The 57,671-nt window shown below is 45.7% G+C and carries 53 protein-coding genes and 1 pseudogene (1 of these 54 running past the window's edge); 20 read left to right on the top strand and 34 right to left on the bottom strand.

Annotation, left to right across the window (positions count from 1 at the left end; all coding sequences use genetic code 11):
* Positions 1–2,109, top strand: partial view of a Fe(2+) transporter permease subunit FeoB gene (feoB, locus tag NIES208_RS02855; RefSeq protein WP_139324969.1) — the 3' portion only. It extends 231 nt beyond the left edge of the window; only the last 2,109 of its 2,340 coding nucleotides appear in the window; its start codon lies off the left edge, out of view; the stop codon is at positions 2,107–2,109.
* 156 nt (positions 2,110–2,265) lie between these two features.
* Positions 2,266–2,598 carry a FeoC-like transcriptional regulator gene (locus tag NIES208_RS02850; RefSeq protein ID WP_075889517.1) on the top strand — a complete coding sequence of 111 codons (333 nt, stop codon included), beginning with the start codon at positions 2,266–2,268 and terminating at the stop codon, positions 2,596–2,598.
* 254 nt (positions 2,599–2,852) lie between these two features.
* On the opposite strand, the pseudogene NIES208_RS19860 reads toward NIES208_RS02850, so the two are convergent.
* Positions 2,853–2,972, bottom strand: a pseudogene (locus tag NIES208_RS19860) (transposase); the annotation flags it as partial.
* Between the two features lie 58 nt (positions 2,973–3,030).
* Here NIES208_RS19860 and NIES208_RS18820 point away from each other — a divergent pair.
* On the top strand, positions 3,031–3,174 hold the full coding sequence (locus tag NIES208_RS18820) for a hypothetical protein (protein WP_171971702.1): 144 nt from the start codon (positions 3,031–3,033) through the stop codon (positions 3,172–3,174).
* 143 nt (positions 3,175–3,317) lie between these two features.
* Here NIES208_RS18820 and NIES208_RS02840 read toward each other — a convergent pair whose 3' ends face one another.
* The 4 genes from NIES208_RS02840 to NIES208_RS02825 form a co-directional block, all read right to left on the bottom strand.
* Positions 3,318–3,506, bottom strand: coding sequence for a hypothetical protein (locus NIES208_RS02840; RefSeq protein WP_075889513.1), 189 nt, complete (start codon positions 3,504–3,506; stop codon positions 3,318–3,320).
* A gap of 150 nt (positions 3,507–3,656) precedes the next feature.
* Entirely contained in the window at positions 3,657–4,493 is an 837-nt protein-coding gene (locus NIES208_RS02835; protein ID WP_075889511.1) for a CPBP family intramembrane glutamic endopeptidase, read from the bottom strand.
* A 97-nt stretch (positions 4,494–4,590) separates the two neighbouring features.
* Positions 4,591–5,394 carry a DUF6816 family protein gene (locus tag NIES208_RS02830; protein WP_171971701.1) on the bottom strand — a complete coding sequence of 268 codons (804 nt, stop codon included), beginning with the start codon at positions 5,392–5,394 and terminating at the stop codon, positions 4,591–4,593.
* Positions 5,395–5,668: 274 nt separating this feature from the next.
* The gene (locus NIES208_RS02825) at positions 5,669–6,964 is read right to left on the bottom strand and encodes a M16 family metallopeptidase (RefSeq protein ID WP_075889509.1); all 1,296 of its coding nucleotides are present in this window, start codon (positions 6,962–6,964) and stop codon (positions 5,669–5,671) included.
* Between the two features lie 494 nt (positions 6,965–7,458).
* On the opposite strand from NIES208_RS02825, the gene era reads away from it, so the two are divergent.
* Complete coding sequence (gene era / locus NIES208_RS02820; protein ID WP_075889507.1) at positions 7,459–8,400, top strand: GTPase Era; 942 nt, start codon at positions 7,459–7,461, stop codon at positions 8,398–8,400.
* 144 nt (positions 8,401–8,544) lie between these two features.
* Here era and NIES208_RS02815 read toward each other — a convergent pair whose 3' ends face one another.
* From NIES208_RS02815 to NIES208_RS19495, 3 genes are all read right to left on the bottom strand, one after another.
* Positions 8,545–8,964, bottom strand: a complete 420-nt coding sequence (locus NIES208_RS02815; RefSeq protein ID WP_075889505.1) for a KH domain-containing protein — start codon at positions 8,962–8,964, stop codon at positions 8,545–8,547.
* Positions 8,957–9,205 (bottom strand): 30S ribosomal protein S16, encoded by a 249-nt coding sequence (rpsP, locus tag NIES208_RS02810; RefSeq protein WP_075889503.1) that lies wholly within the window; start codon positions 9,203–9,205, stop codon positions 8,957–8,959. The genes NIES208_RS02815 and rpsP overlap by 8 nt, the downstream gene beginning before the upstream one ends.
* A 148-nt stretch (positions 9,206–9,353) precedes the next feature.
* Entirely contained in the window at positions 9,354–9,545 is a 192-nt protein-coding gene (locus tag NIES208_RS19495) for a hypothetical protein (protein ID WP_216349345.1), read from the bottom strand.
* Between the two features lie 229 nt (positions 9,546–9,774).
* Between NIES208_RS19495 and NIES208_RS02800 the strand changes: the two genes are divergently transcribed.
* Positions 9,775–10,371 carry a chorismate lyase gene (locus NIES208_RS02800; RefSeq protein WP_075889501.1) on the top strand — a complete coding sequence of 199 codons (597 nt, stop codon included), beginning with the start codon at positions 9,775–9,777 and terminating at the stop codon, positions 10,369–10,371.
* Here the strand turns inward: NIES208_RS02800 and NIES208_RS02795 are convergent.
* The 5 genes from NIES208_RS02795 to NIES208_RS02775 form a co-directional block, all read right to left on the bottom strand.
* A complete protein-coding gene (locus NIES208_RS02795; RefSeq protein WP_075889498.1) occupies positions 10,363–10,626 on the bottom strand; it encodes a hypothetical protein in 264 nt (87 codons plus the stop codon). The genes NIES208_RS02800 and NIES208_RS02795 overlap by 9 nt on opposite strands.
* Positions 10,627–10,632: 6 nt before the next feature.
* A complete protein-coding gene (locus NIES208_RS02790; RefSeq protein ID WP_084176513.1) occupies positions 10,633–11,526 on the bottom strand; it encodes a carbonic anhydrase in 894 nt (297 codons plus the stop codon).
* A 91-nt stretch (positions 11,527–11,617) separates the two neighbouring features.
* Positions 11,618–12,154: a hypothetical protein gene (locus tag NIES208_RS02785; protein ID WP_139324968.1), complete on the bottom strand. Its 537-nt coding sequence runs from the start codon at positions 12,152–12,154 to the stop codon at positions 11,618–11,620.
* A gap of 92 nt (positions 12,155–12,246) precedes the next feature.
* Entirely contained in the window at positions 12,247–13,065 is an 819-nt protein-coding gene (locus NIES208_RS02780; RefSeq protein WP_171971700.1) for an archaeosortase/exosortase family protein, read from the bottom strand.
* 204 nt (positions 13,066–13,269) lie between these two features.
* Positions 13,270–13,638: an AbrB family transcriptional regulator gene (locus NIES208_RS02775; protein WP_075889492.1), complete on the bottom strand. Its 369-nt coding sequence runs from the start codon at positions 13,636–13,638 to the stop codon at positions 13,270–13,272.
* Positions 13,639–13,900: 262 nt separating this feature from the next.
* On the opposite strand from NIES208_RS02775, the gene NIES208_RS02770 reads away from it, so the two are divergent.
* The 4 genes from NIES208_RS02770 (at position 13,901) to NIES208_RS02755 (ending at position 17,648) form a co-directional block, all read left to right on the top strand.
* Complete coding sequence (locus NIES208_RS02770; RefSeq protein ID WP_075889490.1) at positions 13,901–14,902, top strand: succinate dehydrogenase/fumarate reductase iron-sulfur subunit; 1,002 nt, start codon at positions 13,901–13,903, stop codon at positions 14,900–14,902.
* A gap of 47 nt (positions 14,903–14,949) precedes the next feature.
* Positions 14,950–15,522, top strand: coding sequence for a photosystem I assembly protein Ycf4 (locus tag NIES208_RS02765; RefSeq protein WP_075889488.1), 573 nt, complete (start codon positions 14,950–14,952; stop codon positions 15,520–15,522).
* Positions 15,523–15,648: 126 nt separating this feature from the next.
* The gene (locus NIES208_RS02760; protein WP_075889486.1) at positions 15,649–16,371 is read left to right on the top strand and encodes a peptidylprolyl isomerase; all 723 of its coding nucleotides are present in this window, start codon (positions 15,649–15,651) and stop codon (positions 16,369–16,371) included.
* A gap of 128 nt (positions 16,372–16,499) precedes the next feature.
* Complete coding sequence (locus NIES208_RS02755) at positions 16,500–17,648, top strand: beta-ketoacyl-ACP synthase (protein ID WP_315861612.1); 1,149 nt, start codon at positions 16,500–16,502, stop codon at positions 17,646–17,648.
* Between the two features lie 130 nt (positions 17,649–17,778).
* Here the strand turns inward: NIES208_RS02755 and nadB are convergent, their stop codons facing one another.
* The 9 genes from nadB to NIES208_RS02710 form a co-directional block, all read right to left on the bottom strand.
* A complete protein-coding gene (nadB, locus tag NIES208_RS02750) occupies positions 17,779–19,437 on the bottom strand; it encodes an L-aspartate oxidase (RefSeq protein ID WP_075889482.1) in 1,659 nt (552 codons plus the stop codon).
* Positions 19,438–19,561: 124 nt separating this feature from the next.
* Positions 19,562–19,783 carry a hypothetical protein gene (locus tag NIES208_RS02745; protein ID WP_075889480.1) on the bottom strand — a complete coding sequence of 74 codons (222 nt, stop codon included), beginning with the start codon at positions 19,781–19,783 and terminating at the stop codon, positions 19,562–19,564.
* A gap of 122 nt (positions 19,784–19,905) precedes the next feature.
* The gene (gene fbp / locus NIES208_RS02740) at positions 19,906–20,958 is read right to left on the bottom strand and encodes a class 1 fructose-bisphosphatase (protein WP_075889478.1); all 1,053 of its coding nucleotides are present in this window, start codon (positions 20,956–20,958) and stop codon (positions 19,906–19,908) included.
* A gap of 260 nt (positions 20,959–21,218) precedes the next feature.
* Complete coding sequence (locus tag NIES208_RS02735; protein WP_171971699.1) at positions 21,219–22,199, bottom strand: NAD(P)/FAD-dependent oxidoreductase; 981 nt, start codon at positions 22,197–22,199, stop codon at positions 21,219–21,221.
* A 430-nt stretch (positions 22,200–22,629) separates the two neighbouring features.
* Positions 22,630–22,911, bottom strand: coding sequence for an HU family DNA-binding protein (locus NIES208_RS02730; RefSeq protein WP_075889474.1), 282 nt, complete (start codon positions 22,909–22,911; stop codon positions 22,630–22,632).
* Between the two features lie 283 nt (positions 22,912–23,194).
* A complete protein-coding gene (locus NIES208_RS02725; protein WP_075889472.1) occupies positions 23,195–24,298 on the bottom strand; it encodes an AI-2E family transporter in 1,104 nt (367 codons plus the stop codon).
* A 218-nt stretch (positions 24,299–24,516) separates the two neighbouring features.
* Positions 24,517–26,718, bottom strand: coding sequence for an APC family permease (locus tag NIES208_RS02720; RefSeq protein ID WP_075889470.1), 2,202 nt, complete (start codon positions 26,716–26,718; stop codon positions 24,517–24,519).
* A gap of 99 nt (positions 26,719–26,817) precedes the next feature.
* On the bottom strand, positions 26,818–28,722 hold the full coding sequence (locus NIES208_RS02715; protein ID WP_084176511.1) for a sensor histidine kinase: 1,905 nt from the start codon (positions 28,720–28,722) through the stop codon (positions 26,818–26,820).
* Positions 28,723–28,733: 11 nt separating this feature from the next.
* On the bottom strand, positions 28,734–30,656 hold the full coding sequence (locus NIES208_RS02710) for a glycoside hydrolase family 10-like protein (RefSeq protein WP_139324967.1): 1,923 nt from the start codon (positions 30,654–30,656) through the stop codon (positions 28,734–28,736).
* Between the two features lie 56 nt (positions 30,657–30,712).
* On the opposite strand from NIES208_RS02710, the gene NIES208_RS02705 reads away from it, so the two are divergent.
* Together NIES208_RS02705 and cysE are read left to right on the top strand one after the other, a co-directional pair.
* Positions 30,713–32,341, top strand: a complete 1,629-nt coding sequence (locus NIES208_RS02705) for an ABC1 kinase family protein (protein WP_075889466.1) — start codon at positions 30,713–30,715, stop codon at positions 32,339–32,341.
* Between the two features lie 166 nt (positions 32,342–32,507).
* A complete protein-coding gene (gene cysE, locus NIES208_RS02700) occupies positions 32,508–33,257 on the top strand; it encodes a serine O-acetyltransferase (RefSeq protein WP_075889464.1) in 750 nt (249 codons plus the stop codon).
* A 209-nt stretch (positions 33,258–33,466) separates the two neighbouring features.
* Here the strand turns inward: cysE and NIES208_RS02695 are convergent, their stop codons facing one another.
* The 3 genes from NIES208_RS02695 to grxC form a co-directional block, all read right to left on the bottom strand.
* The gene (locus tag NIES208_RS02695) at positions 33,467–34,015 is read right to left on the bottom strand and encodes a DUF1622 domain-containing protein (protein WP_075889462.1); all 549 of its coding nucleotides are present in this window, start codon (positions 34,013–34,015) and stop codon (positions 33,467–33,469) included.
* A 67-nt stretch (positions 34,016–34,082) separates the two neighbouring features.
* Positions 34,083–35,075, bottom strand: a complete 993-nt coding sequence (locus tag NIES208_RS02690; RefSeq protein ID WP_235641328.1) for a phosphotransferase enzyme family protein — start codon at positions 35,073–35,075, stop codon at positions 34,083–34,085.
* Positions 35,076–35,284: 209 nt separating this feature from the next.
* Positions 35,285–35,551: a glutaredoxin 3 gene (gene grxC / locus NIES208_RS02685; protein WP_075889460.1), complete on the bottom strand. Its 267-nt coding sequence runs from the start codon at positions 35,549–35,551 to the stop codon at positions 35,285–35,287.
* A 202-nt stretch (positions 35,552–35,753) separates the two neighbouring features.
* On the opposite strand from grxC, the gene NIES208_RS02680 reads away from it, so the two are divergent.
* A complete protein-coding gene (locus NIES208_RS02680; protein WP_075889458.1) occupies positions 35,754–37,793 on the top strand; it encodes a cation:proton antiporter in 2,040 nt (679 codons plus the stop codon).
* A 115-nt stretch (positions 37,794–37,908) separates the two neighbouring features.
* Here NIES208_RS02680 and yidD read toward each other — a convergent pair whose 3' ends face one another.
* The 3 genes from yidD to NIES208_RS02665 form a co-directional block, all read right to left on the bottom strand.
* Entirely contained in the window at positions 37,909–38,379 is a 471-nt protein-coding gene (gene yidD / locus NIES208_RS02675; RefSeq protein ID WP_075889456.1) for a membrane protein insertion efficiency factor YidD, read from the bottom strand.
* Positions 38,380–38,528: 149 nt separating this feature from the next.
* Entirely contained in the window at positions 38,529–39,857 is a 1,329-nt protein-coding gene (locus tag NIES208_RS02670; protein WP_075889454.1) for a DUF2330 domain-containing protein, read from the bottom strand.
* 10 nt (positions 39,858–39,867) lie between these two features.
* The gene (locus NIES208_RS02665; protein ID WP_075889452.1) at positions 39,868–40,755 is read right to left on the bottom strand and encodes an RnfABCDGE type electron transport complex subunit D; all 888 of its coding nucleotides are present in this window, start codon (positions 40,753–40,755) and stop codon (positions 39,868–39,870) included.
* A gap of 188 nt (positions 40,756–40,943) precedes the next feature.
* On the opposite strand from NIES208_RS02665, the gene NIES208_RS02660 reads away from it, so the two are divergent.
* Entirely contained in the window at positions 40,944–41,660 is a 717-nt protein-coding gene (locus NIES208_RS02660; protein WP_075889450.1) for an SIMPL domain-containing protein, read from the top strand.
* Between the two features lie 218 nt (positions 41,661–41,878).
* Here NIES208_RS02660 and NIES208_RS02655 read toward each other — a convergent pair whose 3' ends face one another.
* From NIES208_RS02655 to NIES208_RS02640, 4 genes are all read right to left on the bottom strand, one after another.
* Positions 41,879–42,163 carry a TatA/E family twin arginine-targeting protein translocase gene (locus NIES208_RS02655; protein WP_075889448.1) on the bottom strand — a complete coding sequence of 95 codons (285 nt, stop codon included), beginning with the start codon at positions 42,161–42,163 and terminating at the stop codon, positions 41,879–41,881.
* Between the two features lie 79 nt (positions 42,164–42,242).
* Positions 42,243–42,977 (bottom strand): undecaprenyl-phosphate galactose phosphotransferase family protein, encoded by a 735-nt coding sequence (locus tag NIES208_RS02650; RefSeq protein WP_075889446.1) that lies wholly within the window; start codon positions 42,975–42,977, stop codon positions 42,243–42,245.
* Positions 42,978–43,072: 95 nt separating this feature from the next.
* A complete protein-coding gene (locus NIES208_RS02645) occupies positions 43,073–44,200 on the bottom strand; it encodes a glycosyltransferase (protein ID WP_075889444.1) in 1,128 nt (375 codons plus the stop codon).
* Positions 44,201–44,463: 263 nt separating this feature from the next.
* Positions 44,464–45,423, bottom strand: coding sequence for an Npun_F2552 family protein (locus NIES208_RS02640; RefSeq protein ID WP_075889442.1), 960 nt, complete (start codon positions 45,421–45,423; stop codon positions 44,464–44,466).
* Positions 45,424–45,895: 472 nt separating this feature from the next.
* On the opposite strand from NIES208_RS02640, the gene NIES208_RS02630 reads away from it, so the two are divergent.
* From NIES208_RS02630 to NIES208_RS02620, 3 genes are all read left to right on the top strand, one after another.
* Entirely contained in the window at positions 45,896–47,623 is a 1,728-nt protein-coding gene (locus tag NIES208_RS02630; RefSeq protein ID WP_075889438.1) for a diflavin flavoprotein, read from the top strand.
* A 57-nt stretch (positions 47,624–47,680) separates the two neighbouring features.
* Entirely contained in the window at positions 47,681–48,217 is a 537-nt protein-coding gene (locus NIES208_RS02625) for a phosphate-starvation-inducible PsiE family protein (RefSeq protein WP_075889436.1), read from the top strand.
* A 104-nt stretch (positions 48,218–48,321) separates the two neighbouring features.
* Positions 48,322–50,046: a diflavin flavoprotein gene (locus NIES208_RS02620; RefSeq protein WP_075889434.1), complete on the top strand. Its 1,725-nt coding sequence runs from the start codon at positions 48,322–48,324 to the stop codon at positions 50,044–50,046.
* Positions 50,047–50,227: 181 nt separating this feature from the next.
* On the opposite strand, the gene NIES208_RS02615 is transcribed toward NIES208_RS02620, so the two are convergent.
* Complete coding sequence (locus tag NIES208_RS02615) at positions 50,228–51,328, bottom strand: branched-chain amino acid ABC transporter permease (RefSeq protein WP_075889432.1); 1,101 nt, start codon at positions 51,326–51,328, stop codon at positions 50,228–50,230.
* A gap of 458 nt (positions 51,329–51,786) precedes the next feature.
* Here NIES208_RS02615 and NIES208_RS19580 point away from each other — a divergent pair, with 458 nt between their 5' ends.
* On the top strand, positions 51,787–51,915 hold the full coding sequence (locus tag NIES208_RS19580; RefSeq protein WP_282956258.1) for a hypothetical protein: 129 nt from the start codon (positions 51,787–51,789) through the stop codon (positions 51,913–51,915).
* A 32-nt stretch (positions 51,916–51,947) separates the two neighbouring features.
* Entirely contained in the window at positions 51,948–53,696 is a 1,749-nt protein-coding gene (locus tag NIES208_RS02605) for an iron uptake porin (protein ID WP_084176510.1), read from the top strand.
* 464 nt (positions 53,697–54,160) lie between these two features.
* Here the strand turns inward: NIES208_RS02605 and NIES208_RS02600 are convergent, their stop codons facing one another.
* Entirely contained in the window at positions 54,161–54,952 is a 792-nt protein-coding gene (locus tag NIES208_RS02600) for a tryptophan-rich sensory protein (RefSeq protein WP_075889428.1), read from the bottom strand.
* Between the two features lie 404 nt (positions 54,953–55,356).
* Between NIES208_RS02600 and NIES208_RS02595 the strand changes: the two genes are divergently transcribed.
* Positions 55,357–55,632, top strand: coding sequence for an amphi-Trp domain-containing protein (locus NIES208_RS02595; RefSeq protein WP_075889426.1), 276 nt, complete (start codon positions 55,357–55,359; stop codon positions 55,630–55,632).
* A gap of 279 nt (positions 55,633–55,911) precedes the next feature.
* On the top strand, positions 55,912–57,671 hold a 1,760-nt coding region (locus NIES208_RS02590; RefSeq protein ID WP_225875232.1), incomplete at its 3' end, for a SulP family inorganic anion transporter.

Below are 57,671 nucleotides of genomic sequence, written 5' to 3'. Positions count from 1 at the left end.
CGGGATTATCTGCTCACAGGAGAAGCCGATTTAGTCATCAATATCGTTGATGCCTCCAACCTAGAGCGGAACTTCTACCTCACGACCCAGATCATAGAAATGCACCTCCCCATGGTGACCGTATTAAACATGATGGACGTAGCAAAGGAACAGGGATTAGAAATTAACACGAAAGAACTGTCCCAAAGACTCGGTTGTTTTGTCATTCCCATCAGTGCCTTTTTAGGGGAAGGCATTACCCTACTCCGGAGCAAGATTAATGAGCTCATTAAAAATCCGGGGAATTTACCAACAGTTGTTGCCTACCCAGCCGTCATCGAAGACAGCATCCATTTAATTGAACCCCTAATCGAAGAGAAAGGGCGCAATAAGAAAATTTCTACCCGTTGGTTTGCCCTGAAACTACTGGAATATGAGGACAGTGTCGCTCCAGAGGTCAGGGGAAAAAAGGTGGATGAAATTGTGATTAAAAATCGTCGCAAAATCCATCAACTGTTAAACGAAGATATCGATATTATCGTGGCGGACAGTCGCTATGGGTTTATCCGTAGCCTGATGAAAAGTGCGGTTAAACAGACTCGCACCATCAGCAGCACCACCTCGGACAAGATCGATCAAATTGTGCTCAATCGTTGGATTGGGATGCCTTTATTTTTGGTGGTGATGTACTTAATGTTCTTCGTTGCTATTAATATTGGGGGCGCGTTTATTGATTTCTTTGATATTTCTGTGGGCACGGTGTTTGTGGATGCTCCCCAAGCTTGGTTGGAGTCGATTAGTGCTCCCGGCTGGTTGATTGGATTTGTTACGGCGATTGGTGGTGGTGTGCAAACGGTGGCGACGTTTATTCCCCAAATCGGCTTGTTGTTTGTGATTCTCTCCATTCTTGAAGACTCTGGCTATATGGCAAGGGCGGCTTTTGTGATGGATAAGTTGATGCGTGTTGTGGGGCTACCGGGTAAGTCTTTTGTGCCGATGTTGGTGGGTTTTGGTTGTAATGTGCCGGCAATTATGGCGACGAGAACTTTGGAAAATAAGCGCGATCGCCTGATGACGATCATGATGAATCCCTTTATGTCTTGTGGGGCGAGATTACCGGTTTACGCGCTATTTGCCGCCGCCTTTTTCCCACAAAATGGACAAAATCTTGTTTTTGGACTGTATCTCATTGGCATTGGCGCGGCGATCTTCACGGGGATCGTGATGAAAAATACGATCATGGAAGGGGAGGCCTCTCCCTTTGTGATGGAATTACCGCCCTATCACATCCCTCGGTTCAAAGGCATCATGATTCGGGCTGGGGACAGACTGAAAAGTTTTATGGTGCGAGCTGGGAAAGTGATCGTCTTGATGGTGATGATTTTGAGCTTGTTAAATTCTGTGGGTACGGATGGTTCTTTTGGTGCTCAGGACAGTAAGGGATCGATCTTGTCTGCCACTAGCCGAGCGGTAACGCCTTTGTTCGCACCGATGGGCATTGAACGGGACAATTGGCCAGCGACTGTCGGCATTTTTACTGGTGTCTTTGCGAAGGAAGCGATGGTGGGTTCCCTTGATTCTCTCTATGGTCAATTGGCGATCGAGGAGGAATCTGAGGCAGTTGAGGAGGAGTCAAGCTTCGATTTTGGGGGCGGCATTGGTGAGGCTTTTGCGACGATTCCGGCGAATTTTGCTGATTTGGGGAATCAAATGCTCGATCCCCTCGGTTTAAGTGTTGGTGAGGTGACGGATCAGGCTATGGCGGCGGATGAACAGGAGGTTGCTACGGGTACTTTTGGTCAAATGTCCCAAAGATTTAAGAACCCGACGGCTGCTTTTGCTTACTTATTGTTTGTGTTGATGTATTTCCCTTGTGTTGCGGCGACTGGTGCGGTTTACCGTGAGACAAATTTGGGGTGGACGCTCTTGGTGGCTGGCTGGACGACGGGTTTGGGTTATTGGGTTGCGGTGATGTTTTATCAGATTGCGACTTTCTCGCTGCATCCGGTGTCGTCGATGGCCTGGGTGATTGGTGGGGTGGGAGTGATGGCGGCGGCGATCGCCTCTTTCAAATTCCTTAAAGTCTCCAATAATCTTGGTAGCAACTTCGATTACAGTCAGTCCTCCTAAAAATGCCAGTACTTATCTCCCTAAATCTAGGTTCATCAAACTCATTTAGGGAGATGGCAAACCCCTCAAGTTAATCTAAATCGACCGTTTCAAGCATGAAAAAACTACGGACAAAATATAAAACCGACATCCTAAGCGAAGGCTGGCATTATTATTATGATCTTCCAAGAACTACAAAAATTCATCACTGATTATCATCGCGTTTCCCTAGCAGAATTAGAGCTCCATTTTCATATGAGTGAGGATGTGATCAGACAAATGCTCCACAAGTTGATGCGTAAGGGTCGAGTTTTAAAAGTACCAACTCCCGGTAAATGCCATGGTTGCACTGCTTGCAATCCTAAGGCGATCGAGTTCTATGAATGGATCGATCAACAGCCCAGAAGTTTTGCTTTTTCACAACAAAATAAGGCTCCCAAAAAGCGGGTTAAAACTCTCCGTAATCCAGAAAATAGTGACTGTCAATGCAATGTTGAGCTCAGGGGGTGACAAGGAGAGGTAAGAACGGTCTGGAGCTGGTATAGAGCCGTTGATTTTCTCTAAAAATAGAGACACTGGTGAGGCTTAGTGGCCATTGATCGAACGGCAAAGCCTGATAAAAGTGAATAGAGATGTGGGTCTTTATAACGGGCTAATCCAAGAGTAAAAAACTATAGCGAGCATAGGGTCTGCGCTGTTTCTGGAGCTAAGCGTACAAGGTATAGCCAAGGATTTTGTACTAATTTTGCTAGTCTTTGTTCTGGATGCAGCTTAAAGTCCCAAAGCCAATCGACAGAAGTTTTCCCATGGGCAGCGGAACCGTCAACGACTTTGTGTTGGGAGATATGGCGATTATGACAAACTTTAATGCTGATGGTATCCATGCTCATACCAGAATATTTGCAGATATTGGCTTTGATTTAAGTGAGCTTGCGGTGCTTTTTGGTAGGGCCACGCTTAAAAAAAAAGGGACTAACACACGACATTGTTAATCCCCCTACTCTGTACCGACCCCAACTTGTGTTTGTGACGATCGCCGACCTGAAAAGCCCGAAGCGCAAGGCGATCGCCAGCAACAAAACCTAGTGAAATCCCAATACTTTTATTGCAAATAATTATTAGTCTTGATCCGGTAATCCTAAGACTTTTTCAAACATAAAATAAACAAAATCGATTAGAAACATGTAGCGACTCCTTTAAATAAGACCCATGGGCACAAAGCAGTAGTCCTAGCCTTTCTCTCCTTGTAAAATATCTATCTCCTCGGGAAAACCATCGTCAGACTGGAACTCTAGGGTTTCTGAGCTCGTAATAGCATTGGGGCGATCGCCCAATAATCCTCCCGATATCCCCTCTTTTCTTGTCACATTCAAACAAGCAGCAATTGTGCTGACACCACAGGATCGAACAATTCTCATTTATCTATAATCTTTCTCAATTAAGGACAGTCAAATTGTATTCAAAGACTACCTCTCAAGTCAAGTTTATTGCGAATAAAAATCAATAACTAGCTTGTTAGAGTCCGTCATGGCGGTCTATGCAGTTCTATGAAGTTTTATATAGTCTGTTTAGGGGGTTGCAGTATGTCTCTGGGATCGCCACATTAACCACGCGAGACAGGAAAGCCCGATAATGCCACATAAACCACCGAGGGGATTGCCATCAACGCCTGTAATCCAAGGGGAAATATCATCATGATATTGAATCAAACCACCCACATTAAAAATGTAATAGCCCCACACTAGCCCTCCATGTAAGCCAATCGGTTTGCCTAATCGTCCTCGACAGCCCCGCTTTGCCCAGACAAGGGTCATGCCTAGTAAGGTTAATCCGGGCAGCACGGGTAATGTGCGAATCATTTCCATTAATGGTTTCAAAAAATGGGCGATCCCAAACAGTCCGCCACAGCTCCACAGAACAGTTGTGGGGTGGTAATCCCGTTCGAGCTCATCATAAATCCAGCCACGGAAGACTAATTCTTCGGCAAGGGCGACCCCCAAACCCGTGAGGGCTCCTTCTAGGGCAAAGCGAATAATTGTTGTAGAAGGCGGCAGGATGGTGAGTAAACCTAGTAAATGCTGAATAATCAATAGACCCCACGTGAAGCAAAATCCCCAAGCCAATCCTTGGAGCAGTTCGACACCATTAATTTTTTGCCAGACTAATCCATATTGCCCAAAAGGTTTGTCGAGACTATGCACTTGTTTCACCCATCGGGGTAAATAAAACAAAAAAATCACGAAGAGCAAACCCATGGTCACAATGGTCGTGAGGTTTTCGTCCTGCCGTAGCAAAAGGTAAAGGGGGGTAGCTAAAGGCAACCAAAGTACGGCTAATGATGCAAAAAATAAAAACAGCCGTAGCGGTGCTGGGGACTGCCGACAAAGTTGCCAAAATGGTTTCAAGGGGGTTTACGGGAATTCTTCAGTTTCTAATGTATCGGATTCTCAGGGGTTGAGAAGCGAGGCGGCGATCGCCTTTTCCCATGAAGACCAAGTTTACCTAAACCGGATTTATGTGTTCCAGTTTGAGATCGTAAAGATAGAGGGCGACAGGCCGATTGTTCGCCTTAAAAAATTGGGGATCATTGGGTGACAGATAGATGGCAGTAATTTGCGTCGCAGTAATTAGGCCAGAGTTTTGCAACCGATAGTCTGTGGTGGTTTCTACGGTATTGAGATAGGCATCGGGGATGCCTCGAAACTGCTGCTGGGTAATTTCGGTGCTTAAAAATTCAGTTTCCCTAGGTGTTTCGGTCGCCCTTGCCGTCACGGTTGAAATGAGGGCTTGTTCGCTGTTGAGGCGAGTGAGTTGGCGGTTGGGATTGGTGGGGTCAACTTTCACTGTGAGAAACCCCTGTTTACCGAGATAGGCTTTGGCAATTTCTGTGCCGTTAAATTCTCGGTTAGCGACAATGGGGCGATCGCCCCCCAACAGTTTCGGTAGTGAAAAGGCCGGTTGCTCAAAAAATTGCTGCGGCTCAAATTTAACCGTAAAAACAATTGGCTGATCCGTCAATTGACGATTTTGCTCAAAGCCCGGCGTGACAATATCTGGGGCTAGCGGCGCAATCTGTTCGCGGAGGATACTAGTAACCTGCCATGTTCCTCCCATCCAGCTGGGATAAACCAAATCCGTCGCGCCCTGAACCGTCTCAACCGAGGGAAAGCGTGACCAATTTGGATAGCTACTGATGCGCGCTTGCAAACCTTCCGCCCCGGCGATCGCCCCAAAACTGCACCAGAGGCAAAAGACAAGACTAACAAATCGGCAAAATTTAGATATTTTAGTCGCACTCAGCAGCATAAAAAACTAGGGTATCTTGTCAAACAGAAAAAAGTCTGGGGGGACTATGGCAAAGAATTTCAAGGACGCTTATTCCCGCTTATTCCCTATTAAATAAAATATCTATATATGCTCAAAGCTTGATCACGGGAGAATTTAAGCCGTTAACACTTTACCGAATTCCATCGGAGTAGATCTACACTCTCCAGTAGCAAAAAAACAACAAACATTCAAAATCCCAGACAAAATAATCGCCTCCTGATGAAAACAAGACCCTTGATATTTAATTTTCAGCTTAATTTTCAGCAGTTGGTTTAATGGCAACTACGGCATAAGCGCCAAGATTCAGATATTTGATTGTCGAAGCTTGAATCTCTGCTGCCGTAATTTGATGGATACGATCAACATAGTTCAGTGCAGGCTCTAAAGAACCGAATAAAGACTGGTAATAACCATAGAGATTTGTGCGATCGCCGGGACGTTCATTACCAAAGATAAAGCGATTAGCCACCTGAGTTTTGACCCGCTCAATTTCCTGCCCTAGAACCGATTCACGCTGAATCATTTGGATATGAGCCAAGATAGCCGCTTCGACGGCGGGGATATTTTCAGCCGGTAATTTAGCAGAAATATAAATAATGCCCTGATGTTTTTGGGTAAAGTTACTCACACTAATCTGCGAGACCAGACCCCGTTGTTCTCGCAAATCTCGGTAGAGACGCGACACTTTCCCCTGACCTAAAATCATGGCCAGCAGATCGAGGGCATAGGTTTCCTCTAGATCCTTTAATCCCGGCACACGCCACATCATCACTAAACGCGCTTGCTGGATACTACTATCTTCATAGTCACGGCGGACAATTTCATCAAAGGAGTCCTCCGACTCTAAAGCGGCAAAAGTCGGCACTTCAGCGGTCAGCGCTTGAGGTTGATATAGTTCTTCAAAGGCCTCTGCCACCAACTCAATCAGGCGATCGCTTTCCAAATTTCCAGCAACAGCGGCAGTCATGCGATGGGGCTGATACCAAAACCCATGGAAATCACGCATCTGCTGGGGCTTTAATCCCTCAATCACCGATGCGGGGCCAAGGACAGGTCTACGGTAAGGCAATTGTTCAAACCCTGTTTCAATGGCTCGGAAATAAGTGCGGCGGCGGGGATTATCTTCTGAGCGGCGAATTTCTTCTAGGACAACATGACGTTCTCGCTCAAAGGCATCGTCGGGAATGCTGGGATTTAGTAATACATCTAGCTGTAAGGGAGCAAGCTCGGCAAAATCCTTGGGGGCACAGGTAATGTAGTAGTGGGTATATTCTTGGCTGGTTGCTGCATTGGTAACTGCGCCCTTGGCTTCAATGCGCTGCTCAAATTCACCGCTGGCAATGCGGGGAGTCCCTTTAAAAATCATGTGCTCAAGAAAATGAGCCATGCCGTTAATACTGTCGGCTTCGACGGCAGAGCCAATATTCATCCAGACATTAAGGCTGACAGCATCGACTGGAACCTGTTCCGCAACCACGGTTAAGCCATTGGGTAATGTTTTGATAGTTGGGGTATTGAGGCGTGGCGGGGAGACTAGGATAGAGGTCATGTGAAGAGCAGGTCTGTCTTTGCGGCTGATGGTTTTAGGTCTATTTACTTTAGCGCAATGTTGATAATCGAGTTTTTGCGGGTTTTCTTTGGGTGATCATTGGCTTTGGGGGTAACTGCAGCGAAACCTAAACAAGTTATTTTTTCTACCAAAAAGTTTTAATTTAGATACTCGGTGGCATCATGGCGATCGCCTTTACTCAATACCAAGTTCGGGGCATTGCTGGGCGTTTTTTGTGGCTTTTTTACAGCAGATAGCTTTAATCAGAAAATCCCCAAGCATTGTTTTTTGCTTAATTTTGCGGGGCATGTTGGGCTTCAGTCTGGTGATTGGACTTGAGGTTTTACTCAAAAAACTCAGTTTCTTTGTACCGATTTTTTGCCCTGCTGACTAGGGACGTTATGGGGCGATCGCCCCCTGCATTACAGAAGGTATACCGTGGCTATGGCGACGCATTCAGCCAGTAAAATAGAGAAATATCTATACCCAACTTTATGACCAGCGATATTCCCCTCACTCCAACAATTCCCATCGCACCTGCCGATTTCAAATCAGGCTTTGTGGCCTTACTGGGTCGCCCAAATGTTGGGAAATCAACATTAATGAATCAATTAGTTGGCCAAAAAATTGCCATTACATCACCCGTTGCGCAAACCACTCGCAATCGCCTAAGGGGGATTTTTACCAATGAGCGATCGCAAATTATTTTTGTTGACACACCGGGTATCCACAAACCCCACCACGAACTGGGCAAAATCCTCGTAAAAAATGCCCGTAGCACCGTTGGAGCAGTAGATTTAGTCGTTTTTATCGTTGATGGATCTGTTCCCCTTGGCAAAGGAGACCGCTTTATCGCAGATTTTCTCACCAAGACCCAAGCTTCTGTGATCCTCGGCGTGAATAAAATTGACCAGCGCCCCGAGAATAAGCCCCATATCCTCCAGTCCTATCAAGATTTAGCCTCAGAGAATCATTGGCAACTACAGGAATTTTCCGCGCTTCAAGGCGATCGCCTCCATAGTCTAGAAAATGCCCTGATTTCGTCCCTAGAGCCAGGCCCCTACTACTATCCCCCAGATCTAGTGACCGACCAGCCGGAACGATTCATTATGGCAGAACTCATCCGCGAACAAATTTTGCTCCACACCCGCCAAGAAGTGCCCCACTCTGTGGCGATCGCCATTGAGCAAGTCAAAGAATCACCAGAAATCACAGAAGTTCGTGCCGCCATTAACGTAGAACGCTCCTCCCAAAAAGGCATCCTGATTGGCAAAAAAGGCTCAATGCTCAAAACCATTGGCACCGCCGCCCGCCAACAAATTCAAAAGCTAATTGCCGGAAAAGTTTACCTAGAATTATTCGTCAAAGTGCAACCAAAATGGCGTCAATCCCGTGCCAGTCTAGCTGAACTAGGCTATAGCCTAGACGAAAGCTAACTCGTTTTAATTTTCAATATATGGCCAATAAAAAAACCTCGCTCAGCAAGGTTCTTGGTCATTTATAAACTTTTTTTGTCGGAGGCAATACTCATCAACTCCAGCAGAGGCGATCGCCCCGCATGCATGCCTTAAAGCAAAACACTAGCCATCACCATTTGACCGCAACTGAGGCGAAGGCTTCGGAGCACGAGGGCGACGCGATGAAGATGAACGACGACGGCCTTCACCACCCCTACCACGGGATCCACCAGAACGAGAGCCCCTCGAACTGTCATCACGACTACTACCATAAACATCCAGATAAACCTGATGATTTGTCTCAATAGCAGAAGTATCAAGAACGGTTTGAATGGCCTTTAAATTACGGCCGCCCCTACCGAAAACTTTACCTTTATCCTCTTGCTCAAAAGCCACACGCACCCAGACTTTTTCAGTGCTACTAAGCCTTTCACAATCAACCTTTAGAGAAGCTGGATCATCAACTAGAGGCTCTAGGAGAAACTTAACAATCTGCCCATAATCAGGGGCGAGCTGTGTAGAGGAATCGGAGGAATTAGGCATTAACTTGGTCAAATACTTTAGCTTTCTCTAGGATACTGCGAACCTTCTCGGTCGGCTGAGCACCAGTTTGAAGGCGCTTAACAATTGCAGGAACATTAAGGCGAGTCTCTTTTGTGCGGGGGTTGTAGAAACCAAGCTCTTCAAGAGGACGGCCATCACGACGGCTAGTGCTCTTCGCAGCAACAATACGATAACTAACTTCTCTCTTTTTGCCGAAACGCTTTAAACGTAGCTTTACCATTGGGATTTCTAAGGAATTTCTATAGTTACTAAAAATAGTGAATCTGACTAATTGACATCCTCTCCCAGCCGCCCTAGCGGGTATGCCGGGAGATTTCCCTGGGTCGCCCCAAAGATTTCCTGTTTCACTGCCAGTTGGCTAGACACCGTTACCGATGCCCCACTACCTCGACTCCACAGGCATTTTCTATTTCCCGTTGCCCACGGGTATTTATGACTTGAGCAGCCGCCACATCACAAGGCTTAACTGACCCGCAGTTGGCTCTGGCTGGAGTTCCCATGTCATGTTTAAGGATGTCTACATAATAACAAATATTGTGTAAACTGCTTACTTTGTTCATGCTTCGCCACACCACCAACCGAGCTTTCACCGATGGTCAGAGTACTACGAAGTTCTTCTGATAGCCAATATACAATCTAAGCATAAGCATCTAGGACTGTCAATTGAATGAAGCCTCAAAAAAAACGCCATCATTCCTTAGTAAAGGGCTTAAATTTCAAGGTTTGCAGCAAGCTTTTCCAGAATTGTTTATGATCAACGTTAATTATTGTTGAAGTTTTTTAAGAACCTTGACTACAGCACTTACTTCGCCGACTTCTATCCAGCAACAGTGGCATCGCCTTGAGCCGATTTGGCAGGGTGGTGTAGACCAAGTCCAAGCTGGCTTACCCCATAGTCAGTTAGCGCCTGCTTGGCAGATTTTATTATTGGGAGACGGCTCTCCGACAAGACACCTAGGGCTGCTGACGCGGGAAAAAATTGAAGTTGATGTTATTGACATGTCACCGATCGGTCAAGGTGATGATGGTGCACCGAGTTTGATTTCGGCTATTCCAACGCCCCATTTACGTCGCCAAGTGTGGTTGAGGACTGCTTCTGGTCAACGTCTTGCCTATGCTACATCTTGGTGGGATGCCAACCATGTGGATGATTATTTACAAAATCGTAGTCTGCCGATCTGGGAAAGTCTAACTCGTCTCCATACGGAATTGTATCGGGATATTCAAGGTCTTTATTATGGGCGATCGCCAGCACTCGAAACTGCATTTCAAGAGAAAGGGCCATTCTGGGGACGACATTATTTATTTTGGCATGACGGTAAACCTTTAACCCTCATTTATGAGGTCTTTTCACCCTATTTATCGAAATATCTTGGCTCAGTATAGTTTTTTTGAGTCAAGCCCTAAAGTTCGAACCAACAAAATTATTGTGGTGTAATTTTCCGGCACATAGTGCTCTTTCATATAAATATGATGCAAAAGAGTCGCCATATTTACTAGTCCACAGAAAATTTCAATTTCTTGTGGGTGGGGCGATCGCCAAGAATCACCAGCAATCCACAACTTTAACTTTTCAAAGATTAGGACAATCGCAATAATTTGGTAAAACCAACCAGAAGAAGCCCTACCAGTTAGCGACATTTTTCATCAATAGGACCAAGACTTTTTTCTTTGAATTGGACGAGCATCCATTGGATAAAAACGTTGAAAAGTTTCAATTTGTTCCTGAGAAAAAGTGACAGGCTCCGCCATCACAACCCAGTTCACATTTTCACTACAAGGAGGAGTTGTCAGAGAGCCGAGGTAAGTTGCATGGGCTAGGGATTTTGGTATGAAACCCTTTGGATTCAAGGCCAAATCACTACGACGACTTTCCCCTAAAGCGGGAATATTTTGCCAAATTTTATTCACCTCATAGCTTGCTTCTCCTATTTCAACCATCGAACCAATAATGGCCATCTCTCCTGCCCCATTGGTATGGACTAGATGGATTTCCATGGCAGCATGCTCACCATTAATGGTGTGTTCACTAGGTGTATGGAAGTGAAGTTGTAATAGCTCATAGGTTTCCTCGCCGATGGTTGCAGTACTTCCTTTTGGATAATTAACCTGAATCGAATGCCCGTTATTGACGACTTCAAATGTAGTGACAGCATAGTCAAGATCAAGGGGAGTTTGAGTCTTAAACTGTACTGCATCTAGATCAATCGGCGATTGCATTTCTCCGACTTCGCAGAGTTTGTATTCTTCCCTCAGTTTGCCCCAATTTTCTGGTGCACCCTCGCCACTATAATCCCAATCGGATGAGTAAGTTGCACCCTCTATTTCTGCTGGGACATCGGATGTTGGTATCAGGACTTCTTCTGGTGCTTCATTCTTGATGTCATTGAGGTCTGATGGGGTTGTGTTTTCTTCTAGTTCTGTCGATAGCCTAGTTTCGAGCTCTATAATTGCAGCTTTTTCGAGGGCATAGGCAACGGGCGTAAGGAAAGAGAGGCAGATCAACGCAAGGATGGCGATCGCCAGTATTTTTTTCATCATGGGAAGAAGCTTAAGGCTGGGTCGAGACCCTTTTCAAATTATGGAAAAGAGTTGGGTTAGGGGATAGGCAGAAATAAAAAACATACAAAATTTAGAGAGTCGGCATTGTTTTATTGAGGGTTAGCCAAATATGCAAGAGTCTCTTATTTGCCTCAGGAGTAATAGGAGATAGGCTAAGGGATCGCCAGTGACAAGTGTGGGGAATAAGTTGATCTTGATTTCTCAGCCAGCGCCACAATTGTATTGTGTTAAATGCTGCACGAATTTGAGTCACTTTAAATTGATCTGCCGTTACCGTCCCTTGTTGCAATTCAGTTAGGCAAGCCGTCATTGTTAAACGGTCATTTTCGGCAAACACAGCATAATGTCCAACGTTTAAATCATATTGCGTAATCGTTAAAAGGTTATCGCTATAATTTTTAAGATATTTTTTTAAATCACCATTCGAATGGGAGAATGTTGCGACCTTCAACGTTAAAATTTGATCCTGTTGGGTCAATAGCTGCTCTGTCCCACCTCGAAATTCACCTGAAATCAAACTAGTTATTTCGTTCTGCGTCAGTGATTTTTGAGCTATATTTTGCCAGTTTTCGATCTGTATTTTGCCATAATCCGCGATAGGAGACATTTGATTTGGGGTACTGGGAGCTAGCCACAACTTAAGGCTAAGAGCACATAAGGCCACTGTTTGTATGCCAAGCAGGTATGGATGCCATTTTTTTAGATATTTTGCCATCTCTGCACCTGCCATCCCCATAATGCTAAACAACCTAAACCCACCACACTAAAAATTAAAGAGCCAGTACCAAGGTGCCAGTAGTCAAAGGCTTTTTCATCTCCCAAAGAAACGAGCACGGCCATCATTGCCACCCTGAAGCCATTTAAAGTAAAACCAAGGGCGATCGCCCCGGTAATAAAACCAATAATTTTCAGCCTAGGTTGTGGATTTAACACTAGATAAATCAAACTAAAACCCACTAGCTGAAGCATTATTTTTAGGCCTGAGCAACCATGGTAAACCTCAATTGTTCCAGATCCTAAGCGAATTAAAGTACTAATCCTTTCCGCTTGCAAACCAGCAACTGTTAAAAATAAGTGGGCTAATTTTGTAGTCAGTAACGATAAGTCAATAACGACATAAACTATTTCCCAGGGAAATGCTAAAAATCCCAGTAAAAAAAAGCCTATGCTTAATTTCTGAAAACTCTGCCAACCGTAACAAAGTAAGCTCCAGCTAGTGAAGCCTAGTAGGGGCAATATGCGCAAAAAAGCTTCATCGTTGCTGTAATATAATGCTTTAAAAATTAGCCACAAACTAATGACAATACCTGTGGCGATCGCCCTAATATTAAACTTCACTTGCCTAAGAGGTTTTTCTGACTCCCACCAGCGATAGAGGAGCGTCAGGGTAAATAATCCTGCTGTCCCACCAATTTCTGGGCGATCGCTTTGCGACAATAAAGCAAACACAAAGCCAATGTAAGCCATCCCAAGTATCAGCGGCATATTTTGTTTAAGTTGTCGCGAAAATATATCCATCAGCTCCATCAATATCTATGGCGGGCAAAAAAAAACAAAAAAAAGAGCTATGAAAAATCCATAACTCCCAGACTAAATATATTTTTTCAAATATAGATCAGGTTAACCAAAATTAGACAAATGTTGATGGATTATAGATAATACATCTTCTATCCCACAAATCACCCGCCAACTCATCACTATATTTGGTGTGGACGAGCAAAATTACTCTTCACTAATCTGCTTCAGGTGAATGTGCTTATAGCCAATTTTAATTTCAAATTCATCACCGGGCTTTAGATTCATCTGATTAGTATAGGTCGAACCAATTACAATTTGACCATTCTTGTGCACACTAACGCGGTAAGTCGGTTCACGACCACGACCATCTTGACTACCACCCGGGTCTAAAGGAAGACCTTTTGCTTCAAGAACAGCATCGTAAAAACCAGTTAAATTAACTCGGGTTTGGCCATTTTTTGTAGTGCTGTAGCCGCAGAGTTTTGCTGTTTCACGACGGGGTAAATGGGATAGTTCTTTAACCTTACTCAGAAGCGCTTTCCCCTTTAAGGGAGTAGTTGCTGTTTCGCTCATAATTTCTAAGATTTTTTATGTTTTGCGTCGAATTTTTCTCAGTGACAAATTTATCACATATGTAAATATAACCGCAAAAAAAAGTTTTTGATCAAAAAAATCAAAAACTTTTTGAAAAAAGCCTTCATTATTTTTTTATAACTACTCAGTAAGACTGAAATTAATGTCAAGTTTATTGAAGTTTATTTCTTTAGGTTTAATCTTTTAGACGGGTATTTTAAACTAGAAACGAAAAGCATCATTGCAAAGTTAGGCAGTCTCGATGGATATCACGTTACAAATTCTCCGTCAGTCCCATAGAAATATTCCACCGGAATTAAAAGTCTATCGTCTCTCTGTACCTGAAAGCACCACGATTTTAGATTGTTTAAATCAGATTAAGTGGCAACAAGATGGGAGTCTTGCTTTTCGAAAAAATTGTCGTAATACCATTTGTGGTAGTTGCGCCATCACCATCAATGGTCGCTCTGCTCTAGCTTGTAAAGAAAATGTTGGCTCTGAGATAAAACGTCTGCAAGACATCGACCCTGATTCTCATAATGAGCCTGTTTTGGCGATCGCCCCCCTCAAAAATATGCCGATCATTAAAGATTTGGTCGTGGATATGCAGGGGTTTTGGGACAACCTTGAAAAAGTGGAACCCTACGTCAGTACCGCCTCACGGGCGATTCCGGAACGGGAATTTCTCCAGACACCAGCAGAAAGGGCACAACTTAACCAGACTGGCAATTGTATCCTATGTGGTGCCTGCTATTCCGAATGCAATGCAGTGGCCGTAAACCCCAAATTTGCTGGGCCCCATGCCCTAGCCAAAGCCCAACGCATGGTGGTAGATTCGCGAGATAATAACACGGATCAGCGGCTAGAAAACTACCATGATCCTGAGTTTGGGGTGTGGGCTTGTACCCGCTGCTACCAATGCAACTCCGTCTGCCCCCAAGAAGTCGCGCCCATGGATCAAATCACCCAAATCAAAGGCGCATTATTGCAGCAAAAAGATCCCAAAGAGCATCGGACGGTTCGTCATCGGAAAACATTAATTAATCTCGTGAAAGATGGCGGTTGGATCGATGAACGACGTTTTGCTTTTCTTGTGATGGGGTTGCAGGGAGTGAGTGAAATTTTTCCCCTCGGTTGGCGGATGCTTACCCATGGCAAGCTACCCATATCTTTTGAAGCCTCCCCAGGAGCAACGGAAGTGAAAGGTTTAATTGAGCAGGTGGAAAGCCTCATCGAATCTGGTTCTGATAATCCAGTAAAATAATGGTTCTAAAATAAATCTCTTCTAAAAAAATCTTAGATATAAATCCTATGGCAGCACAGGCAACGGCTTCGACTGGCACAGATGCAATTTTGCGTCAATCTATTGTTGGTTCCCGCCGCTTTAGTAACTTTCTCTGGGCAACGGTGTCGGCGATCGGCGGTATTGGTTTTCTCCTAGCAGGCCTATCGAGCTATTTTCATACTAATTTTCTGATTGTGAGCGATCCAAGCGCACTACAGTTTATTCCCCAGGGGGCAGCACTCACTTTCTACGGTGTGGCAGGTACATTACTTTCTGCCTATCTGTGGTTTATTGCTTTTCTGAATGTCGGCGGTGGCTACAACGAATTTAACAAAGAAACGGGTAAAGTCACCATTTTTCGTTATGGTTTTGTTGGTAAAAATCGCATTATCGATTTTAAATATGACCTTAGTGATATTTTGGCAATTCGCGCGGAGATCAAAGAAGGCTTAAATCCTCGCCGTGTACTTTATTTACGGGTCAAAAATAAGGGCGATATTCCTCTCACTCGTGTGGGGGAGCCTATTCCTCTGTCTGAACTGGAAAATCAAGGGGCTGAATTAGCCAGATTTTTAACGATTCCCCTCGAAGGACTCTAGATTTTTTCTATTTGCCTATGTTTTAAGTATGGTCATGGGAACTTTATGGTGTGATTGACACGTCGAGTTCCCTACTTTTTTGTTGAATTTTGTTGTGTTGAAATTTTCGGAGAAAAAAAGATCCCAATGAGACATCCGTGGCAAGTTTTTTGTATCGCTGTTTTGATCGGAAGTTTGACTTTAGTCGGCTGCGCGCCAACGAGTACACCGGACAGTGAATCTAGTACGACTGAGTCGACAACAACAACGGTTAATCCTTTTGATGACTATACGCCTCGTTTAGAGGGTATGGCTAAGGTTGAAATGGTCGTCAATGGACAATCTATTGTGATTGAGCTCAATGGCGAAGATGCTCCTATTACAGCGGGTAATTTTGCTGATTTGGTGGAGCGGGGGGTTTATGATGGTTTGGCTTTTCACCGGGTCATTCGCGATCCTGAGCCTTTTGTGGCGCAGGGTGGTGATCCTGTGGGGAAAGATCCTAGTGTGCCGATCGCCCAGCTTGGCCGTGGTGGCTATGTCGAGCCGGAAACGGGTGCTCGCCGGGATTTACCGTTAGAAATCAAGTTAGAGGGCAGTGAAGATCCTGTGTATGGTCGGGCTAGTCTTGATGGGAGTAAGGTAACGCTTAAGCATGAAAAGGGGACGATCGCCATGGCTCGCTCGCAGGCTCCAAATTCGGCATCGGCGCAGTTTTATTTCACCTTGGCTGAGTTGAGTTTCCTTGATGGTAATTATGCTGTTTTCGGCAAGGTTGTTGAAGGGATTGATGTGGTGGACAGTATTCAAATGGGCGATCGCATTGAATCTGCCAGATTAATTGAAGGTGCGGACAATCTCATTAAGTAATGATTTGCAATTAAGTCTTACTGCATTTTATGGATGTTCGTGAATTGCGCAATTTAAGGGAAATAGTCAGGGTAGTCTAAAGGGGATTACCCTTTTTTGTTGGGATAATTTAGGACATTGGGAAGATGGTGCGTGTTGTCGTCACTGGCATGGGTTTATGTTCGGGATTGGGTAATCTCAGCCAATCATGGCAGGCGCTACTGGCGGGAAAAACGGCAATTCGGCTACGGCAACCTTTTTCTGATTTACTGGTGATTCCGGTGGCGATGTTAGGGAAATATCCTCTGAATTTAGAGTCGTGGCGATCGCCGCTAGTTAACGATGTTCTAGTGGATGCTAAGTTAACAAAGCCCCTGAAAAATTGTGCGGTGGTGGTGGGGTCTAGTCGTGGTTTTCAAGGGAAAATTGAAGCAATCAATCAAAAATATCGCGGCGGCAATCAGCAACTATTAGAAGATTGGTTAGAACTTTTACCGCAACAGTTGGCGATCGCCACGGCTAGACAAATTGGCTCAGCGGGTTCTTTACTGGCACCGATGGGGGCTTGTACGACGGGACTTTGGGCACTGTGTCAGGGCTTTGAATTGTTACGGCGCGGTGACTGTGAGCGGGTCTTGGTGGGGGCGATCGAATCACCAATTACGCGATTGAGTATTGCGGGTTTCCAGAAAATGGGTGCAATGGCAACGCAGGGCTGTTTTCCCTTTGATAAAAATCGCGAGGGTTTAGTTCTGGGGGAAGGGGGCGCGATGTTAATGTTGGAAACTTTTACTTCAGCTCGGCGACGAAAGGCCAAAATTTATGGTGAAATTCTCGGCTGGAGTTTTACCTGTGATGCCTACCATGTCAGTGCGCCACAAAAAAGCCATTTACCAGCCCAACGGGCGATCGCCCAATGTTTAACGAGAGCGAATTTAACCCCAAACCAAGTTGATCACATTCATCCCCACGGCACAAGCACTAAACTTAATGACCAAGCTGAAGCCCAGATGATTGCAGAATTATTTCCTCACCGCCCGTGGGTGAGTGGCAGTAAAGGCGCAACGGGTCATAGTCTTGGGGCATCGGGGATTATGAGTGCGGCTTTTTCTTTAATGATGCTGCGATCGCAAACTCTATTTCCCTGTGTTGGTCTGAGAAATCCTGAGTTTGATCTAAATTTTGTCTGGCAATCTCAACCGGAAATAATTCACCATGCCCTTTGTCTAAGCTTTGGTTTCGGTGGACAAAATGGGGCGATCGCCCTGCGGTTTGAGGATGAATTTTTGGCAGGATAGGGAGGTTGGGGGACACAGGGATACGGGGACACGGAGACGCGGAGATAGAGAGACAAGATGGTTTTTAATGATGAGTTTTTTCTGTTCCCCCATTCTCCCACTCCCCCATTCGCCGTGTCCCTCTAACGCGTCACTCCACAAGGGGCGATCGCCGAAATTCTTCCCCTTCAATAAAAGTGTGCACTTGCCAATCTGGTTGAGTTGCCGGGTAATCAAGTCGATAATGTCCACCACGACTTTCGGTGCGCCAAGCTGCACTTTTAAGGATTAGCCATGCGACATCAGCAAGGTTACAGGTCTCAGCGTAGAGACGAAGCTCGGTTTCCGCGTCGGGGTGTTCAAATTCAATGGTGGTATCTTCCCGAAGCTGTAAAAATTGCGCCAAAGCCATTTCCTGTAATTGATCTCGCCAATGTGAAACTTGGGCGATCGCCTCATCTAGAGTTTGTTGATGCCGACAAATCCCTGCACTTTGCCACAGTAAAAACGGTAAATCTGCCCGAATAGTTTGGACTTTCACCGTTTCCCGCCGCCAATGTTCCGCGACCACTTTTGGTGAAATATTTTCTTCCGGGGCATCAGGATTTGGAGGGTCAAACTGGTGGAGCTGCGCCGCAAAAACTAAACATTCCAATAAAGAATTACTGGCTAAACGATTTGCACCATGAACACCCGTACTAGACGTTTCGCCAATGGCATACAAACCGGAAATTGACGTTTCACAGGTCGCCTTAGTTTTAATGCCCCCCATCCAATAGTGGGCAGCAGGCGCGACTGGAATCGGCTCTGAAAAAACATCAACGCCCCACTCGGCACACATTCGAATAATATTCGGAAAGCGTCGCCGGATTTCCTCCTCTGGAATAACGCTCAAATCGAGATATACGTGAGCATTTGCCGGATCACCCGCATTTTCAGCAAGGTAACTAAATATCGCTCGACTCACCACATCCCGCGGCGCTAATTCACCGTCTGGATGGTAGCCAAAGACAAAGCGATCGCCGTTAAAACCAAGAAGATGTGCCCCTTCGCCCCGCACTGCCTCACTAATTAAAAAGCGCGGCGCACCGGGTTTGGTTAAAGCGGTTGGGTGAAACTGAAAAAATTCCAGATCCCGCAACTGTGCCCCTAGTCGCCACGCCAAGGCAACCCCATCCCCCGTGCTCACGGTCGGATTTGTCGTTTGGGCAAAGACTTGACCGCCACCACCCGTCGCTAAAATTACTGCCCCAGAACTAAGCCAATGAATGCAACCATCATATAAAACGCTCACGCCACAACATCTACCTGTTTGATCACGGCGCAACTGCAGCGCAAAAGCTTGGGAAACGACATGAATATTTGGACGCTCTAAAACTTTTTCGATCAGCGTGGTGATAATCGCTTTCCCGGTGGTGTCCTTTGAGTGCAAAACCCTTGGTCGGGAATGGGCAGCTTCTAAGGTCATGGCAAGTTCACCATTTTTACGGTCAAAGTCCACCCCCATATCCACAAGGTGATGGATTGCTGCCTTCGCATTATTGACAAGAAAACTAACCGCTGCGGGATCACAGAGTCCAGCTCCGGCTTTAATGGTGTCGGTAAAGTGTAAATCTGGGGAATCGGTCGGGGCGATCGCCGCTGCAATACCACCCTGTGCCCACTTACTTGATCCTGTCCGTAACTTTGCCTTCGTGATCAAACCCACTCGTAAATGACTGGGCAACGACAAAGCAGCATACAAGCCCGCCGCCCCACTGCCAATCACCACAACGTCAAATTGCTTCGGTAAATTCGTCTCACTGGTCATTGGTTTCGGGGGCGGTAGGACAATTGTGGGTCGTAAATTTTAATCACTATAGCCTTAAAGTTCCGTTAATGCCCCTTCCCTATCAGGTATCAGGTATCAGTTATCAGGTATCAGTTATCAGACATCATTGAAGTGATGAACAACTTTCAACTTCAAAGATTGTGCCAATCATGGCGATCGACATTGCATCCTCAAGCACCCTGCCCGTAACCTTCACTTCAGTATCCGGTTGCTGACAGTCCGATGGTAAATTTCGTAACTCATACACCTGACCATCAGTGGCTGCTAGTGCCCATACACCAATCCCAACATCGCGCTTTTCAATTTTTCCAGTTAATTCAGTCATATCTAATAACAGTCCATCATTTTCTGTGCGTTACGCTGCGCTAACACACGCTACTTTTTCTAAAATTTGGTGTCTACAAAAAGGCGATCGCCACAGTCACGACAACCGCCTCTTTTCTTAAATTAAACAGTCTGCACAACCTGACGCAAACCCTCGCGAATAAACGATTCAACCAACTCCACATCCTCCGTACTGCCGAGAATCGCAGGCGTTCTTTGATGCAGCATTGTTGGCACAAAATCCAGTAATGGTTGCGTACCTGTGCTCGCCTTACCACCAGCCTGTTCAATTAGCCAAGCCAACGGCGCTGTTTCATACAGTAACCGTAATTTTCCTTCCGGTTTTTTCTGCGTACCGGGATATAAAAAGACACCACCTTGGGTCAAAATTCGGTGTAAATCTCCCACCAAAGCGCCACTATAACGGGCAGTATAACCATCATGGCGGTGCATATAACGGATATATTCGCGAATCGAATCCTCCCACTGCCAGAAGTTCCCCTCATTAACGCTGTAAATTTTGCCATGGCTCGGCATCACAATATTCTCTTCAGCAAGGATAAACTCCCCTAAACTTGGGTCAAGAATAAAAGAATGTACTCCTTTACCAATGGAATAGACCAACATTGTCGAGGGACCATAGAGAATGTAGCCCGCCGCCAACTGTTTATGGCCATCTTGCAATAAATCCTCTGCTTCGCCGTTAAGGTCTTCCCCCTCCTGTTGCCGAATCGAAAAAATAGAGCCGACATTGAGATTAATATCAACATTAGAAGAACCATCAATGGGATCATAAAGCAGCGTATAACGACCAACGGGACAATTTTCAGGAATATAGTAGGGCTTCTCCATCTCTTCAGAAGCAAGCCGACAAACTAAACCACTCTGTTTAAAGACGGAAATAAAGACATCATTGGCGTAGACATCCATCTTTTTGACCGATTCACCTTGGACATTTTCTTCTCCCGTAAAGCCAAGGACACCTTCCATCAAACCAGCACGACTCAGACGGCGGGCAATGAGTTTTCCCGCAAGGGCAATACGATTCATAATGGCACTGATATCCTGTGCCTCCGCCTCAAAGCTTTGGAGTTGCTGTAGAACGTGGCGCGAGAGGGTCGTACAATCGCGGTCTAAAGTTGGACTTTCAACGAAGCTAGCTGATGACGCTACCATATATTTTCTTTTCTCTTTCTATGTCTGCACTTCTTATGGTAGCGAGGCTCTTTAGGGATCAACTTTGCCAACAGTATTAATTAACAGTTGCGATGGATTAATGAATGTTTAAAAAGTAGCAAAACCTACCAGAAGTGTGAGACTCATTTTTCTTTGGTTGATTTTTTCAGGGTCAAAAGACCTATTTCTAATGGTAGATATCCCAAAATATAAAAACTATCTTTAATTCTGTTAGTAAAGAGGCATTTTCTTTAACGGCGCTAATTTTCTAGAAAGTGTTTTGCTGCAGTAGTACCTGAGGCGATCGCCCCTTCGATACCATTCCCTAAACACCAGTCCCCACAGAGGATGAGCGGTAAAGTTGTGGGCAGAGCAAGATGATTATCACCTAAGGTAGCTTTGGTTAGGGCATAGCGCCAACGGTGAATTTGATGCCAACTTGGCTGGGATAAATTGAAGAGAGCTTGCAGTTTTGTGATGAGTATTTGTGCTGCTGGTTCGAGATCATTGGTGTCGAGATATTGTTTTGTAAAAGTTGCGTTTGTTTGAACCACAAGGGTTGGTGTTCGAGGCGATCGCTTTTGTCCATCTAATATAATCTTTTTAAAGATAGGGTGATTGTCTAAGCGTAGTTCTTGCCATGGAAAATTTAGCTCTAATGCTTCAAAGCCAAGCATTAACGATAGGGCAGCCTCGTAGGAAATAGCTTTTAGGCGATCGCCAATTTCTGTTGTTATAAAATCTTTTACTAATGGTAAAGCTTGGGGACAGGGAATCGCTAAAATCAACGCTTCTGTAATTACAACTTCACCATTTTTAAAGGCAAGTTCCCAATGGTTAGATTTCTGACTAATTTTTTCTAGGTGATAGGAACGATTAAGGGTTAGGTCACGGGCTAAATATTTGGCGATCGCCGTCATCCCATCAGGAGCCATCAAAGAAATTTTTGTTTCTAAAGCCTGCAAATCCTTAATGTTATTAAAATTTGTACGGGCAATCTGCCAAGGTTTAAGAAGGTTTTCTGCGATTAATTCTTCTGTTAATTGTTGGGTGCGATCGCCTTGAATTTGCCAACTGGGTAAACCGTGATCAAAACGAGTTTCAAAGCCTCGACGGGTCGCTAAACGTCCGCCAACCCCACGGGATTTGTCAAAAAGAGCCACATTTAAGCCCTGTTTTTGACATTGTACAGCAGCTGAAATTCCAGCTAAACCAACGCCAACAACCGCAACATTCAACATAATTACAAAAAACTTAAGTAAAAAAAATATGCAACCTGCCATATCCCAACACAAACCGCCTTACATTACCCTTCACCCAAACAAAATACTTCAGCCAAAGATATACCAAAGCCATCAAAGTCTAGACATCAGATAAACTTTAAAACCTTAATCCTATCGAGGTTTAACATGTTAAATCCCCACCCCTCTTATCGACCATGACTACAGTAAAACACTTCAAAAAAAACACTTTTCAAACCCAAAGAAAACAGCCTAAAGCTCCCAGACTAGGAATAAAATTAACCAACAAACTATGATGTTCTGCTCATTTTTTCCACACTGTACCCTCCCCTATGCCACAAAAAATATCCCACATAAAAAAGCTCAGAAAGTCATCTCTCGACATTCTAAGCCTCCGTAAAACTATTCTAATTTTCTGCGTCAGCTAATTTTACTTTTTGGGAGCAACCATTTCTTTAAACTGTTTCCCGGCAGAAAAGGCAGGTACAACAGTTGCAGGGATTTGCATTTTCTCATTTGTCTTGGGGTTACGTCCTTCTCTTGCTTTACGCTGACGAGGCTCGAAAGAACCAAAACCAACAAGGGTCACTTTTTCGCCATTGGCGACAGCTTCCATGATTGCTTCTACGGTAGCGCTAACGACAGTATCTGCTTGTTTTTTGCTGATACTTGCTTTAGATGCGACCAAATCAACTAATTCGCCCTTATTCATTAAGAATCTCCTAAATATTCAGTGATTGTGAGCAGTATATGTAAAAAACCCGGGTAAAACAAGAACTCTGCTGGAGCATTCGGAACGACAATCGGCCCAAAGACAGCGATTCTAAGGTTTTCCTGCATCATTCTAAGCGCTCTTTAGGGAAAAAGGATCGCTGAAAGCATTAATTTACATAGATTTCAACAATTTTTTTGTTTCAAAACTTTAAATCTCACCTTTTCTAGGGAAAATTTCTCCTTTAGATAGAGGACAAAGGCGGAAAAAATCTACGAAATGCTTAGTTTTTCTGGGATGTAAGGTTGTCGAAGGGTGATAGCACCTTTGAAGGGATGGCAATTTTGGGCTTGAGATAAAGATTGTCCAGTAGCACTGCAGCGCCAGCAACCCAAGGGGGAACAATCACAGCTCCTAAAATACCGAGTACTTGTGCGCCTCCGAGGACGGCAAGTAGCTGGTAGAGGGGATTAACTTTTACGGACGAGCCAACGAGTAATGGGTCAAGAACGTAGGTTTCGAGATTTTGAATCATCAAAAATAGTAGGAATACCCATAAAAATGTCCAGCCACCTTGGGCGATCGCCACAATGAGCGCGGGAATAGCCCCTAAAACTGGCCCAAAAAATGGAATCAAGTTTGTGCCACCGGCAATCACCCCTAAACCTAAAGCTAAATCAGAAATACCCAATAACCGTAGTCCAATCGTAATGACAACCCCCAAAATGCTAGACACTAAAATACGGCCTTGAATATAACCGCCCATACGTTCACTCATCAGCGGAACCTGTGCGAGTAAAAGCTTATCCCAGGGTTCTGGAAATAGACTTGTAAATCCAGCCAGTAATTTATCAGAGCCAGACAACATATAGCCGGAAAGGAAAAAGGCCAAGATCAAACTTAGTAAGCCACCGATCACACCACGGGTAATGCCATAGGAACGAATTAACACTTCCTGGGACGATTTGAAGGCCCAAGAGGTTAGGGACTGGAGATCAAAGAGTTGGTTGAGCTGATTCAGCATATCTGGCTCAGTCATACCGAGACGAACAAGCAGGGACTGGGCTAAAACCCCAAGAATTTCTAGATAAAGCGGTAATTTGCGCACCAGTTTCTGGATCTGGTCAACCACCGTTGGCCCCACCAGTAGGACAGCGCCAGTCAAAACAGAGATTAAGCCGAGGTATACGCCTATCACAGCGAGCCAGCGCGGTACTCGGAAGGATTCTGCTGTGCGGATCACTGGGGCAAGGGTAGCGGCAATAACGACGGCAATCATGAGCACCACAAGGAGGCTGCGTAATTGCCACAGGAGAAACAGCAACAATACTGAACCGACGATGAGCAGTAAGGTCGAAAGGGAAACGGTAACTTTCCGTTCAGACATAGGGATTTTAGGGAAGGGACAGTGGTGATTTGAGGGTCATTTTAGCCCCTTTAAACGAAGACATCCGTAACTTCCGTGATTGTTTTCGAACAGTATATGGGAGCTGATGATATCTAACGCCAAGGGGCTAGAAATATTAGGTTTTATTGTCTTGAAAATGAATCACTTTTACGTCCGCTAAGGGAGGGATTCTTTTCTAAGGATATTTTCTAAATGGTTTAGGTGGCAGCACGGTTGGAGCCGATGACTTCTGCAAAGGCATAGTTTGGTGCGGCAAGGACAAAGACGGTGCTGGGCAAGGGCTGTATCCGTTCTTGGAGGGTTATGTAATACTGCATAAAATCTGGATGTTCGGTTGGGCGAGCCATGCCTAAAAAGACAAGGTCTGCATGGGCTGAGGATTCGTGTAAAATCTGGTCGAACGGGCGATCGCCGGCAATAATGACAATGGGTTCTGCCTTAATCCGGGAAACAGAAATCAATTCTTCAAGGTTTTGTCTGGCGGCCTGGGCGGCTGCTTCATCCTGGACAACCAGCTTGAGATAAATTTGAGCATTGCGCCATTCGATGTCGGTGCGCAATAAATACGCCAACATCAACATCAAACCTCCATTTGTTTGGATACCGCCCCACCAAATATCAATACGCCTGCGTTGGCCGAAAATAAACTGGGGATTTTCCCGGAAAATCACGACATTACGTTCAGCAATATGAATATCTTCGATGAGCTGACAATAGGTTTTAATGCGTTCTGGCGATTCACTGGCTCCAAGCAAAATTGTATTGGGAACCAAATCACCAAGGCCGTAGGTTTCGATGAGATTCATCGCCCCATCAAAGGGATCCTCGGCAGTACTCACCCGCACTAAGGCTCGAATACCGCGCTTACTGATGTAGTCACGAATTGTTGTTTCGAGCTTTAGCTGTTGGCCCGCATCACGGGAGCCTGTGGGCAAAATACTAGCAACGGTCATGAGGGCGCGGTTGTGACTAAAGGCATCGGCAAGCTCAATGAGTGACCACCTTTTTCGGGGTGCACCGGACAAGACTAAAAGGTGAGGACGCCAATTTTTACTATCATCAGATCCTAAAACTTGGTAGATCGCCTTACTAATAAGGGCCATCCATAGACCCCGACGGACATCGCCCCAGGCGGTTTCAATTTCGCGGCGCTGTAGCCAAATGTAAATACAAAGTACGATCAGGGCTGCAACCACGGTGGCGATCGCATTGATCAAAAACATCACGCCCAAACAGCCGATCGCCCCCAGTAGAGATAGCGCCCAATGCACCCTAAAGGTGGGCCGGAACGAAGGGCTTTGCAAAAAAGTTTCGATGCCCGCTGACACATTCAGAACGAAGTAGGTCGTCAAAAAGAACATGGTCAATACTGGGGCAATTAGGTTTAAATCCCCAATACAAACAGCGGCGATCGCCACCCCAAGAGTCGCAATAGTGCCCATACGCGGCTCATCATCACGACCACTACCAGTACCGAGAAAACCAAGCCAAGGCGGCAACACACCATCCCTTGCCAATGCCTGCAATACCCTAGGCGCACCAAGGATACTACCAATCGCACTACTCAGAGTCGCACCCCAAACACCCAGCAAAATAGCTGGTGCCCACAGTGACAACCGCTGCATGACGAGGGGATCATCAATTAAACTGGCCGTATCTCCCCGCTGAAAGAGAAAGAGCGGAATCACCATATAGATCACATAGCCCGTCGCCACCGCCGCAAGGGTTCCCGTCGGAATGGACTTCACCGGATCCTTTAGATCACCCGACATATTAACGCCCGACATAATACCAGTAACCGCCGGAAAAAAGACCGCAAATACTGTCCAAAAAGGAATCGGCGTTGCCGCACTAGAACCCCACATGGCAACATCGCCAGCTTCTACCAGCGGTTTACCCAAGAAGAACGACAGCAAAGACAAAACGATCGCCGCCATGATGAAATACTGAGCTTTAATGGCAATACTGGCAGAGGTTAAAGCTAAAACGCCCACCAAAATAGTCACGATTAAAGCAACATAAAGCTGGCTCAGATTCGGGAAAACCTGCACCACACTTTCCGCAAAACCAATGGTGTAGAGTGCCACAGAAAAAGCCTGGGCAAAATATAGAGGAATGCCCACAGCTCCACCGGTTTCCAGACCCAGAGAGCGACTAATCATATAGTAAGCCCCTCCCACCCGCACGACTTTATCCGTGGCGATCGCACAGATAGATAGCGCCGTCAGAAAAGTAATGACATTAGCAAGGGTAACGATGGCAAGGGTTCCCAGCAAACCCGCATTCCCCACTACCCAGCCAAAACGGAGGTACATAATGACCCCCAAAATCGTCAAAATAGAAGGAGTATAAACCCCCCCAAACATCCCTAAACCGGATTTTTCTTGGGCATTAGTCATAAAATAAGCTAGTTTTGTTGCTTTTCTTCCAAAATACTCCCATAGAACGCCGATGTCGTCAGGATCAAGGATGATATTATGACTAGTTTTGTGATCACTTTAAGTGACTTCAATTAACTTGATCGGTAAAACCACACGGAAGGCTGTTCCCTGATTTGGTTGTGACTCCATATCAATTCTGCCTTGGTGTTTTTCGACAATTTGGTAAACAATCGATAACCCTAAACCTGTGCCTTTGCCAATGGGTTTTGTGGTGAAAAATGGGTCAAAAATTTTGTGGCGTATTGACAGATCAAAGCCTGAACCATTGTCGGCGATCGCCACACAAACATATTTTTCATCCATAACCTGTGTACTCAAAGTTAATTTTGGTTTAAAGTCCTTATCTTGCTGCTTGCGTTCTTCCATAGCATCAATAGCATTCGTCATCAAATTCATCCAAATCTGATTAAGCTGTGCCGGATAACAATTGACGAGCGGCAAATCGCCATAATTTTTGACCACCTCGACATGGTTTTTAAGGCGACTATTGAGAATCGTTAAAGTACTTTCAATACCTTCTGTTAAGTCCGTTGCTTTAATATCAGCTTCGTCTAATCGTGAAAAATTCCGTAGGGATAACACCATTTCCCGAATGCGATCAGACCCCATTTTCATGGAGGTTAAAATCTTGGGCATATCCCCTTTCAAAAACTCTAAGTCAATATCTTCCATCAGTTCGGCGATCGCCCCATCATCTTGGGGATACTGCGCCTCATAAAGCGCCACCAACTCCATTAAGTCCTCAAAATGCTGTTGCAGATGAATCACATTACCGTGGATGAAATTCACCGGATTATTAATCTCATGGGCAATACCCGCCACCATTTGCCCCAACGAGGACATTTTTTCCGTTTGGATCAATTGCGTTTGCGTCTCCTTCAGGGAAACAAATGCTTCTTGTAATTCTTGATTTTTTTTGAGTAGCAGATGTTCTGAATCCCTAAGGGCATAGGCCGTTTCTTCTTGCTCTTGGATTTTTAAATTTAGATTACGATTCACAAGATCAACTTTTTTATAGGTGTAATAGTAGTCACAAATTAAGCCCGCTAAAGGCACAAGATAAGCAATAATTTTTAGAAAATGAGCCACATTAAAATGATGGTCAAACAACGCCGTAGACCCAAACGACATGTGAATTTGCGTCATGACATTGGGAATGGTGCTGATAATTAGAGAGTGGGCAAAAATACTCGGATAGCTCTTATTAAAGCGAGGATAAATAAACAGCCCAGCAAAGACAAATAAAACGAGAGGTGTAACGTCCCAAGGTCTTGTAAATAATGCGTCGGGATAGGTCGTTCTCGGCAAATTTTGGCTCGTTGCAGCGAGATCAATCACCCCATAGGATAACAAGCCAAAGACAAGACTAATGCCTAAAACAAGATAAATGCTCTTTTTCCATTTTTTGGGTTTTAGAAGGAGGAAAATGCTTACTCCCATTAGGGTTAAAAGCACATTTGCCATCCGACAAATCGCCCAAGTAAAGGGGATTAGATCTTGATTATCGGCGACAGCTTCAACGAGACGATCCGCCGCAAGGGTGTGAAATGCATCCATTACTCCGGCGCATAGTAGGGCAACACCGATCACTGGAGTGGTGACATCCTGTCGGAGGCGGAAATGAATAAAAGCGAGTACGACAGTGAAAATCGCGGTACAAAAGGCGCTCCACTCAAGGATGGTATGGGTAAAGCTACCACTGAGGGTTTCATACAAAACATCAATGGGTGTCGCAGCAGTATAGGTTTCTGGCGCAAAGGGGAGCTGGTAGGAGGCAAAATCTGCGCCGATCAGATTGAGGCACAGGGGCAAAAGACAGATGAACCAGACCGCCCAAACAAGGGATTTTGGCAGTCTTACCTGTTGTGTTTTGGGATCAACTGGAGGTATGGCGAACCAGTCACCTAGGCCGAAGGGACGAATATTTTGATGTTTATTCTGGTGGGGCGCTTCTATCGGCATGGGGCCTGTTTCTAGGGAATGAAAGAGAGCTGGCGATCGCCATAGTGAAGGAGTTGTTCGATGCCATCAAGGCGATGCTGCCAAACTTCGGCTTGATAAGGGTTCTGCTTAGCGTAGGTTTCAAGGTGAGGTTGAAAGGCCTGTCGAAAATCAACCCAGTAGCTCTGAGTTAATAGTAGGTTTTTTTTATTAAAATTTTGTTGGCTTTGCTGCAAATTACGAATAAATACTGTGGCGGCTGCTTCCCACGGGGTCTCGACAAAGCTGAGGGACCATTCCTGTTGTAGGGTTTGGAAACGCTGGGCGATCGCCTGTAACGGTTCACGGTGGGGCAACACAGCAGGCCTAGTACCGAGGGACTCAACAACATCAGCATTGAGGTTAGAGGCAGCAAAAAAAGCGTTACCAGCGGTAGGTAACTGTCGTAATAATTCGCGCTGATCTAGAGCCAGTCCGGACTCTAAGTCTAATAATCGAATACTGGGCACAAGCAACGTGCTGCGTTGGGGAAATGAGCGGAGTAAATTCTCGGTTAGTTCTGCTAAGGCTGGAGCATTGTTGGCATAGGTCATGGGTACGAGGAGATCGAGGTCACCGTTTTCGATCCAAGCCTCCCAGTTTTGTTGGATTTGTTCGAGGCGTTGGGTGCGGGGTAGGGCAAAAACGGCAGCGGATAGGGTTAAGTCTGGTCGCTGTTGCTTTAGGGTGCGACTGGCTTTCTCGACAAACTGGTCTACTTGTTCCACTCGAAAATCTTGCCATGCTTGCCAGTGGCGATCGCCAACTTGTAATAGGGTCGGATCACGATAACCATTGCGCCGAAACTTTTCCCGTCCAGCATCCCCAAACCCATACACTTCATTGCGAGTGACCTCATGGAAAGGGTAGCGAATATAATCAAACTGGATACCGTCAACGTCATACTTTGTCGCAATTTCCGTCAGTAAATCGATGAGATAGGCCTGCACTTCAGGATGAGCGGGATCAAAAAACGCCTTACGACTACGGTAATGGAACGGCTCACCCCGGCGATCGCCCGCTACCCAGTCTGGATTTTTACTCAACACAGGCCCCAAATAATACCGAGGCTGACCCATAATTTCGTTATGGCGTTGGTTCGCTGCGGCAAAAATCCAACTCCAAGCATGCAATTCCATCCCACGAGCATGGGCAAGTTTAACGCCGCTGGCGAGGGCATCCCAACCCTTTAAAGCCGGATTTTGTTCTGGCGCAACAGTACTCGGAAAAATCGGGTAGCTAGCATTTACCGTTTCCATAAATACGACATTCATGCCGGCCTGGGCAAAACGATCAAACACCTTTGCTAAACCAACTTCATTTTTTGCCGCTACAATTGCGCCACGATCTAACCAAATGGCGCGAATTTCCGATGTTTCCGTCGGTGTTTGCTGTTGGTGAGCCGTACCGACTAATTGACCGATGTCCCGCGCCTCAGCCGTCGCTAAGGCAAATTCCCTTGCTTCCACAAAATAGTAATAGGTATCAATTTTGCGCTGGATTTTGTCGAGAAAATCTTGATGGGCCGCCTCATTCATTTTGTGGGCATCGGCGCTGTTGTGTCCTAAAGTCTGTTGGGCTTGGTAGGTGAGTTGACTGCTCTGCCAACGGTATTTCATGGTTTCCAGCCCTTGGCCGAGGCGCATAAACTCTTGGGGAATCGGCTCGTAACGTAGCGGTAGCTGTATGTCTGCGCTGTAGACGCTATTCGGTAAAATATCCTGCTCTGACCACTGGGGCTGGGCGATCGCCCTTTCAGAGGTATCACCGAGGCAAACTATCGACACCAAACCCAACACCCCAAATCTTCCTAACCACCATTGCCAGCCCATACAGTTGAGATTGTGACGTGAATTTTTCCCATCATAATCGACAATCGTTCGCAAAATCCTTCCTAAGGTTACGGCGATCGCCAAGAAAACTGACGTATAGTAAAAACGATTCGCTCACAATTCCGCACAGTAGGCTATCAATGGTTTTCTCCCTTACCAAAAGCAGCTCCCGTCAACGAGAAATTATTGAAGTTGTCCTCGGCAATGGCTGGGATTTCATGAAAAGCTTACTGACCGGTGGCAAAGCCGATAAACCACAAATCCCCCCCCCAGAAGTTTTTCGCAATATTCTCGTCGAATTAGGCCCCTTTTACGTCAAGCTCGGCCAACTACTGAGTACCCGACCGGATTTGCTACCGCCCAAGTACATCGAAACCCTCACCGACCTCCAGGCCAACGTGCCCACAGTACCTTGGTTTGAGATCGAACAAACCCTGAGCCAAGAGCTCAGTAGACCCCTCAGCGAAATTTTCCAAGAAATTAATCCCAATCCCGTCGCCGCAGGATCCATTGCCCAAATTCATCGCGCTGTCCTCAAAGATGGTAGAGCCGTTGCCCTCAAGGTTCAACGTCCCGGTATTGATCAGATTGTGGCTCAGGATATTGTACTGATCAAAGGAATCGCCGAACTCGCTGCCCTCACAGAAATTGGTCAAGATTACGATGTGGTGGCCCTAGCAAAGGATTTCACCCAAGCTGTTAAAGCCGAATTAGACTTCCGGACAGAGGCAGGCTATACCGATCAACTGCGACGCAACCTCGCAAAAAGTCGCTGGTTTGATCAACAAAAGCTGACGATCCCTGAAATTAACTGGGATTTGACGACCCGCAAACTTTTGGTGATGGAATGGCTCGACGGCAAACCTTTATTAGAAGGAGATATTCCTTCAAAAAAACAACGGCAAGCGATCAGCACCATTTTGTTTCGCGCTTTTTTCCAACAAATTTTTGTTGATGGTTTTTTCCACGCAGACCCTCACCCGGGGAATATTTTTTATTTAGATAACGGTCGTGTGGCGCTGATTGATTGCGGCATGGTGGGGCGTTTAGACCCTCGCACCCAAAAGCTTCTGACGGAAATGTTATTGGCGATCGTTGATATTGATGCCCAAAGCTGTGCCCAGCTAACTTTAGAGCTGTCGGAAGAATCGCCGAATGTTAATATTTCTCGGCTCGAAGCCAACTATGACAAACTTTTGCGGAAATATTATGACCAGAGTTTAGTGCAGCTCAATTTTAGTGAGGTAATCTATGAAATTCTGCAAGTTGCGCGCAAGAATAAAGTTAAACTTCCGGGGAATTTAGGGTTATATGCCAAGAGCTTAGCGAATCTTGAGGGGGTAGCTCGCAATTTCAACCCAGAGGTGAATCTGCTCGATGAAATTAAGCCGCTCATTACGGATATTTTCCGGCGACAGTTGATTGGGGATACTCCTTTTCAGACGATGTTTCGCACGGTTTTAGATCTTAAAACGATGTCCCTGCGATCGCCGCGTCAGGTGGATGTCATTTTAGATCGCCTCAGTTCGGAAACCTTGCAGTGGAATCTGCGCATTAAAGATTTTGACGGGTTGCGCCGTAGCATCGACGATTCGGCAAATCGTTTGTCCTTTAGTATTGTGGTCGGTTCGCTGATCATGGGGGCGGCGATCGTTAGCACTTCACCAAATCGCCAAGTTTTAATTCTGAACGACATTTTATTTGCCTTTGCCACATTATTAGGGCTGTGGCTAATCATTAGTATTTTGCGATCGGGACGTTTGAAATAGGCCGAAATAAATGATCTCCATAGGGGGGCAATCCATCGCAAAAGCCCATTAAAGTGATGAAATTACTAAACCGAAGCGCTACCAGTCTTACCGCTCAGCGGATACTATAGAAACGGTCTCATGATTTTATTCAGCCGTCTGCCGAATTCATCTCCCAGAAATCGTTATGCTCTCTACTCTCCTCGCCGATTTTCGCATTATTTTTGAGAGAGATCCCGCCGCCCGAAATTGGCTTGAGGTCTTATTTTGCTATCCCGGATTACAGGCATTATTATTCCACCGTATTTCCCATGCCCTCTTTAAATTAGGTATCCCGTTTTTCCCCCGCTTTCTTTCCCACATTGCGCGATTCCTCACGGGCATTGAAATTCACCCCGGTGCTCAAATCGGTCATGGCGTTTTTATTGACCATGGTATGGGGGTTGTCATTGGTGAAACGGCGATCGTTGGTGATTATTGCTTGATTTATCAAGGGGTAACCCTAGGGGGAACAGGTAAAGAAAGCGGCAAACGTCACCCGACCCTCGGTGAAAATGTTGTTGTCGGTGGTGGCGCAAAGGTTTTAGGGAATCTAGAAATTGGCAATAACGTGCGTATCGGCGCGGGTTCGGTCGTCTTGCGTAATGTACCGTCCGACTGCACGGTTGTCGGTATTCCCGGCCGCATCGTCTATCGTTCTGGCGTGAAGGTGAGTCCCCTTGAACATGGCAGTTTACCCGACTCTGAAGCAACTGTTATTCGAGCTTTGGTCGACCGCATTGAGGCCCTTGAAGAACAACTACAAAATATTCAAGAGCAGTCTACTGATGCGATTACGGTGAAGGTTGTTGCGCCAGTGGCTGATGGAAGTCGCAGTAATGCCTGTCGTATTAGTGATAAGGAAATTCAACAGTATTTAGATGGTTCTGGGATCTAGGCTACTTCGGTTTGGGTTCGGCTAAGCCTGTCATGATGGCAGGGTGAAGGGAAGAGTGGGAAAACAGGGTGGGGGTTAGATGTCCTGAGCTCGTATGTTTGTGGGAAAATGTCCGACATTGGTGGGTCTTCTGACTTTTTCGGTCTTTTTGTTCTATGGATTTTTGATGGAATCTTGAACTAAAGCTGATGTTAGGTATCTGCTTAGAATTACCGATAGTCGTCATCGTCTTTGAAATTTTGGCGCAAGTTTTCCGGCGATCGCCGTCTTTCCGGCGGCAGGGAAGCAGAGTTCCCAAAATTGCGAATTTGGCGCACGAGCCATTTAGTGCGATTATTTTTTTCCTCAAGTTTTTCCACTTCTTGCTCAAGAAAAACATTAAGAAAAGTTCGAATAGCCGCAACAACACCCAGTTTTCCGAGGGCTTCCCATGACGGTGCGACGGCGGTAGCGGCAATATCTGCCGCCAACAAAAATTCCAGAGCTAGGGCTAAAGACAAACCAAATTCGAGGCGTACAACCTCATGGTGATCAATGAGCTGCCGGGATTTTGCATAGCGAATCACAATATGCTTTAAGGCTCTGAGGGAGGCTAAAACAATGATGCTAAGGGCGGCAATTTCTAGACAGGTTTCAATGACGAAAACAACTTGGTCGAGGATCGCGAGACGTTCAATGCCGTGGATAAGGCGCTCATTGGCTGCACTCAGAAACTTAAGGTCTAGCTCATCGATATTTAGCAGGGTCAATACTTGCATTAAAAAAATCTGTCCGCTGCATTACTCTGACATTGTATGACTGGGACAATCAGTCACTTCGAATGTTTTAAAACAATTGCCAATCCCGGGTAGATAGTGTCCTCAACCGTTCGATGCGTTTCAGGAAATAGTGGCGGTCTAATTGGCTGTTATTAAAGAGCAAAATATGTTGCAAGCTGATGCGCCATGACCAGATATAAGCCAGTTGTGTCAAGCTTTGTAGGGCGTATTCTTCGGCTTCGGTAAAGGGTGTAGAGGATTTATAGCCAGCGACAAAGGCTTCACGGACATTGCGGCGCATGCCTGTGGTTAAGGCGGCCTGAAAAAACTTCCCAATTTCAAAGGCACGCCAACCGTAGCCACATTGATCGAAATCGAACATGGTGATTTGTTGATCTTTTGTGAAGTGCACATTACCGCTGTGGGCATCGCCCCAACACACTGTCCAAAAGGGCTTTTCGGTGGAAAAGTTGGCTAATTTTTTACGGATATTTTCGGCTGTTGTTTCGAGGAATTGCCCATCATTGGGGCGATCGCCTAAAAAAGGCAAAATGTAAGACAAAGATTCGTCTAGCAGATAAGTCAGATCGAGGGGTTGACGGGGATGTTCACAACTAAAATCGGCACTAATTTGGTGGATTTTTGCGACAACCTGACCCAGCTTTGTACTTTGCTCGACAGTCCAGCCCCCTAGACCAATTTCGCCGGGGGCAAAGGGAAATAACGTTGCATAACGGGTCCCTTCCGGTGCACCCACTTCCACGACAAAATCTCCTTGGCTTGTGGCAATCGGTGCAGCCACCGGCATTTGATGCTCTGCTAAAAAATTTAAAAACTCAATTTCAAAATCAATATCCACGCGGGATCGCCAATGGTGATGGGAAACCCGTAAAACTCGAAGTTCATCGGAGCTTTGGACAAGATAAATATCGCTTAAGCCGCGATGCCACAGCTCACATCTTTCAATATCCACTAAACCGTACAGGGGCAGGACTCTCTCAACTAAGGCGATCGCCGACAATGTGGAATAAATAACAGGAAAATCGGCGCAGATCACCACTTAACTCCCAGAGATCATCACAGCACCCCTTAACCTAAAAAAGACCCCATTAAAGTTCTGTAACAGAGAGTACGATTAGGATATTCTTTGACTTTAATTTTGCCGATACCAACACAAATTCACCAGATTTGATGAACTCTACTCATAAAAAAATCCCTCGGCGACAAGGGATCAAAATCATCAATTTTTTTCAGCACATGCGGTAATCCTCAAGCAGCTTGGCTTAGCATCGGCTCTAATTCACCTTGGCGATCTAAAGCGTGGATATCATCGCAGCCGCCAATATGTTGGTCATCAATAAAAATTTGCGGGAGACTACTGCTGCCATTCGCGCGATCCGTCATTGCTTCGCGAGCCTCGTGATCTCCGTCGATGCAATATTCGGTGTAGTCCACTCCCTTGCTATCTAATAGGCGTTTGGCGCGGATACAAAAAGGACAAGCACTCCAAGTATAGATCTCTATCTTTGCTGCCATGTCGCGGCTCTCCATGAATGTAACGAATTATGTCAAGTCTAGCGTTTTTAACCCTAAAAAAGATCGCCCTTGGGCTTTTTTTTGGCTGCTGCTGCACTAGTCGGCGATCGCCGAGGGGTTTTCCTCCCCCATCCAAGCTAAAACGAAGAACAATTCAGTTAAACTTAAAGGCTATTCCAATGGGTGTTGGGCAGCAAATTTTATGTTTTCTAGCTCGGTTGAATATTTAGTCGGCAATCCGCTTTTTAGCTTTACCTTATTACTCTTCGTTTCCCTAACCGTTCCTCCCATCTTTGAAAAGATTAAACTGCCGGGATTAGTCGGTCTACTCTGTGCCGGAATTTTATTAGGAAAAGATGCTTTAGGGCTGCTCGATCCTGATAGTGAAACGATGATTTTATTTTCTGATATTGGCAAGGTTTATTTAATGTTTGTTGCCGGATTGGAGATTAATCTTGCAGAGTTTCGCAAAACCCAAGACCGTTCATTGACCTTTGGTTTTCTTACTTTTTTAATTCCACTTCTCACGGGTATTACTGTAGGGTTAAGCTTTGGCTTTAGTTGGAATGCCGCTATTTTAATTGGCTCACTCCTCGCTTCTCACACATTACTGGGATACCCAATTATTAATCGCTTTGGTATATTGGCCAACGAAAGTATAACGGTGACCATTGGCGCGACAATCTTTACTGATATTGCGGCTTTAGTGGTTTTAGCGGTATGTGTCTCGGTGCACCAAGGGGAGTTTTCTTGGCTTTTTCTTGCCACCCAATTACTCATTTTAGGGATATATGGTGTTTGTGTTTTACTTGGTTTATCAAAATTAGGTCATCTCTTTTTTCGGCGTAGTGGTGATGAGGAGAGCAATCAGTTTTTATTTATTTTATTGGCTGTCTTTTTGGCTTCTGTTGGTGCACAGTTAATTAATGTTGATAAAATTGTTGGGGCTTTTCTCGCAGGCTTGGCGGTCAATGATGTTGTTGGTCATAGTCCGGTAAAGGAAAAAATTGAATTTGTCGGTAGTACATTATTTATTCCCTTCTTCTTTGTTGGTATGGGATTGTTGTTAGATATTCCGGCATTTGTTAATAATTTACTGTACGAATTTCCCCTGACTCTTTGTATTGTTTTTGGTTTGGTGGGGTCAAAATTTGCGGCGGCGGCGATCGCCAAACTGCTTTATCGGTACAGTTGGTCAGAAGCTTTGACGATGTGGTCATTGTCCATACCGCAGGTGGCGGCCACCCTTGCGGCGGCGTTGGTGGGATTTCGGGTGGGTCTGATTAGTGAATCCGTTTTTAATGCGGTCATTGTGCTGATGCTGGTGACTTCGATTTTAGGGCCGATCCTAACAACAAAGTTTGCCCGGTTTATTGCGGTTCCGACGGCAGTTTTAGCAGAGCTTGAACCGGCGATCGCCCCCTTGTCCGATGCCCCTTACAAAGTTGTGATTCCCCTAGCTAACCCCAAAAGAACCGATGCATTAATGGCTGCTGCTGCACTAATTACCCGCGTTAAGCAAGGCATGTTGCTGCCGACTTCTATTGTCACGGCCCATAGCCCTCTGGATGATGCCAGTATCGATGTGAGCATGGGTCATAGTCACGAGCTTTTAGATCAGGCGATCGCCACGAGCGAAACCCTTGGTATCCCAGCACAACCGAAAATTCGCATTGACCGTGATGTCGCCGCCGCGATTACCTGTCTTGCCCGGGAAGAAAATGCCCAGTTAATTATTATGGGCTGGAGTAGCACTGAAAGCCTGAAAGCGAGGTTACTAGGTAGCGTTATCAACAGTGTTTGTTGGTCTGCCCATTGTCCGGTGGCGGCCTTGCGATTATTTGATCACCCAAACAATTGGCGACGTATTCTTGTGCCCATAAAGGGTTTCACCTCCGAAGATCTGCAGATGATTCGGTTTGTGCAACTTTTGGCGATCGCCAACCAAGCCAACATGACCCTACTCCATGTGAGTGATCCTTGGATGACAAAGGCGCAGCACCAAACCTTTAAAACAGAATTGCAATATTGTTTAGCCGAAGCAGAGGTGACCCTCCCCGTAAAAATCAAAGTCATTCGCCACCATAACATTGCTAAAGTGATTCAACATTGTGCGAAGCAAGCCGACCTCGTTGTGTTGCACTCGACCCGCTATCGCACAGCTGGGGGCTTAGCCGTCGGCGATCTCACGAGCACTATTTCGAGTCAGCTAACGACATCTATATTGATCTTTAATGAGTAATGAAGCGGTTAAAACACGCAGGATAAAACGAAATAAATCCCTTAAATCACTGAAATCACTTATCAACTCTTTGGTAAACCTTCCCCAGAAGTTGTGTAGATAGGCAGGCGATCGCCTAACCACAGTCACAAAAATCACAATCGCAAAAATCACAATCACAACCTTCCAAACAATCAGGCGTACCATCAAAATCGAGATCACCACAATCACAAAAATCCAGACCTCGTTGTTTTCGGCGGCGTTTGTTATTAGCCATCATCTGATAGGAAAGAGAGCTATAAAGTAACTGCTGTTTCGCCTGCTTACAGTCAAATAATCGTCGTTGAAACAATGGAATCGCATCAGCTAAACCCCCATGGGCGATCGCCCGCCGAAAATATTCAGAACAGCTCGCGTCACCATAAAGTTTCCGGTAGGCACAAACAAAACCTTTATGGGGAGAAAGAAATTTTTGATAAAGCCAAATGGCAAAATTCAAAACTTGTCCCATCAAATAATTTAGATGGAGAGCCTTGGCAATTATCGTAATTGGCAGTAAGATTTCAGTCGCTCGATAAACTAAGCCGCGTCTTTTCAGAACTCTCATCGCAAAATCTCTGTTTCTCAATCTGTTCCAACTTTAACCCTATTTATCTCTAGACAAAATAGAGGCGATCGCCGATTATTTTTCCAAGAAAAAATCCTCAACTTCATTCAGAAATCAAGGATGTAGCATCACCCATTGGTTAGCGAAAATTACCAGATAGAATCCCACCAATCACCCGTTGCTTGAGGCGCATCAACAAAATCAACCTTACGACGAATTTCCGACTTATCCCAACCCGTTAATTTCGCGAGAGTATGCACCTCCTCCTCCTGACGACGACGAGTACGACTTAAATACTCCGTTGCCGCATCACAGGTAAGCCCATCTTTATCGCGAAAAGGATGACGAATCACGTAACGACCCTGGAACGATTGACGATTCGACGTTTCATGGAATTTCAAATCCTGCGGAAATTTATCGCGGGTATAGCGCACATGGAGCCGCGTAATAAAAACCTGAGGAACAAAGGCATCCTTATCCCAAAAGACCCCCGCCGACTGCAATTCTTCCTTCGTTAAATTCGGTGCAGAACAAGGATCACAGGTGCTCATATCCCATGCATATTCAAGAAAAACATCATCACGCCCCTGCCGTTGATAATCGTTCTCGAACATCGTGGTATAAAAATCACCAAACTCATCTTCCACAAACTCAGGCACCTCCACATTGGACGGGATTTTAACAGTGCGGTAATTTGTGATTTCCGCTTGACCCTTCGGAGACAAAATATAAACCAGTAGATCCTGCGCCTGATTTGCATTCATCATCCCCAATCGGATGGGCAGCATATATTTCGGCGACTCATAAGCCATCATGAGCGGACGCAGCTCATTAACGCCAGTGCGATCAAACTCTTCGAGATTCATCTTTGCCACAAAAAATTTCATTTGTGTGCGGATGTAAGGCTTAAGAAGATCACTCGCCCCATCGGGAAGTTGGTACTCATTTTGTCGAAGCCAAGTCTCTAAACCATCAGATTCTTTGGCACTGAGAATGAGAATGTCATATTCCCCAACGCTAAATTCTTCCTCAATGGTCACCCCAAGATCTGCCGCACTTTCTAAAGCCATGGCAGGTACCGGTGCATTCATCGATTCTCTTCTGAGCCAGCCGCCGCCAAAATCATCAAAAGCATTCACTTGGCAGGGATTACTATCGAAATATTCCACTAAACGCGGCGCACTAAAGTCATCGAGACGTTTGATAATTTTTGATTCACCCACATGGACTTGGTCTTCTTTTAGCACCACTGGCACTGGTACAACCATCGCAAAATCATCCACATCACCTTGATAGTCATTGGCCATGGTTACAACGGTGCGATCGCCGTCCCGAGCAATAATGACTTGGGAAGCTTGATTGTAGAGTTCGGTATCCGCTTTCGCGACATAAAAGCCGCAGAATGCCCAAGCTGGCTGAGTGAGTAATAAAAGACCAATAAAACTAATCAATAGTCCCTTTAAATATCGCAACAACATCACCTTTTCCTCACGCTAAATTAATCGCTGGAACAAACAAATCATTATTCTCAGTTTGGATATTACTCGGCTCTGGTTTTTGCCAGTTGAAACGTTTCCCTTTCCAAATTTTGTCTATGACAATTGTGCTTGGTGCTAAAGCAAATAAAGCCCAGAAAATTGCACTAGAAGAATAAACGCCATTTTGTAAAATAAAGGTGAGCAAAGCAATACTAATTGCCCAGAAAATTCGTCCTTTTTTCGCATTGGGAATCGAGCGCGGATCGGTCAACATAAAAAAGGCAAAAAGTAACAAAGAACCACTAGATAGTTGCAACAGCACCACATCCCAAGTCCAGCCGAGCCAGAAGTTTCGCAGAATTTCTAAGCCACCATAACTCGCAAGAAAGGCAATGGATGTATCCCAACGCCCGACTTTGTTTAGCACTAGACCAGCGGCAGAGAAGAATAAAATGAGATACCACCAATCAGTGCCCCATTGTCCCGGTGAAACCCATGCGTCATTGGTTAGGAGCAATACGCTGATAATGCCAAAATTGGCGGGGTTAAAGAAATGCTTTTTTTCGTATTTGAGCAAAAATTTACTGGCGATCGCCAAACAACCCGCCAGTATCAAAACACCCATATGATTTGTCCTGAGCAATAGCGACAAACCTAAAGCTGTAATCAAAGAACTGCGTAACCCAGAAATCAAAATAGGTTTAATTTTTAGTTTTTTCTCCTCAGGAGAATTTCGCGTTGCAAAATAAAGACTAAATAGCCATTGAGTCAGCACACAGGCAGCCATTGTAAAAGCGACCCAATCTAAATGTAATGTCCAATCTCTTGTATAGACACCTAATAATAAAAAGCCAGATAAAACCGCGATCTGAAAATCACGAACATCACTAAAGGGCATTCGTTTACTCCCTTCCTATATTTGTTTACCAGTATGCTTGGTGACTTTCCCGCAGCGACAAAGGTTTCGCTTTTTGTAACAGCTTAAATTTTGGTAATGTAGTTGCAGTTTTGTAAACGAATCCCAACTATCTTTTTCGAGGTTCTAGACTGAAATTAAGTTGATTTCTATAAATATGGACTAAAAATATGATCCGCAAAAAATTTTGGTTGCCTATCTTTACAGGATTGATTTGTTTGGGATGTACGACTAGTGTAATTGCTGACGACCAGGCCACATTACTCCGAACCATTACCGTCACTGGGCAAGGACAAGAGGCGATCGCCACCAGTTTATCCAAGGTGCGTTTAGGCGTGGAAGTCAAAGGCAAAACCGCCGAACAGGTTCAGGCAGAGATGGCGAACCGGAGCCAGCAGGTGGTGGAATTTCTTAAGGGGAAAAATGTCGAAAAATTGACCACCACAGGCATTAATCTGCAGCCCCAATATGATTGGAGTGGTGATGAGCGTCGTTTAATTGGCTATATCGCGACCAACACCGTCAGTTTTGAAGTGCCGACAGAATCTGCAGGCAGCATCATGGATGAAGCGGTTCAGGCGGGGGCAACGCGCATTGATGGTATTTCCTTTCGGGCAACTGATGAGGCGATCGCCGCCGCTGAGAAAATTGCCCTCGGAGAAGCCTCCCAAGATGCCAAAACCCAAGCCGAAGTTGTCCTCGAATCCCTTGGCTTAAATTCCCAGGAGATCATTCAAATTCAGGTCAATGGTAGCCAGCCTGCAACACCAATGCCTTTAGTTCGTGCTGAAAGCTTTGCGATGACGGCCAGTGATACAGCCGTGACACCAGTAGAAGGCGGTGAGCAAAACGTAAATGCTTCGGTGACTTTGACCATTCGCTATTAAAGTCACGAATATAGTCACGGTCAATACGTTTAGAACGATACGGTCGGGGATTTTTCAGAAGGTTTCGTTTACTTCGCTAGAATTTCACAAATCCCCGATTTTTGAGCCCCAAGGTTTTTGTACTAATCTTGCTAGCCTTGGCTATAGATCTCTGCCTTCAGCGTATCGGACTAAAAATAACGAAAAAAAAGGCGATCGCCCCCAGCTACAGTACAAATCTAAGCTTCCGTAGAAGAAGTTTCAGTCTTAACCTCCTCCACCTCAACTTTCTCCGCCTTTTCCGTTTCGCTTTCCTCTAGGCGAGCCTGCATAGAAACAGTCTTTTCCATTTTGTCAGCTTCTTTTTTAAACTCTTCCTGAAACTCATTGGAGGCATCCTGAAAACTTTTAAGGGTTTTACCGAGGGTACGACCAATCTCCGGTAGCTTTTTGGGGCCAAATACCAGTAGGGCAATGACAAAAATAAGCGCCATTTCTGGAAGGCCGATGCCGAAAACGTTCATATATCTCTTGGGTAAAAGTTTGCTTCGAATTTTTGTTCGTTATATTTTACCTTGCCCCTTCGACTTACTTCGGCTTTATTTAATAAGCACCATTATTTTTGGGGACAAGCATCACAAAAATGGTTTTACAGACAATCCAGAAATCCATAAACCAATGGCGGTGATGGACATAATAAGAATCCATTCTGACCCTTGTCGCGTAGGGAAGATCATTACGGCCAGACACTTGCCAAAGACCCGTTAGACCCGGACGAATGGTCAATACTTTATCCATGTGACGACCATATTTATAAATCTCGCGGGGCACAAGGGGGCGCGGGCCAACAATACTCATATCACCCATGAGCACATTCCAAAACTGCGGAAATTCATCGAGACTCGTTAAGCGCAAGAAGCGACCGATCGCCGTAATGCGGGGATCTTTTTTTAGTTTAAAATCCTGCTCAAATTCGGCACGTAGTGCGGGCGATCGCCGCAACATCTCCTCAAGTACTTGATCCGCATCAAGCACCATAGTGCGGAATTTAATACAACCAAAAGCTTTGTAGTTTTTGCCAACGCGCCGCTGGACATAAAACACAGGCCCCGGCGAAGAAAGCTTAATAATGAGGGCGATCGTGAGATAGAGTGGCGACAAAAAAATCAGTACACCAAGGGAAAAACAAATATCGAAAGTACGTTTCGCAAAAGCACCATTGAGCACCTTTTGGAGCGCGGAAGGGTAATCCCGAGCCACAGGAAAGGTCACAACCGATCCCTGCCTTGCGATCGCAGTGAGCAGCTTGAGCGCGTCAAATTGCCGATAAACTGTCATATTCGTCTAAATCTCCACACACCGGAACTGCCGAATTTACATTAGCGAGACCGTCGGAATTTCTGCAAACTCAGAAAGCAAGAGAAATAAATTGACTACCCAGCCTTTGCTTGACAGTTGTTTACAAATTCTACATAGCTTTGTCGAAAAGTGTTAGCGGCAAACCGTTGGGCTTGGGTTCGGCAGGCTGCCGCAGAAATCTTTTCCTGAGCCTGTTCAAACTGCTTTACAGCTTCGACTAATGATTTTGTAGACTGTTCTAGAAATAGAATACCCGTTCCGGATGGGTCAGAACGTATATCACGGACAGTTTCACGAGCGCCACCTTGTCCAAAGGCAATCACAGGTGTGCCACAGGCTTGGGCTTCGACGAGGACGATCCCGAAGTCTTCGCAGCCCGCATAAACGTAAGCTTTCGCTTGGGATAGGTATTTTTCCACAACATTATCGGGTTGTCGGCCAAGGATCTGGACATTTGGCTGGGCGATCGCCCGTAATTCTTCTAGCTCTGTTCCCCCGCCGATGACCACTAAGTTTTTGCCCAATTCGTTAAAAGCCTGAACGATTAATGAGACTTTTTTATAGGGCACTAAACGAGAAACCGTGACGTAAAAATCTTCTTTTTTTTCAACAAAAGGAAAGCGTTCAATGTTAACGGGCGGATAAATCACCTCAGCCTTACGACGATAGCAGCGCCAAATTCGTTGGGCTGTCCATCGAGAGTTGGCAATAAAATAATCGACTTGATTCGCGGAGATCACATCCCATTGCCGCAATCGGTGCAAAAGGTAGCGCGCGACAATGCCCTTAATGCCTTTACCCAAGCCAGAATTATTTAAATAGTCAAAGGTGAGATCCCACGCATACCGCATCGGCGTATGGCAATAGCAGATATGGAGCTGCTGGGGACGAGTGATCACGCCCTTGGCGACGGCATGGGATGACGAGAGAATCACATCATAGTTTTCGAGATTGAGCTGTTCAACGGCGATCGGCATTAGGGGCAAATAATTTTGCAAGCCGTATTTCGCGCGGGGAAAGTTTTGGAGAAAGCTCGTCCCGATTTCTCGGCCGAAAAGATAACTATCGGGATTGGTCGATTCAAAATCAATTAGTGCGTACAGATCCGCATCGATATCTTGAAGAATTTCCTTTACGACCAATTCAGAACCGCCAGTGGCATAGGGAGTCAGCCATTCATGAACAAATGCATAACGGGTCATAGAAACCGATTAGATAATGCGTAGCGTGAGTTAGCGAAGCGTAACGCACGTTCAACAGAAAAGATTCGCGAAAAAGTGCATTGCATTTCATTAACGCACCCTACAAGACTTGGAGAAAAATCGCCAGCAAAAAATTGGCAAAAAAAAACCGTCGCTGGGTCAGGACGGTCTCGCTTGATAAGCAATCGGAGGGTATTTTTACGTTAGCGCGGGGATCAAAGAGTAAATGTATATTTTTTGACTTCTTTAGCTTTTTCTTAGACTTATTTGTCTGAATAAGATGCCATGGGCTCTTTAATAAATCGGATATAAAGATGTCGGAAGGTAGATTTCAAGATTCTCGGCAAAGCAAAATCGATGGGCATTAGAGCTTCGGGAAGTTTCCAGTCGGCGATCGCCAACTCTTTTGGTTCTGCTAAAGGAAAATTAATCGCTTCGACAGTCGAGCAGAGCTCCTTTTTCATGGAGAGTGCAACGGTTGGGACAAGCTCTGGTTCAACGCCGAGAATATCAACCATCGCCCGATCCAGCGCGAAAACATCTGCCGCAGCGCCCAAAACACCTAAATCTTTAGGTTCGCCGCCGCTAGGGCCATTGCCTTCATGACCAATAATTCCATCGATAATCGTTAAATCCGGAGCGATCGCCTTAGCCGTTTCGATGAGCATATCCGCAAAGGTTTCCGGCTCCTTGCCTGCTTCCATGTGCCACCAAGCCTTCATTTTGCCGGGGACACAACCAAATAAATTTTTTACACCGAGGGTCATGGTGAGCTGGATATGGGATTTCACCTTAGGCAAATTAATCACCACATCGGCTTCCATCGCTTCTTTGGAAAGGCGGAGATTTTTATAATTATCGCTTTCGGTTTCGTAGCGTTTGCCATGAAACTCGATGAGGGGAATATCAAGCTCTTCAATGAGTTCTAAATAGCCATTTTGCTTGGCCACACCGTGGGCAGACCCAAAGGCTGGACTGTCACCAATAAAAGGTTTACCGCCTGCATCCATCACCATTTGGGCGACGCAATAAACGATTTCTTTGCGAGTAGTGCATTCTTTTGTTGGACGTGCCCCAGTCAACATATTGGGTTTGAGCAAAACGCGATCGCCGGGTTTCACAAAAGCAGCCATGCCACCCAAAGGCGCGAGCAAAGTTTCTAGGGACTGACGCAATTGGTCAAGCTCATAGGATGTTGCGGCAATTAGGCTAACGCTACTCATGGAAAAAACTCAAAATATTTTATTTAGGGTAGCGCAATCTGCCTCAAGAACGCTTGATATATATGGGGATCGGGATTGTTATTGGCCAAGGGTTAACCCATCCTGATTACTGGGGGAGTCCTTGGGGTTGCCACCCGATGGGCAGCATCGATCTTGACCAAACAATTATGGTTGCCCAAGCATCACGGGTAGAAACAATACCAATGTGTCCTTTCTCCGGGTTCTTTTTTCCCCTGGCAATTTTAGAGGCAAGCTTTAATCACAACTGAGGTGTCTTCATCAATCTGGCGATCGCCCTAATTCCCCTAAACAAACCAAAAATATTAGATTATCTTTTTATTAAATTCTCAAGACATAAGTTTATCTGATTATTTTGGTTAGGAATTGACATTTTACATTTCTTTAAAACCATTGCATGATGAGGGTTACAGAGATTTATGTGATGTTTTAACAGATCTTGGAGAGAATTCCCATGGTTGCCCTGATACAGTCTGCTCCAGAAAAATTCCAGCAGCGTTTAACAATGCAAATAGCCGAGCTTGCCGCTGAGACGACAGCGCTCCGATCTTTAGATTGGGATCGAGATCGGTTTGATATTGAGTTTGGGCTACGCAATGGCACGACTTACAATTCTTTTTTGATTCGTGGCGAAAAAACAGCTCTTGTCGATACTTCCCACCGCAAATTTGAAGAGCTCTATCTAGAAGCTCTCACTGGGCTGATTGACGTTTCGGCCATTGATTATTTGGTTGTTAGCCATACGGAGCCGGACCATAGTGCTTTGATCGGGGATTTGCTGGCTATCGCTCCCGATATTGTGATTGTGGGGGCAAAGGTTGCGATTAAATTTTTAGAAAATATGGTGCATCATCCCTTCAAGTCATTGATCGTCAAAAGTGGCGATCGCCTCGATTTAGGGAAAGGTCATGTTTTAGAATTCGTCTCGGCTCCCAATCTTCACTGGCCAGATACGATCTTTAGCTACGACCATGGTACGGGCATTTTATATACCTGTGATGTTTTTGGGATGCACTACTGTGATGACCATATTTACGACAAAAATCCCCAACTTCTAGAGGCGGACTTTCGGTATTATTACGACTGTCTCATGGCTCCCAATGCTCGGTCGGTGTTAGCGGCTCTCAAACGTATCGCTAAATTAGATATCAAATTAATCGCGACAGGCCATGGCCCCCTTTTAGAAGAATCCATTTCCCACTGGCTAGAGCAGTACAAAAGCTGGAGTGAGGCTCAGGCAAAAACGGATACGCTTGTGGTCTTCTTCTATTGTCAAGACTACGGTCACAGTGACCATCTCGCCCGGGCGATCGCCCATGGTGTGAACCGCAATGGTGTACAGGTCGAGCTTATCGATTTACAACAAACTTCCCCCCAAGAGTTGCGGGAATGGGTCGAAATTGCGGCCGGATTGATTATTGGTATGCCGCCCCAGTCCTGTCCCATCGCCCAAACGGCTCTCAATACTGTTTTGGCTGCTGCCCACAAAAAACAGGCCATCGGTCTCTTTGAAACAGGCGGTGGCGAAGATGAGCCGATTTATCCCCTCCGTAACAAATTTCGGAGCATTGGTTTAACAGAAGCATTCCCGCCAATCTTAGTAAAAGAATCTCCCCAGGCTGCTACGGATCAACTTTGTGACGAGGCCGGAACAGATATGGGGCAGTGGCTAACCCGCGATCGCACCCAAAAGAAAATTCAGGCCATCGATCTAGAACTAGAACAAGCCCTCGGACGTATTAGTACAGGTCTTTATCTGATTACTGCGAAAAAAGGCAACTTGAGCAGTGCAATGTTAGCGTCTTGGGTCACTCAAGCTAGTGGTAGCCCCCTTGGTATCGCGATCGCCGTCGCCAAAGATCGAGCCATCGAATCCTTGATGCAAGTCACAGATCGGTTTGTCTTAAATGTCCTGGAGGAAGATAACTATAAACCCCTCATGAAACATTTCCTCAAGCGTTTTCCACCGGGGGGCGATCGCTTTGCAGGCATCAAAACCTATCCCGCTAGCAACGGTTGTCCGATCCTCGCCGACGCACTAGCCTACATCGAATGCGAAGTTTCTAGTCGTATGGACTGCGGCGATCACTGGGTGATTTATGGCCTAGTTGATGCCGGACGAGTCGCCGATGTCAATGGTCTGACAGCCGTTCACCACCGTAAACTTGGCAGTCATTATTAAAGTAAATTGAGGCTTTTCGGCCATCTACCCAGCACACTATTTCAGGATTTTCCCGCTATGCAACAAATCATCACTCCCCCCAAACCCCTCAATACTGACAATCCCGTCTCTTTATATGAAGTAAACCGTGGACGAGTGGTGCGCGTGTTGGAATCTGTTCAGGATTTGATCGTCGTTTCCCTCTGCATCGGGCTATTCAGTTTTATGGTGTTGCAGATGCGGGATATGTTTCTTTCGATGTTGCCACCTGTGCATTTCCATACTGTCACCGCCGATATTTTGTTTTTGCTAATTTTGGTGGAACTCTTCCGTTTGCTGATTATTTATCTCCAAGAGCAACGGATTTCTATCGGGGTCGCCGTCGAGGTTTCGATTGTTTCTGTCCTGCGGGAAGTTATTGTCAGTGGCGTTTTAGAAACGGATTGGACAAAGATTTTAGCGGCCTGTGCTTTTTTGATTGTTTTAGGCATGTTGCTCCTTGTGCGGGTGTGGATTCCACCTACTTTTAAAGGGGTTGATCCAGAAAAAACAATTGTTCAACGTTATCAACGGCAAAGCCATGGGGAGAGCTCCGCGTCTGTGAAGCATCTTTAATGGGAACGATATTATATCGAAATTTATCGTTTTGAGCTGGGGTTACAAGTTACCAGTTTGGCTTATTTTCATTTGCTTATTACCAATTTTTGTGAGGTTATCCTATGTCCGTTACCACAACTCTCAACCCGACTCGCCCGAAGGATGTTCAGGTGGTGGAAATTGCACCGAATACGTTGATGTTGCGATCGCGGACTTGGGATCGGCTCAAGTTTGAAATTGAATATGCTCGCCAGCAGGGGACAACGGCTAATTCTTTTTTAATTCGCGGCGATCGCCCCACATTAATTGATCCGCCGGGGGAATCTTTTACTGATATCTATCTCTCGGCTTTGGCAGAGCACTTTGACCTAACGACGTTAGAGTATGTGATCCTCAGTCATATCAATGCCAACCGCATGGTGACCTTAGAAGCTTTATTACAAAAGGCTCCCCAGGCAACGGTTGTCTGTTCTCACCTCGGTGCCAATATTTTTCGGATGGCGTTTCCCCAGTGGACTGATCGCGTCCAGGTTGTCCGGGGGGAATCCACTTTAGAAATTCACCATGGTCACCCCCTTGTTTTAACGACAGTACCGACACCCCGCTGGATTGACGGTCTTTGCACCTTTGATCCGACAACGCAGATTTTATATACGGATAAGTTGTTTGGTGTCCATGTGTGTAGTGATGCTGTTTTTGATGAGGCTTGGAAGGAGCTCGATGGCGATCGCCGCTATTATTTTGACTGTCTCCATGCTCCCCAGAGTAAGTCTGTCGAGAAGGCTCTAGAAAAACTCGAAAAATTTCCGGCTCAGATCTACGCCCCCGGCCATGGCCCTTTAGTGCGCTATAGTTTGAGCCGTTTTGTGTACGACTATCACCAGTGGTGTCAACGTCAAAAATCGAAGGAATTAACCGTCGCTTTACTCTATGCTTCCGCCTATGGGAATACGGCTGTGCTTGCCCGGGCGATCGCCCAGGGTCTCATCGACGAGGGTCTACAGGTTAATACTATTAATTGTGAAACTGCCGAACCCGCGGAAATTACCGAGGCGATCGAAGCTTGTGATGGCTTTTTGATCGGCTCTCCCACCCTAGCGGGTCATGCTCCCACCCAGATCCAAACTGCTTTAGGTATAATCCTGTCCACTGCGACACCGACGAAATTAGCGGGGGTTTTCGGCTCCTATGGCTGGAGTGGTGAGGCGATTGGCTTTTTAGAAAATAAACTACGCGATGCGAATTATCGCTTTGGTTTTGATGCGATTCGGGTAAAATTCACCCCCGATGCGGCAGTGCTAGAATCTTGCCAAGAGTCTGCAAGTAAGTTTGCAAAAACTCTCAAAGCTAATAAAAAACTGCGATCTCCCGGTCTGAACCGGACAAAAACCAAGGGCGATCGCACAACCCAAGCCGTTGACAGGATTGTGGGTTCTCTCTGCGTTGTCACCACTCGCGATGGTGATACCCATAAAGGTGTACTGTCCTCTTCGGTGACCCAAGCTAGTTTTAATCCACCGGGATTAGTCATTGCTGTCAGTGCTGGCCAAAATGCTGATCTCATGATGCACCAAGGGGATCAATTTACCTTAAATATCCTCAAGGAAGGTCGTAATGTGCGCCGTTATTTTTTCCACCACAGTATCATCGGCGAAAATCCTTTTGAGGAGCTATCGACGACCGTCGGCAATAATGGTTGCTTGATTCTACAGGAGGCTTTGTCTTATCTCGAATGCACTGTCCAACAACAAATGCAGTGTGGCGATCGCCATCTCATCTATGCCACCGTTGCTCATGGTCAGGTCTTAGAAAACAGCGGTATTACGGCCATCGAACATCACCGTTAAATCCACGCAGATCTTGCAATGGTGATACGGCGAAGGGGAGAGAAGGAGAGGGGGAAATTTCTTCAGCTCACAAATTTCGAGAAAACTGGGGGAGAAAAATAGCTATATTGCCGCATACCCTTGTCTTCGAGCCTTCTTTTCCCCAGAAGCTCATTAAACCGTCAACCTAAATTGCCATCATTTACTTACCTAGGGTCAATTCGTCCTTATTGCCGAGCAGTCCTTGGGGTCGCCACACCATTAGCACCATCAAAATCAAGCCGATCACCATAATTCGTAATGCTCCTAAGCGGGCATCATCCACAAGATCCAGTTGGGGTAAAACAAAGCGAGTGACGGAGTCGTAGGCAAAGAAAATGAGGGAGCCGATCAATGTGCCGGGGTTGGTGCCAGCGCCGCCTAAAACCACGATTGTCCAAGCGTTAAAGGTGACCAGTGGCTCAAAACTAGAGGGGTAAACATTGGTCAGTTGCCATGCGTAAAATGAGCCTGCCATCCCGGCGATCGCCCCACCGAGCATAAAGGATTGCAGCTTATACCAAAAAACATTTTTGCCGAGGGCACGGGGAATTTCTTCATCTTCCCGAATCGCCTTCAGGACACGACCCCAAGGGGAATGCACGAGATATTCTAAACCTGCGTAAACTAACGCCAATGCCACCACCGACAGAAGCATTAAGCCGGCTTTGTAGTTGTAATTTTGTAGGGCAACGCAACCATTGATAAACAAGCTGAGAATAATACCGCCGCCAATCACACCCCAAACGGTCGCATCTAAACCAGAGCCACCTTGCTTTCTTTGTTTTTTCCAACGCCAGCGAATACCGCGCCACAGTTGCCAACCCGCAAAAATTGCGACAAGCGTCAGCCAGAAAATTAGCGAGAGCCTACCGACTTGGTTCGGGCGAAATTCTCCCAATGGCAACGGATAACCCTGGACACCGAAAGCACCACGGGTTAACCATTCTTCGTTCAGGGCAACTAGACGAATTAATTCCGAAAAGCCGATGGTCACAATCGAGAGATAATCTTCCCGCAATCGCAAGGTCGATAGACCAATAATTAGACCTAATAACGCGGCGATCGCCATCCCGATAAGTAGTGCAACGATTAGGGGTATTCCTTGGGACGCGAGCAACACAGTGGCGTAAGCACCGATAGTCATAAACGCGACGTGACCAAAATTGATGAGTCCCGTAAAGCCCCATTGAAGATTTAGACCTAGACAAAAAATCGCATAGGTTGCTGCGGAGATAGTGAGATAAACGAGATAGCCGACCATAGGTGCTCGAAATGAAGGTACGAAAAGGGAGAACCCCAAGACTGACCCATCTTATACCATGCAATACCGCTAATTCTGGTTACTTTGACCCATAAACTCGGAGGGCATTTTTTCACCTCCATTCGACCTAAAGATTACATGGGTCATTCCGCAACTGAGGGAACAAGGAGAGCAGAAAACATGGAGGCACAACCATGAGAGCCAAAGATTTTATCGGGAATTCCGGAGTCTTCAAGGTCATTTTCTATCAGCGTGGTAAATTATTTGTCTCACAAAATATAAAAGCAGCTTATACATCTAACTAGGAATACCGAACGAAAAAGTGTTTACATGCCCATAGTGAAAATCGTATATTCAACTCACAAAGCATAGGCAAAAAGCTATGTTCTTGGGCATATAGAACAACGATGCGCCAAGCCCATGGGTTTGGCTTCATCTTTTCTTGGGAGGAAGAAACAATGCAAAACCAGATTGCTTTTTTGATCACGGCAGATTTCGTATTGTTAATTTTGCTCTATTGTCTGAAGTCAATATTTTTGCCAGAACAGCCTGATGAGGCTGAATCCACCGTCGGCGATCGCCAGTAAATCGACCATAAACTTGAGGATAGAAATTCGCAATGATCAAACAGTCACAACTAATTTGGCTAGCAGGATTGACTCTCGGCGGTAGTATTGTCAACGTTGGTATGCCAGTGCAAGCACAGGAAGCAGCCCTTACCCGCTTGCCCCTCTCCCAGAACCTGGCTCCGGAAGATGCTAACCCAACCATGGAGATGGCGCAGGTCAATTCAGTGTCGAGCTTACGAGATGTTAGACCAAGTGATTGGGCGTTTGGGGCGTTACAGAGTTTGGTGGAACGCTATGGTTGTATTGCGGGTTATCCAGATCAGACGTTTCGTGGCGATCGCCCCCTGACCCGTTGGGAATTTGCCGCAGGATTAAATGCTTGCCTGAATGCCATAGAGCGGCAAACATTCGCAGGAGGTTCTGAGCTGGGCATAAATGACATTAATACCCTCCGACGACTAATCACCGAGTTTGAAACAGAACTAGCCACCCTAAATGCAAGGGTCGATGATCTAGAAACCCGCACCACAGTATTAGAAGACAACCAATTCTCCACCACCACAAAACTGGGCGGTGAAGCCATCTTTTCAGTGAGCGGTGCAACGGGCGGCGAGCCCAATAGTGATGATGCACAAGTGACATTCAACAATCGTCTCCGATTAAATTTGACCACTAGCTTCACCGGAAAAGACGCATTAATCACTGGCTTACAAGCCTATAATTTCAGCGCTGGCAGCTCGATTACAGGCACAGGGAGCGTCGCAGAAACCCTCTTCCCCAACGACGCATCCCTCCTAGGAGAAGGGATGACCAGCCTCAGTTGGGAGCCACAATTTGCGGGCTTTAATCCACAAAATCTCCAAACCAGTTGCGGCAATAATAGTCTTTGTCTTTATAAACTGCTCTATGTCACGCCAGTGAGTGATAAATTAACTGCTTTTATTGGCCCCAAGGCGGAAGTGACCGATGCGTTTCCCACGATTATTCCCTTTGCTAGTGAAGGTCAGGGAGCAATCTCACGCTTTGCGACTTTAAACCCAGTCCTACGGATGTCCGGGGGAACTAGTGGTACGGGATTGGCTTCAGCTGGCGGTTTTATCTATCAGCCTAATGATGTGATCGATTTACGGGCACTCTATGGTTCTGTGAATGCGGCCATACCGGGAAATGAAGGATTTCCGGGTACACCTTTGGGGGCAGGCTTATTTAATGGCAGTTTTATTGCTGCTACCCAATTAACCATTCGTCCGAGTGACAAACTCGACTTGGGCTTGAACTATGCCTACAGTTATCACCAAATTAATATTGATGGAACTGGACTCACGGGCACTTCAGGCTCAACGGGAGCAACGGGTGTTTTTGGGGATTTACCGCTCACGACTCCAATCCGGTTTAATTCCTTTGGAGCGACGGTCAATTGGCGCGTTAGTCCTCGTGTGAATTTGACGGGCTATGGGGCATACATTATGGCGGATCAAGCTGGTGGTGGTTCGGCCTATACAAATTTAACGAGCTGGATGGCGGGTCTATATTTTCCTGATGCGCTGGCAAAGGGGAATTCGGCGGGGATTTTGTTTGGTCAGCCCCTCCATCGGGTCGCTGCGGGTAATGGGGCGAGTTTAAGTCCGGCGAATATTGGCGATCGCCAAACGCCATATCATCTGGAAGCTTTTTATCGGTATCAAATTAATGATCATATTAGTATTACCCCCGGCGCTTTTGTTATTTTCAATCCGGAAGGGGATGCTGATAACGATACGACTAGTGTCTTCACCCTACGCACCACCTACACTTTCTAACTACCTACATTTTCTTATAGTCCATTGACCTAAACGGCTCAGGCTTGGGGAGTGGGTGCTATATGGTGCTGGTCATAGGTAAAGCGACAGCGCCGGCGATCGCCATGCCGCTCTATTAATCATTAATTAACGTCAGTTCGGGTTAAGGAATTATCTAAATGCCTTGAAGACACGGTGACGTTGGGAGAGGGAGAGATGGAGAAGGGGAGATGCGGAGAGGGGGAGACACAGAGAGGGGGAGACACGGAGAACCTACGAAGGTCTGTTTTTTCTGACACCTAGAATCTAAAATTGTTTGAATGAAAAATCGCCCCATCCCTCGCTCTCCTTTTCGCCGCGTCGTCATTCCAGACCATGCTTAAACCGAACTTAGGTTAATTAGTGAATTAGGAAATGAGTGCAGCCATAGGAGACATACCCTAGGCAGTCAGCAAAACCATGCCATAGGCGGCGTAAATCAAATTTCAATTTTCACTATCTAGCGATAAAGATGTACGGCGCGGCATAAATAAAGTTGCGACGCATAAACTTCCGAGGATTAACGCTCCGGCGATCGCCACAGTGGGCACAATTTCTGTTTGGGAATGTTTTACGGCGATCGCCACCCAAGCCCACACAAACACGCCGCCAAAAACAATATCCCGATATTTAAAAGTAATAAATGCCGCTAATCCCGTACCGATGACCAGTAAAATTGCCGCCCAAATTTCCGGCTCAATTCCCCACCCCGACCAATTGAGAAAATGTAGTAGACAAGCGGCATTCACGATAGTTGCAACCGTAACCCAAGCGCAGTAAATCGAGATAGGTCTGCGCACCAGCCATCTAATTTTCTGTGGAATCGCTTTACCGTCGTGGTTAAGCGTGAGGTAAAGTTTCGCCAGAAACACAACGATTAAACCGATTACAACTAACGACACAGCAAATAATTGATATTGAAAGAAAATGACCCAAATGATCTGCGTGATGCTGGCAAAGGTGAGCCAGTAGCCAAGCTGTTTCGTGTGAGGATTATTTTTCTGGCTCGGTAAAGCTTGGTACACAGCCAACGAAATGAGTCCCACATAAATCAATCCCCAAATCGAAAAGGCGTAACCTGCGGGCAAAATCAGCACTGGCTCAAAATATTGGTCAGAAATTTCGGCGATCGTTAAACCGTCTAAAGGTTTGATATTGGCGAGGACATTGGTAATAAAAGCCGCAATAATTGCAACAAGATTAATTACTTGGCGTTGAATATCGCGCTCTAAAGTCATGTTGGAAAATGTAGTCCTCGCTAAATTACAAATATTTTTTGAGCTGAAATTAATAACTTGATCCTATCGATTTCCCCCGCAAAGATACAACTCCCAAAAGGGCGATCGCCTTAAACAAAATCTTTTTTCTGCTGTTGCAATGGTCATAACAGCTTAATTAACCCCAACTGTTTGCATCGTGACACTATTATTTCTTGGCTAATTATTGTATGAATTTCTGGAGGCGATCGCCGCTCTTTTCGGGTCGATTAATAAAATATAATGCGCTTTTTTTGTTTTGTATTTTACACATTGCACAACACTCACTCGGAATGATTACTTTGACGAAGCGAGCAATATTCGATGCAAAAAATATTTGATAGAATGGTAACAAAGTCGTTGCTGATCAAATCAGGGAGGCTGGCATGGGACGGGAAACCAGACTGTTTAAGACCAAAGAAGCGAAAACACGCACTGAAGTCAGTAACTTTTTACGCCAAATTGCCGAAAAAATTGCGCAAGGTGAAGTTATCTTGCGACAGGGAACAGAAGAACTTACATTACAAATCCCAGAAAATCTAATTTTGGAGATTCAAGTTGAGGACGAAGAGAAGAAAACTAAAGGTCTTCAACATAGCTTGGAGATGGAAATAAAATGGTTTGACAATGATGCAGCAAGTGGTTCATTGGAGTTGGGCTAAAGCTGCTAGCCAGTAATCTGTAGGGCGCGTTCATGGCATGCAACGCGTCCTTTTATTTTGCGATAAATATCGATGATAGGTTAGCCGCGCTGATACATTTTACGGAAAAATATTGATATTAGAAAATACGGCGATCGCCGTCCATTACTGCCAGCTCATCTTCTCGCCATGACCTAAATAAATTCCCAGTGGGCGATCGCCTTATGGGTAGGAAGTTAGAGAAGTTTTACAAGCCGGAACGCTACGATAAGAAACAACCACAAAGTTCTCTTAACGTCGATGTTTGCAGCGCCATTAGGATTAAAACGATTACTGTCCTACCAAAAATCTTGGTTACGGGGAGATGTTCTCGCAGGCTTAACAGTTGCCGCCTATCTCATTCCCCAATGTATGGCCTATGGCGAATTAGCCGGGGTGCGCCCAGTAGCTGGTCTATGGGCAATTTTGCCAGCCATGGTGATCTACACATTTCTCGGATCGTCCCCCCAATTGTCCGTTGGCCCCGAATCGACAACAGCCGTGATGACCGCAGTGGCGATCGCCCCCCTTGCTGCTGCGGACGGCAGTGATTATGGGACATTAGCCGGATTGCTCGCTGTCATTGTCGGGGGCGTTTACGTCGTGGGCTACTTTTTGCGGTTAGGCTTCCTCGCCAATTTGCTCTCGAAACCCATCTTGATTGGCTACATGGCGGGAGTCGCTGTAATCATGATTTCAGGTCAGTTGGGGAAAGTTGCAGGCTTATCCATCGATGCCGAAACAATTCCCGGCGAAATCCAAGGCTTTTTAACGCAATTACCCCAAGCTCACGTTCCGACCCTTGTCTTATCAATTGTTCTTTTAATCTTTCTCTTCGCCATTCAATCCCGCTTTCCCAATGCGCCGGGGCCTCTAATTGCTGTTTTGGCAGCAACCGCTGCGGTAAAAATCTTTCAGCTTGACCAGTTGGGGATCGCTGTTGTCGGAGAAATCCCTAGCAGTTTACCAGTGCCGCGTTTACCGGATTTTGCCAATGGTCAACTTTTGGCTCTAATCTCAGCATCGGTCGGCATTGCGGTGGTGGGCTATTCGGATAATGTCCTAACGGCTCGTGCTTTTGCGGCGCGCAACAATTACACCATCGATGCCAACCAAGAATTATTGGCTTTGGGCTTCTCGAATATGGGCGCAGGCGTAATGCAAGGATTTCCGATTAGCAGTAGCGGTAGCCGCACAGTGATTGGTAATGCTCTGGGCAACAAAACCCAGTTATTTTCTCTGGTGGCAATGGTTTCGGTCGTTTTAGTGTTACTTTTTCTCAGACCTGTTTTGGCATCTTTTCCCACTGCCGCATTGGGCACATTAGTGATTTTTGCAGCCACAAGATTAATCGAAATTGATGAGTTTAAACGACTGCAACGATTCCGCAACTCCGAATTTGCATTAGCTGTTATCACAATGATTAGTGTGTTAGTCACTGATTTGTTGGTCGGTATTGCGATCGCCATTACTTTGTCGGTGGTGGAGTTGTTTGGTCGTGTCGCTCGTCCCCACGATGCAGTGCTGGGAAAAATTAAAGGATTAGCTGGCTGGCATGACATTGAAGATTGGGATCATTCGATCACAATGCCGGGGTTAGTTTTATATCGCTACGATGCGCCCCTATGTTTTGCCAATGCCGAAAATTTCAAACAACGAGCGAAAGCTGCCATCGATTCAGAAAAAGAGCCTGTCAAATGGTTTGTGCTTAATGCCGAGGCGATCGCCGAAATAGACATTACCGCTTCGGACATGTTGGCAGAATTTATCCACGAATTAGAGTCGCAAAATATTACCTTCGCCATGATGCGAGTCAAGCAAGATCTATACGCCCAGCTCCAACGTTCCGGTATGCTCCACAAAATCGGCGCTGATCATATTTTTTCCACAATTAATAATGCGGTTCAGGCCTTCCAAGAAGATTCACAAGCTTCAACTGCCAAGTCATTACAAGAATCTCCAGAATCTCAGTACAGGACAAAACTGGAAAAAAGTAGGAGGAGAGGGTTTGATAGAAATTA

The sequence above is a fragment of the [Limnothrix rosea] IAM M-220 genome, from assembly GCF_001904615.1.
GTDB lineage: Bacteria > Cyanobacteriota > Cyanobacteriia > Cyanobacteriales > MRBY01 > MRBY01.
The sequence above is the reverse complement of the archived record's forward strand: the minus strand, read 5'-3'. Positions and strand labels throughout refer to the sequence as shown.

Coding starts and splice junctions, on each gene's coding strand:
- NIES208_RS02850 (WP_075889517.1), top strand. CDS start 2,266: ATGATCTTCCAAGAACTACAAAAATTCATCACTGATTATCATCGCGTT.
- NIES208_RS02840 (WP_075889513.1), bottom strand. CDS start 3,506: ATGAGAATTGTTCGATCCTGTGGTGTCAGCACAATTGCTGCTTGTTTG.
- NIES208_RS02830 (WP_171971701.1), bottom strand. CDS start 5,394: ATGCTGCTGAGTGCGACTAAAATATCTAAATTTTGCCGATTTGTTAGT.
- NIES208_RS02825 (WP_075889509.1), bottom strand. CDS start 6,964: ATGACCTCTATCCTAGTCTCCCCGCCACGCCTCAATACCCCAACTATC.
- era (WP_075889507.1), top strand. CDS start 7,459: ATGACCAGCGATATTCCCCTCACTCCAACAATTCCCATCGCACCTGCC.
- NIES208_RS02815 (WP_075889505.1), bottom strand. CDS start 8,964: ATGCCTAATTCCTCCGATTCCTCTACACAGCTCGCCCCTGATTATGGG.
- rpsP (WP_075889503.1), bottom strand. CDS start 9,205: ATGGTAAAGCTACGTTTAAAGCGTTTCGGCAAAAAGAGAGAAGTTAGT.
- NIES208_RS19495 (WP_216349345.1), bottom strand. CDS start 9,545: ATGAACAAAGTAAGCAGTTTACACAATATTTGTTATTATGTAGACATC.
- NIES208_RS02795 (WP_075889498.1), bottom strand. CDS start 10,626: ATGTCGCTAACTGGTAGGGCTTCTTCTGGTTGGTTTTACCAAATTATT.
- NIES208_RS02790 (WP_084176513.1), bottom strand. CDS start 11,526: ATGATGAAAAAAATACTGGCGATCGCCATCCTTGCGTTGATCTGCCTC.
- NIES208_RS02785 (WP_139324968.1), bottom strand. CDS start 12,154: ATGTCTCCTATCGCGGATTATGGCAAAATACAGATCGAAAACTGGCAA.
- NIES208_RS02780 (WP_171971700.1), bottom strand. CDS start 13,065: ATGGATATATTTTCGCGACAACTTAAACAAAATATGCCGCTGATACTT.
- NIES208_RS02775 (WP_075889492.1), bottom strand. CDS start 13,638: ATGAGCGAAACAGCAACTACTCCCTTAAAGGGGAAAGCGCTTCTGAGT.
- NIES208_RS02770 (WP_075889490.1), top strand. CDS start 13,901: ATGGATATCACGTTACAAATTCTCCGTCAGTCCCATAGAAATATTCCA.
- NIES208_RS02765 (WP_075889488.1), top strand. CDS start 14,950: ATGGCAGCACAGGCAACGGCTTCGACTGGCACAGATGCAATTTTGCGT.
- NIES208_RS02760 (WP_075889486.1), top strand. CDS start 15,649: ATGAGACATCCGTGGCAAGTTTTTTGTATCGCTGTTTTGATCGGAAGT.
- nadB (WP_075889482.1), bottom strand. CDS start 19,437: ATGACCAGTGAGACGAATTTACCGAAGCAATTTGACGTTGTGGTGATT.
- NIES208_RS02745 (WP_075889480.1), bottom strand. CDS start 19,783: ATGACTGAATTAACTGGAAAAATTGAAAAGCGCGATGTTGGGATTGGT.
- fbp (WP_075889478.1), bottom strand. CDS start 20,958: ATGGTAGCGTCATCAGCTAGCTTCGTTGAAAGTCCAACTTTAGACCGC.
- NIES208_RS02735 (WP_171971699.1), bottom strand. CDS start 22,199: ATGTTGAATGTTGCGGTTGTTGGCGTTGGTTTAGCTGGAATTTCAGCT.
- NIES208_RS02730 (WP_075889474.1), bottom strand. CDS start 22,911: ATGAATAAGGGCGAATTAGTTGATTTGGTCGCATCTAAAGCAAGTATC.
- NIES208_RS02725 (WP_075889472.1), bottom strand. CDS start 24,298: ATGTCTGAACGGAAAGTTACCGTTTCCCTTTCGACCTTACTGCTCATC.
- NIES208_RS02720 (WP_075889470.1), bottom strand. CDS start 26,718: ATGACTAATGCCCAAGAAAAATCCGGTTTAGGGATGTTTGGGGGGGTT.
- NIES208_RS02715 (WP_084176511.1), bottom strand. CDS start 28,722: ATGCCGATAGAAGCGCCCCACCAGAATAAACATCAAAATATTCGTCCC.
- NIES208_RS02705 (WP_075889466.1), top strand. CDS start 30,713: ATGGTTTTCTCCCTTACCAAAAGCAGCTCCCGTCAACGAGAAATTATT.
- cysE (WP_075889464.1), top strand. CDS start 32,508: ATGCTCTCTACTCTCCTCGCCGATTTTCGCATTATTTTTGAGAGAGAT.
- NIES208_RS02695 (WP_075889462.1), bottom strand. CDS start 34,015: ATGCAAGTATTGACCCTGCTAAATATCGATGAGCTAGACCTTAAGTTT.
- grxC (WP_075889460.1), bottom strand. CDS start 35,551: ATGGCAGCAAAGATAGAGATCTATACTTGGAGTGCTTGTCCTTTTTGT.
- NIES208_RS02680 (WP_075889458.1), top strand. CDS start 35,754: ATGTTTTCTAGCTCGGTTGAATATTTAGTCGGCAATCCGCTTTTTAGC.
- yidD (WP_075889456.1), bottom strand. CDS start 38,379: ATGAGAGTTCTGAAAAGACGCGGCTTAGTTTATCGAGCGACTGAAATC.
- NIES208_RS02670 (WP_075889454.1), bottom strand. CDS start 39,857: ATGTTGTTGCGATATTTAAAGGGACTATTGATTAGTTTTATTGGTCTT.
- NIES208_RS02665 (WP_075889452.1), bottom strand. CDS start 40,755: ATGCCCTTTAGTGATGTTCGTGATTTTCAGATCGCGGTTTTATCTGGC.
- NIES208_RS02660 (WP_075889450.1), top strand. CDS start 40,944: ATGATCCGCAAAAAATTTTGGTTGCCTATCTTTACAGGATTGATTTGT.
- NIES208_RS02655 (WP_075889448.1), bottom strand. CDS start 42,163: ATGAACGTTTTCGGCATCGGCCTTCCAGAAATGGCGCTTATTTTTGTC.
- NIES208_RS02650 (WP_075889446.1), bottom strand. CDS start 42,977: ATGACAGTTTATCGGCAATTTGACGCGCTCAAGCTGCTCACTGCGATC.
- NIES208_RS02645 (WP_075889444.1), bottom strand. CDS start 44,200: ATGACCCGTTATGCATTTGTTCATGAATGGCTGACTCCCTATGCCACT.
- NIES208_RS02640 (WP_075889442.1), bottom strand. CDS start 45,423: ATGAGTAGCGTTAGCCTAATTGCCGCAACATCCTATGAGCTTGACCAA.
- NIES208_RS02630 (WP_075889438.1), top strand. CDS start 45,896: ATGGTTGCCCTGATACAGTCTGCTCCAGAAAAATTCCAGCAGCGTTTA.
- NIES208_RS02625 (WP_075889436.1), top strand. CDS start 47,681: ATGCAACAAATCATCACTCCCCCCAAACCCCTCAATACTGACAATCCC.
- NIES208_RS02620 (WP_075889434.1), top strand. CDS start 48,322: ATGTCCGTTACCACAACTCTCAACCCGACTCGCCCGAAGGATGTTCAG.
- NIES208_RS02615 (WP_075889432.1), bottom strand. CDS start 51,328: ATGGTCGGCTATCTCGTTTATCTCACTATCTCCGCAGCAACCTATGCG.
- NIES208_RS19580 (WP_282956258.1), top strand. CDS start 51,787: ATGCAAAACCAGATTGCTTTTTTGATCACGGCAGATTTCGTATTGTTA.
- NIES208_RS02605 (WP_084176510.1), top strand. CDS start 51,948: ATGATCAAACAGTCACAACTAATTTGGCTAGCAGGATTGACTCTCGGC.
- NIES208_RS02600 (WP_075889428.1), bottom strand. CDS start 54,952: ATGACTTTAGAGCGCGATATTCAACGCCAAGTAATTAATCTTGTTGCA.
- NIES208_RS02595 (WP_075889426.1), top strand. CDS start 55,357: ATGGGACGGGAAACCAGACTGTTTAAGACCAAAGAAGCGAAAACACGC.